The organism is Pseudomonas sp., from assembly GCF_049590575.1.
In the GTDB taxonomy this organism is placed as follows: domain Bacteria; phylum Pseudomonadota; class Gammaproteobacteria; order Pseudomonadales; family Pseudomonadaceae; genus Aquipseudomonas.
Window position 1 is genome coordinate 1 of the sequence record NZ_JBAWDE010000020.1, and the last position, 54,307, is coordinate 54,307.

The window sequence follows — 54,307 nt, forward strand, 5'->3', positions numbered from 1 at the left end:
CACACCGCTATCGGGGGCAAGCCCCCTCCCACATTTTTTACTGCCTTGCGATTACTTGCGCGCGGCCTCCCACTGCTTGAGCAAGTCGTTGTAGCCCACGGTTTCGCCTTTCGGTTTCTCGTTGGCCAGTTTCGGCTTGGGCGCGCCCGGCTGGTCGAACCAGTATTGCGCGTCACGCTCGGGGTTCATTTTCGGGCCACACACCGGTTGCACCTTGGAGCGTTCCAGGCGCGTCATGATCGCGTCCTGCTCCTTGGCCAGGTTGTCGAGTGCCTGTTGCGGGGTTTTCTCGCCGCTGGCCGCCGAGGCGATGTTGCTCCACCACAGTTGCGCCAGGCGTGGGTAGTCCGGCACGTTGGTGCCGGTCGGCGACCACTCGGTCCGCGCCGGGCTGCGATAGAACTCCACCAGGCCACCGAGTTTCGGCGCCATGTCGGTCATGGCTTGTGAGTTGATATCGGACTCACGAATCGGCGTCAGGCCGACGATGGTTTTCTTCAGCGAGACGGTTTTCGACGTCACGAACTGCGCGTAGAGCCACGCCGCGAGTTTCTGTTTCTCCGGGGTGGATTTGAGGAAGGTCCAGGAGCCTACGTCCTGATAGCCCTTCTTCATGCCCTTTTCCCAATACGGGCCTACAGGCGACGGCGCCATGCGCCACTTCGGCGTGCCGTCGGCGTTCACCACCGGCAGGCCCGGCTTGACCATGTCCGCGGTAAACGCGGTGTACCAGAAGATCTGCTGGGCGATGTTGCCCTGGGACGGCACCGGGCCGGATTCGGAGAAGGTCATGCCCGCGGCTTCCGGTGGCGCGTAGGCTTTCATCCAGTCCACGTACTTTTGCGTGGCGTACACCGCGGCCGGGCCGTTGGTGTCGCCGCCACGGGTCACGCTGGAGCCGACCGGGTGGCAGTCCTCCACGCGAATGCCCCACTCGTCCACCGGCAAGCCGTTGGGCAGGCCTTTGTCGCCGCCGCCGGCCATGGAGAACCAGGCATCGGTGAAGCGCCAGCCCAGGGACGGGTCTTTCTTGCCGTAGTCCATGTGCCCATACACGCGCTTGCCGTCGATTTCCTTGACGTCTTCGCTGAAGAACTTGGCGATGTCTTCATAGGCCGACCAGTTCACCGGCACGCCGAGCTCGTAGCCATATTTTTCCTTGAACTTGGCTTTCAGCTCCGGGCGCTCGAACCAGTCGGCGCGGAACCAGTAGAGGTTAGCGAACTGCTGGTCGGGCAGCTGGTAGATCTTGCCGTCCGGCGCGGTGGTGAACGAGATGCCGATAAAGTCCTTGATGTCCAGGGTCGGCGAGGTGAAGTTCTTGCCTTCGTTGGCCATCAGGTCGGTGATCGATTCGGTCTTGCCGTAGCGAAAGTGCGTACCGATCAAGTCGGAGTCGTTGACCCAGCCGTCATAGATATTTTTGTCGGATTGCATCTGGGTTTGCAGCTTCTCCACCACGTCGCCTTCCTGCAGCAGGTCGTGGGTCAGCTTGATGCCGGTGATTTCGCTGAAGGCCTTGGCCAGCACCTTGGACTCGTACTCGTGGGTGGTGAGGGTTTCCGACACCACATTGATCTTCATCCCACGGAACGGTTCGGCGGCCTTGATAAACCACTTGAGCTCCTCAAGCTGCTGCTCGGCCGTGAGGGTGGACGGCTTGAATTCGCTGCCGATCCATTTTTTCGCCGCATCTTCATACGCATCGGCCCAGGCCGTGACGCTCAAACCGCTGAGGGCCATGACCGCGGCCAATGAAATGCTATGTCGCAGCTTATTGTTTTTATTCAACATAGAGACCTCCAGGTTGTTTATTCACACGGAGCACTAGCCCCAACGCATCACACTCAACAGCCATACCAGGGACAGCGCGGACGCCACCCAGATGCTCCAGTCGGTTACGCCGATCACCAGCAAATGCAGGTAGGCGCTTCCGAGAAGTCCGATAAACAAGCGATCACCACGGGTGGTGCTGATCGGCAACAAACCGCGCCGCGGGATGCTCGGCGAGCGCAGCTCCCAGGTGGTCATGCCCGCCAGAATCAGGGCAATGCCGCCGAAGAACAGGGCGGTGGGCGTAGTCCAGGCCATCCATTCCATCATCGACTCCTCAGACCCGGCCGAGGGCAAAGCCCTTGGCCACGTGGTTGCGAACAAACCAGATCACCAGCATGCCTGGCAGGATAGTCAACACCCCCGCCGCCGCCAGTACGCCCCAGTCGATACCCGACGCCGAGACCGTGCGCGTCATCACTGCCGCAATCGGCTTGGCGTTGACCGAAGTCAGGGTGCGCGCCAGCAACAGCTCGACCCAGGAAAACATGAAGCAGAAAAACGCCGTCACCCCGATGCCGGAGCCGATCAGCGGGATAAAAATCTTCACGAAGAACTTGGGGAAAGTGTAGCCGTCGATGTAGGCGGTTTCGTCGATCTCCTTGGGCACGCCGGACATGAACCCTTCCAGGATCCACACCGCCAACGGCACGTTGAACAGGCAGTGCGCCAGGGCCACGGCGATGTGCGTGTCGAACAGGCCAATCGACGAATACAGCTGGAAGAACGGCAGCAAAAACACCGCCGGTGGCGCCATGCGGTTGGTCAGCAGCCAGAAGAACAGGTGCTTGTCGCCGAGGAAACGGTAGCGCGAAAACGCGTAGGCCGCCGGCAGCGCCACGCTCAGCGAGATCACCGTGTTCAGGCTCACGTAATACAGCGAGTTGAGGTAGCCGGTGTACCAGCTCGGGTCGGTGAAGATCACCTTGTAGTTGGCCAGGGTGAAGTCCTGCGGAAACAGCGTCAGGCCGCCGAGGATTTCGGTATTGCTCTTGAAGGACATGTTCAGCAGCCAGTAGATAGGCACCAGCAGGAACAGGATGTAAATGAGTAAGGGGATCAGCTTGCGCTTGCTCATGTTGGCGGCCTCAGCGGTTGGCGTCGGAGTGGGTCATGGCGGTGTAGAACAGCCAGGACACCAACAGGATGATCAGGAAATACACCAGCGAAAACGCCGCGGCCGGGCCCAGGTCGAATTGGCCGACAGCCATCTGGGTCAACGTCTGACTGAGGAAGGTGGTGGCGTTACCTGGCCCGCCGCCCGTCAGCACGAACGGCTCGGTGTAGATCATGAAGCTGTCCATGAAGCGCAGCATCACCGCGATCAGCAGCACGCTTTTCATCTTCGGCAACTGGATATGTCGGAAAACCGCCCAGGCCGACGCCCGATCAATCCGCGCGGCCTGGTAGTACACATCCGGAATCGCGCGCAGCCCGGAGTAGCACAACAGCGCCACCAGTGACGTCCAGTGCCACACGTCCATCACCAGCACCGTGACCCAGGCATCCGCGGTGTTGGCCGCGTAGTTGTAGCTGATGCCCAGGGCATTCAGGCTGTAGCCCAGCAAGCCGATGTCGGCGCGGCCGAAAATCTGCCAGATGGTGCCCACCACGTTCCACGGAATCAGCAACGGAATGGCGAGAATGATCAGCACCAGCGACGACCAGCGGCCCTTGGTCGGCATGGTCAGGGCGATGGCGATGCCCAGCGGGATTTCGATCAGCAGCACGCAGGCCGAGTAGATGAACTGGCGCAGCAACGAGTCGTGCAGGCGCGGGTCGAGCAGCACCTGTTTGTACCAGTCGGCGCCGACGAAGTAGCGGCTGGACTGGTCGAAGATGTCCTGCACCGAGTAGTTGACCACGGTCATCATCGGGATCACCGCACTGAACGCCACCAGCAGGAACACCGGCAACACCAGCCACCAGGCCTTGTTGTTCTGCACCTTGTTCATGGCAGCACCTCCAGCAGGTAATCGTCGGCATACACCATCAGCCATTGCGCGGGGAAGCTGATGCAGGCCTTGCCTTCGGGCACCGGTTTGTCTTCGGCCAGGCGCACCTTGAGGGTGGCGCCGTCGAGGTTGAGGGTGACGATCTTGTAGGTGCCGAGGTCCTCCAGATGAGTGACATCGGCCTGCAGGGCGTCGGGGTTGTGCTCGTCCCACACGTGGATAAATTCCGGGCGGATGCCCACCTGCAATTTCTTGTAGTCGGTACTGGCAATGCGTTGCTGCAGCGCCTCGGACAATGGCAGGTGGGTGCCGGCAAACCGTACCCCGCCCGCCTCGGCCTGCACCTCGATCAGATTCATCCCGGGGCTGCCGATGAAATAGCCGACAAAGGTATGGCTCGGCCGCTCGAACAGCTCGCGCGGGGTGCCGAACTGGACTATTTGCCCGCCGTACATCACCGCAATCTTGTCGGCAAAGGTCGAGGCCTCCAACTGGTCGTGGGTCACGTAGACCATGGTGATATTGAACTGCTCATGGATCTGCTTGAGCTTGCGCCGCAGTTTCCATTTCAGGTGCGGGTCGATCACCGTCAGCGGTTCGTCGAACAGGATCGCCGACACGTCATCGCGCACCAGGCCACGGCCCATGGAGACTTTCTGTTTTTCGTCGGCGGTGAGGTTGCGGGCTTTTTTGGTCAGCAGGTTTTGCAGGTCGAGGACCTCGGCAATTTCCTGCACTTTGCTGTGAATTTTCGCCTCGGCCATGCCCTGGTTTCGCAGCGGGAACGCCAGGTTGTCGAACACCGTCATGGTGTCGTACACCACCGGAAACTGGAACACCTGGGCGATATTGCGCTTTTCCGGGGTCAGCTCATTCACCACTTTGTGGTCGAATAACACCTGGCCTTCGGAGGGGCTGAGCAGACCGGAGATGATGTTGAGCAAGGTCGACTTGCCGCAGCCCGAAGGCCCAAGCAACGCGTAGGCACCGCCCTGCTCCCACACGTGGTTCATTTCCCGGATCGCGTAGTCTTCAGGCCCTGTCGGCGTAGGGCTGTAGCTGTGCGCCAGGTTCTGCAAATGGATCTCGGCCATCAGGCAACCCTCGCGACACGGCGCCCGGGGGCCTGGACCAAACGGCCCTGGCCATCGAACACAAACAGTTTATGGGTGGGGATATACACGCGAATCGGCGCGTCGACGTCGTACTCGTGCACCCCCGGCAGGTGCAGCACCAGCAGGAAGTGCTCGCTGCGCACATGCAGGAAGGTTTCCGAGCCGCTGATCTCCGCGACTTCCACGGTCACCGCCAGTTCCAGGTCGTCGTCGTTGCTCGGCACCAGGCTGATATGGCTCGGGCGCACGCCAAAGCGGAATTCGCCCTCGCCAATCGGGCGCAGGTCGACGTTCAGCGGAAAGTGCACGAAATTCGCGAAACTCACTTCATTGCCGCTGATCCGCCCCGGCATCAGGTTAATCGGCGGCTCGGAAAACAGCTCGGCCGCCAGCACGCTCTGCGGCTGGTGGTAGACCTCGGCCGCCTTGCCGCTCTGGATCACCCGGCCTTCGTGAAGAATGGTGGTCGTACCGCCCAAGGCCAGAGCCTCGTTGGGTTCGGTGGTGGCGTAGATGGCGATGGTGTGGCGCGCCTTGAACAGCTCGCGCATTTCCTGACGCAGTTCTTCGCGCAGTTTGTAGTCGAGGTTGACCAGCGGCTCATCGAACAGGATCAGTTCGGCGTCTTTGACCAGCGCGCGGGCCATGGCGGTCCTTTGCTGCTGGCCACCGGACAGCTCCAGCGGGTGGCGCTGCAGGAATTTTTCGATGCGCAGCATTTTCGCGGTTTCCAGCACCTTGCTCTGGATCAGCTCGTTGGACACACCGGCCTGGCGCAACGGCGAGGCGATGTTTTCGAACACGGTCATGGTCGGGTAGTTAATGAACTGCTGATACACCATCGACACGTTGCGCAGGCGTACCGGCTTTTGCGTGACATCCACGCCGTTCATCAGGATTCGTCCATTGTCGGGCTTGTCCAAACCGGCCATCAGGCGCATCAGGCTGGTCTTGCCGGAGAGCGTGCGGCCGAGCAAAACATTGAAGGAACCGGCTTCGAAACGCAGGTTGGCGCCGTCGATCCAGGTTTGGCCTTCGACAACGCGGGAGACATTTTCCAGGGTCAATGACATGACACGACCTTTTTATTATTGGAATGAATCTGGCGAGTCGACAGAGCGAGTTTCGTGCCAAAACGGCAAGTAATTGATGTGCAAGGAAATGAGGTAAAGCTGATGTTCGGGAGTGAACAATCGGGCTGAACAACTGAACAGTTCAGGGGTTGACAATGAACAGTTCTGAACAACACTCTCATGACCAAAACCGGGGCCCCTCCCACATTTTGAACCGGTTGCTTCAGGTAGATTGTGCACGCCCAATAACAATAAAAAATGCAGGTCGCCCCCATGGCCGAACCCTTGGCTCACGACACCCTTATCCAGGAATCCTGGCGCCGCTGTCGCGCCTTTGGCCTGGACCACCAGAGCACACCCTGCTTCGACCAGCTGCCGGCCGAGGGCATCAGCCAATTGCTCGAAAGCCAACATTCCCTGGTGCAAACCACCCACCAGGAAGTGCTGCCCTACTACGAAAACATCCTCAGCAACTCCAACTGCCTGATCATGCTGGCCGACAACCAGGGCCAGGTGCTGACCAGCTGGGGCACCCAGCGTTTTATCGAGCCCAAGCTGGCCAGGGGTTTCAGCGCCGGCGCCAGCTGGATGGAGCGCTCCAGCGGCACCAATGCCATCGGCACCGCGCTGGCGTGTGCCCAGGCGGTGCATATCGAGCATGACGAGCACTTCCTCAAGGCCAACCGTTTCATGACCGGCTCGGCGGCGCCGATCTTCGATGCCCAGCGCGAAATCATCGCGGTGCTGGATGTGTCCAGCGACAGCTACCTGCCGCCCTCCCACACCCTTGGCATGGTCAAGATGATGAGCCAGACCGTGGAAAACCGCCTGATCCTCAACCTGTTTCGCGGTGAGCATTTCCAGCTGACCTTCAATACCGGTTTAAGCAACCTCGACAGCCAATGGGCCGGCCTGCTGATCTTTGATGAAAGCGGCCAGGTGCTCTCGGCCAACCGCCGCGCCGACAACCTGCTGGGCATCAGCCTGTCGCGGGTGATGATCGACAGCCTGTTCAAAGTGTCGTTGCTGGAGTTGCTCAACCAGCCGGAAGGCCTGCCGTTTTCGCTGCAGGCGGCGGGCCGCAATCGCTTCCAGTGTTTACTGAAACGGCCGAAGCAGACGCCGGTGCAGGCGCGGGTGTTCAACCCAGCCGTGCCGCCAAAGCCGGCAACTATTGGCCTGAAGACGCTGCACTTTGGCGACGTACGTGTGGAAAAGGCCGTGCGCCAGGCCGAACGCCTGCTGGAAAAGGACATCCCGCTGCTAATCCACGGTGAAACCGGGGTGGGCAAGGAGGTGTTCGTCAAAGCCCTGCACCAGGCGAGTTCACGTAGCCAGCAGGCGTTTATCGCGGTGAACTGTGCGGCGATTCCTGCGGAGCTGGTGGAATCAGAGCTGTTCGGCTACGAAAAAGGCGCGTTCACCGGTGCCAACCAGAAAGGCAGCATCGGCCTGATCCGCAAGGCCGACAAAGGCACACTGTTCCTCGATGAGATCGGCGACATGCCGCTGCCGACCCAGGCACGTCTGTTGCGGGTATTGCAGGAACGCTGTGTGCAGCCGGTGGGCAGCAGTGAGCTGTTCCCGGTGGATCTGCGCATCATCTCGGCCACCAACCGAGCATTGCGCGAGCGGGTGCAGGCCGGGCGTTTTCGTGAGGATTTGTACTACCGCATCGGCGGCCTGACCCTTGAGTTACCGCCGCTGCGCGAGCGTAGCGACAAGCAGGCGCTGTTCCAGCAACTGTGGCAGCAGCACCGCGAGCCGACCCAGTGGGCCGGGCTCAGTGCCGAGGTACTGGCGCTGTTCGAACAACACCCGTGGCCGGGCAATTTGCGCCAGGTCAGCAGCGTGTTGCAGGTCGCGCTGGCGATGGCCGAAGAACAACCGATTCGCGCAGAACATCTGCCGGATGATTTCTTTGTGGATTTGAAACTGCCAGCGCCCTCGCCCGCCAACGAATACCTGGACGACAGCATCGACCTGAACCAGCGGCTGAAGGCTGCGGGCGGAAATATCTCGCACCTGGCGCGGGAGCTGGGGGTGAGCCGCAATACCCTGTACAAGCGCCTGCGCCAGCATGAGGGCTAGCGCGGCTTGACCACCACCAGCAGGTCGGTGAAGTACTCCACCTGAATCGGCAGGTTATCCGCCAGGGCCGCGAGCGCCGCGGCGGTGTCATCGAGCTTGAATACGCCGGACACCCGCAGGTTCTGCAGGGCCTGCGGGTCGAAGCGCACCAGGCCATGCCGGTAGCTGGCCAGCGTTTGCAGCACGTCGCTCAGGGGTTGGTCGTCGACCTTGAGCAGGCCGCGCGTCCAGGCGTCCGGGTCGGTGTTGCCGATGGCCTGGGGGGCTTGGGCCTGGCCGTGGTCGAGGATCGAACGCTGGCCGGCGGCGACCTTGACCCCTGCGCTGGTCTCACCTTTGACCGCCACACTGGACTCGATCACCGTGACCACGGTGCTCCCGTCCGGCGCGCGCTTGACCAGATAGCGCGTGCCCAGGGCGGTGGCGGAGCCCTGGTCGGTGCGCACCACGAACGGCCGTTGTGCATCCTTGGCCACGTCCACCCAGAGTTCGCCCTGCAACAACTCGATCACCCGTTGGTGGCCGTCGAATTTCACGTCCACCGCCGAGTTGCTGTTGAGCTGCAACTGGCTGCCGTCTTCGAGGGCGATCTGCCGACGCTCGCCGACGCCGGTGCGCTGGTCGGCCATCCACACCGGCAGGTGCTCAAGGCCCAACCAACCGCACAGCATGACGCCGAGCAGCCCGACCACTTGGGCTGCACGTGGGCGTCGCGGCGCAAATGCGCGGCTCAGGGCAAGGCTTGCGGGCCGCGCGGGCACGCTGTCGAAGCTGCCCCACAAGCTGCGCATGCGCTCGATGGCGACCGCGTGGCGCGGGTCTGCCTGGCACCAGGCATTGAAGGCCTGGCGCTCGGCGTCGCTGACATCTTCGTCGTGCAGGCGTGTCAGCCAATTCGCCGCCTGCTGGATGATTTGCTCGGAATTCATACCAGCGGATCTGCCGGGTGCAGGCTGTGGTAGCAATGCACCAGTGCGCTGGAAATATAGTTTTTGACGGTACTTGAGGACACCTCCAGGCGCGTGGCGATTTCGCTGTAGGTCAGCCCGTCGAGACGGCTCAGCAGGAACGCCTCGCGGGCCTTGGTCGGCAGGCCGGCGAGCATTTCGGCGATGCGCTCCAGGGCTTGCAGCGCCACATGAATGGCGGCCGGGTCGGGCATGCCGGCGTCTTCGGATTGGATCGCCAAGGCTTCCATGTAGGCTTTTTCGATGCGCCGACGCCGCGCGCCGTCGATCAGCAGGCGCCCTGCGGTGGTGGCCAGGAAGGCTCGAGGCTCCTGGATATTTTGCGGCTCGGCGAGCATCAGCACGCGGATAAAGGCATCGTGCGCGAGGTCGGCGGCATGCTGTGAACACCCGAGTTTTTTGCGCAGCCAGCCGTGCAACCAGCCGTGGTGCTCGCTGTACATCGCCGTAAGGGTCTGCTGGCGCGATAAATCGCCCAGCGCGGCCGGAATGTCATGCATGCGCAAAAGTATCTCAAATGGGAAGTGTTACCAATTGCGCAGACAATGCCAGTAAAACGAGGTGGGGGCAAGGGGCTCACATTCTCAAAAAAGCCACGAATCAAATGTGGGAGGGGCTTGCCCCCGATGGTGCTGGGTCAGTCAGCTTTTCTGAGTCTGATACACCGCTATCGGGGGCGAGCCCCCTCCCACATTCAGCGCCAGCTCCATGAGACCCCGGTGTAGATGCCGCGCCCATCCGCCGGGGTGGAGCGTGCCACATCCAGGCCCTTGTCGTCGTAGCCTGGGGTGACGGTGTTGGCGTAGCGTCGGTTGGTCAGGTTGCGCAGGTCGACCCAGGCCTGCCAGTCTTGCTTGGGCGCGTCGTAGCCAAAAGTGGCGCCAAGGGTGGTGTAGGACGCGGCGTAGTAGGAGTTGGCGTAGTCCACCGCCACTCGCGACGAATGCTCGGTATTGAGGCTGGTGTAGAAGCCGGTCGGGTGGCTGTAGCGCAATTGCGCCTGGTAGTAGTGCTTGGGGATACCCGGCAAGGTGTTGTCGCCGAAACGGTCGTCGTCGCGGTAGTGGAAATCGCTGAAGGTATAGGCCTGACGCAGGGCGAGCTCGCCGTGGCGGCCACCGTCCCATAACGGGCTGAGCAGGCTCAACTCCACGCCTTGATGCACGGTGGGGCTGGCGTTGGATTCGGCAACGATGGCATTGCTGGTCGAGGTTTGCGCCTGGGTTTCCACGGTGAGCAATTCGTGGCGCACCTCGGAGCGGTACAGCGCCAGGTCCCACTGGCCGAGCCAGGCTTCACCGCGGCCGCCGATTTCCAGGGTGGTGGCGGTCTGGTTTTTCAGGCTCACGCCTTCTCGCTGCAAGCCAGTGGCCGGGCCACTGCCTGGTCCAAAATACTTGTTGGAACCCCAGATCATCGACCACGCGTGCGGCGGCTCGACCGAGCGGCTCAGGTTGCCGTACACCTGCAATTGCGGGTTGAAGTCGTAGCGCAAGCCAATGCGCGGCGCGTAGTCCCAATCATGCTGGCTGAGCGGCGCCTGCCCTTCGGGGTAGGTGACCTGGGTTTCGCGGCGCGTGTAGATCGCGGCCAGGCCGGTGGTCAGCCACAGGTCGGGAACCAGTTCCAGGTCGTTGCCGATATGCAGCACGGTGTCCGAGCCCAGGTAGCTGTAGTCGCGGGTCTTGGTGCCGGGGGTATAGCCTGCGGTGTTGCCGGCGGGCGTGCGCACGTATTCCGACGCGCCATTGTTCGGCATCGCCTGGGTAGTGCGCAGGCCGATGGTGGTTTTGCTGTCGTGGCCGAACAGCGTGTCCTCACGAAGGTAGTTCAGGGTGCTGCTGATATCGGTGTAGGCGACCTTGAGGCGGTTGGTGCCTTCGCGCAGGTCCATCGGGTAATCGTGGTAGGCCAGCCCGACTTCGACGCGCGAGCTGTCGTCCAACTGCAAGGTGGTTTTGTTGGCGATCCAGGTCGAGCCCGGTTGCAGGCGCTTCGAATCACGCGCGGCGTTGAGGCTGTTGGCGGCACGCGGGTCGTGGCTGATTTGCTCTCGGGTGAGTTTGCCAGGGGTGTCGTTAGTGGTTTCGCGGTAGCGGAAATAGAAGCGGGTTTCCAGGTCCGGGTTGAAGCGGTAGCCGAAGTTGGCCGCCACGCCTTTGCCCGTGCCGGCACTCTGGTGTTGGTAGCCGTCGGATTCGGAGTCGGTGAGGCTGATGTAGTAGTCGGCATCGCCCAGCACCTGGCCCGAACTGATTTCGCGCTGGGCGTAGCCACGGCTGCCGGCCTCATAACGCACCTGCAACTTCGGCGCGTCGTAGCCCGTGCGGGTCACGTAGTTGACCGAACCGCCCAAGGCCAGCGCGCCCTGATCGAAACCGTTGGCGCCGCGCAACACTTCGACGCGGCTCTGCCACAACGGGTCCTTGAGTTCGTAGGGGGTGCCGCCGGGGCCGGTCAGCGGTAAGCCGTCGAACATTTCATACAGGCCGGAGGCATGCGCGCCGGGGCTGCGGTTCAGACCCGAACCACGGATGGACAGCTTCACCCCTTCATTGTTCGCGGCCTTGGCGTACACCCCGGCCTGGTACTTGAACACGTCTTCGTTGGTGCTGACCCGCCCCTGCTGCACGCTGTTCATGTCGATGTAATTGGTCGCGCCGGGCACGCTTCTGAGCTGCTCCTGAGCGACTTCGCCGGCCGTGGCCTCGCTACTGGTGACTTCGACCGGCGCCAGTTGCAGGTCTTCGGCCTGCACCAGTGAACTTAAGGTCAGGGCAGCAAACAGCAGTGGGGGTTGGCGCAGCAGCATGGGGGCGATCCTTGAAATTCGGGGGCGTGCAAGGCCGGGCCAGGCACGCGAATAGTGATGGGAAGGCAGGGATGTCCGCCAGGTCACTCCTTTGTTAACGGATCAGACCCTTCCCACAACAGCTTCGGAGCGGGTTTATTGGCTAAGTTCGAAATCGAATTAACACATGCAAACTCAGTATTTAAGGAAATAACCAGCACGCATTACTGTGGAGCCACTGAGTTATTCACGCCGCAAGAGAGCGCTCCCATGCAAACAGCCGCCACCGTCATCGACTTCACGCTCTACCGCAAACGCCGCCAGGCACGTGCAGCGGCCGAGCTGATGTGGGCGATGTATGCCGCGCGTGCAGGGCTGGCGGTGTTTACCGCACAGGCCTCCCCGTCCAGCGATACGCGCCGGGCGTAAGGCCGATGAGTTTTCTGCAGGTGCTGCCCGAACCGCCCGAACCCCTGCCCAAACCGACCCTCGACGACGATGTGATCAGCCTGTGCGTCGCACACAACCTGCAACGCCTGCGCAGCAAGCGCCACCTGTCACTCGATGGCCTGGCGCGCGCCTGCGGCGTGAGCCGGGCGATGCTGGCGCAAATCGAATCCGGGCGCAGCGTGCCGTCGATCAAGGTGCTGTGCAAGATTGCCAAGGGTTTGAAGGTGTCAGTCGCGGCGTTTCTGGAGGATCGCGCGTTTGAAGGGGTGGAGGTGCTGCCGGCGCAACAGAGCAAGCGCCTGGTGAGTGCCGACGGTGCATTTACCAGCCGCGCGTTGTTCCCCTACGATACGGCGCGCCAGTCCGAGTTCTACGAGATTCGCTTGCGTGCACTCGGCGAAGAAGTGTCCGAAGGCCACGGCCCCGGTATCCAGGAAAACCTGGTGGTAGCCCAAGGTGTGCTGGAGGTCAGCGTCAACGATGAGCGTTACCTGCTCTCCACCGGCGATTCGATCCTGTTCTACGCCGACCAGCCCCACCGCTACCGCAACCCGGCAGACAGCGAGGCGGTGGCCTTCCTGGTGATCACCTACCCGGAACGCCTGGACTGAAATGCAAAACGCCCCGAATACTCGGGGCGTTTTTTTTGCGCGGGACCTGTCAGCAGGTGCAGCACATCATCGGCATGCCATTGCAGCTCATCATCATCGGCATGGCGCAGTCGTTCATCAACTTGTTCATCAGCATGCAGCAGTTTTCCATCATGGCCATGCTCATGCCCGGCATCGGCATCATTTTGCACTGCATGCTGTCGCCCATCAGGGTGCATTCCATCATGCACTTCATCATTGGCATCGACATGCCCATGGCCATCATCGGCATGTTCATGTCAGTCATCATCTTCATGGCGTCAGCCGACATGCACATCATCGACAGGTTGGCGCACTGCATCATCATCGGCATGCCGCAGTTCATCATCATCGCCATCATTTCGGCGTTGGTCTTGAACTGAGCCATGTCCATGCCGGCTGCAGGCTTCATGGTGCACATCATGGCGTCGCCGGCCATTTCGCAGTTCATGGTTGCCATCATCATCGGCATGCCCATCATCGGCATCATTGGCATGGAAGTGTTCATCGGCATCTGCATTGCATTCATCATGTTCGAAACTCCGTAATCGACAGGAAATGGCTAAGTTCTGGCGCCGATTCTAGAGATACCAGGCAACTGCGCAAGACGGCGGCAGAGCAGCAGGAATGGACGTTCTGGAGACGGCTTAGACAATCAAAACAGCTGTGACGGACGTGATGATGACGATAACGGTGTTACTGCGTTAACTCCGCCTGCTGTATAGCGTCAATCGACGCTGGGGATATTCGATCCTGGAATGGGCTCCAACCGTAAGGAAATAAACGGTCTAACGGATGTTGCTATTGGTTGGATGCCTCCAACGCCCACATCAATTCTTCCGCCTCCGAACCCGGCGGAAACCTGAACCCGTGCATTTCATCGGTGGCAAGAATCTCAGCCAGGGCATCCAGCAACTGCGCCTGGGTCGGTGAGTCACGCAGCAGTTTGTGCGCTGGCAGTAACACCTCAGCAGGAACGCCCTGGCCACTCGCCGCGTCGATCACGGCGAAGAGGATAAAGCGCAGGCGTATTTCCCGTTCTGTCGGCCAAACCGTTTTTCGCTTACCCAAGGTATGGCCTCATTTTTTCGGAAAAATCCGAGGCTATTGCGCGCGACGGGGTGTTTCAAGCGCCGGGATGCAAGATAGGCCCTTTCCTACACAGGAAAGGGAAATAACACGCCGAATGGCGTTGATCAGCTCATGACCTGTTGCGTTGCAGCTCCAACGCGGTACCGATGAGCGGAGTGAAGAGGGTCAGGATTTCGAGTATTTGCGCGTTCTCAAAGCTTCTTGGGCAACACATCAAGTGCGCGCAAGGTGCCAAAAACGCTGCCAGCGGAGAACGTGACGAAGTGCATCACTGCACCGGCAGGAAATTCATCAGCAGCAAGCTTTGTGCATAATTCAGCCCAATCCGCCGGTAGCGCTCATCGAGCATCTGGGTCAACAGGTCCAGGCGCGCGACGATCTTACCGAACTCCACGGCAAAACTGAGGTTGCTGCCCTCCTCCGAGATCTCGTTGGAAAATAACAGCAGCACGCCATTCGTATCCTGGCGCTTGCTGAGCAACCAGGTGGCCTTCTCGATATTGCGCGCGGCATTGCTGACGAACTGCGGGTTGATCGAGTCGGTCATGTAGAACTCGGTGCGCCCCCCGTGGGCGGTCACCAGCATGCTGCCGATGGCATAAATAAACGCGCCGACGCGATCGCCTTTGAACTCCGGGCTCAAAGAGTAACTAAGGGCCGCCAGGTCACGCCGGTCCCCAAGGGCTGGTAGCGATTGGCGCTGCTCAATGGCCCGACGGATCTCCCGCGCAGCCGTCACCGCATCCGGGTAACCGGACTGGCGCCATTGGTTGGGGTTGCGCAAATAGAGCTTGTTCATCAGCAAATACAAGCTTTGCAGGTTATCGCGCATGCCCAGGGTCGCCATGCGGTCAACGCTGGTCTGGAAGAACTCGTCGGGTTTGCCATTGGTGAATTGCCTGGCGATATCCTGACTTTGCTGCTGGGTGCAACCACCTGCACAGAGCATTAACAGCGCAGCCAGCCACAGAGGCCGGCGCATCCATCGAATCTTGAATAAAAGTAACGTGCGATCCATCGGCACCCGATCTGGTTCTCTTGCCCACCCGGGGTCGGCGGGGCTGCGACAAAGATAGATTGGAGAAATGAAAAAAAGTGCAATGTGGGCGGCCAGATAGTTGTAACGCGCGCCGGGCGGGCGAGTGAGTCAGACCAATCGTGAAAAATTCATTTCAAGACCTATACTCAATCAACAGTTGCGAGAGTTGTTGACGATTCAACGTGGCTTCATGACGTCCGATCGGCATGGCGCGGTTGTCTGAATCGCTCACGGCACTACCACCAGCAGCTGTAGATGAGGGTCACGGCAATGAAACATCCTATTCGAGCACAAGTGTTTGCACAGTTTATTTGCCTGCTTTCGGTGGCTCAGCTTTTTTGCTGATCGGTAATTCCCTGCCTTCCCATCAGCTACAAGAGTGGCGTGGGCCATTATTGCCCTGAACAAAGCCAAACCACCTCGTCGAGGAGCGGGTAACACCGCACATCTATCGCGCTCGTAGAAAATTTGAATTTGCCGGTTGTCTGCCTGGTCAAGAATTATGAACGCAGTAAATCTGACGAGGTAACAGCAATGACTATCCAGGCAGAGACACTCGTACAACTGACCGAAGCGCTGCAACTGCGCGGGATGAATCTGGTTTCAGATGTGCACTTTACCCGCGCACCGTATCGGCGGAATCATCTTTGGGTCTGCACCGTTGAGTAGGTGTTGACGGCCGGAACCAATGGCGCTTCCGAAAAACCCCGCGATCGCGGGGTTTTCGTTTATTTGACTAGCACGTTATCTGCGATGCGCAGCACCGGCCGCGAGCGTTCAGCACGTACCAGGCGGAATGCCGTCTTTGTTGAAGTCTTTCAGGCGCTCCCGTTCTTGCTCAGTAGAGTGCGCCGGGGTTTCTTGCTCGGGTTCTTTCTTCTTTTCTTCAGTCATTGCTATGTCCTCTGGGTGGTAGCTGTTTCGGCACCTGGTGGAATCAGCAGTTCAAACCAATCAACTAAGGCCTTCAACACGGTGTCCGGTGGGAAAATCAGCCGGTGACCGCAATTTGCACCGCGTTACGCAAACCGCTTGAGATGATGCGGAAACGATAAGAAGACAAGACGTTTTTTGTACCAAACCCCAGAAACGCAAAAGCCCCGCTTTCGCGAGGCTTTTGTGTAAATCTTGGCGGGAAACCAGGGATTCGAACCCTGGAGACGCTATTAACGTCCGCCGGTTTTCAAGACTGTAGACTTAATGATATTAATCAACAGCTTAGACCCCCCATCGTTTCCGCACCAGAGCATTTTTGGATGACCTACAAGCCGCGCAGATCAAGGGGCGTGCATCAGGTTGCGGAAACGATTTCTTCCCTCCCCCGGCGTTCTGCCAACCGAACACAACTTCCCAAATAAAACCGGCTGCTACGCTATTCGCTCTACCAGAGGAACGCCGATGCCCAACTCAGATCTGCTCCCTTCCCTACTCTCCAAGCTCTACGAAAACCAGCTTGCCCTTCAAGCGTGCATCATGGAGCTATCGAACTGGGTGGAGCAGCGTGGCTCAGCAGATGTCGCCGAGAACATCCGGGCCGCGCTGCACACCAACGACGATAACGAAGAGTTCATAAAACCCCCGCTGGCCGCGCTTATGTCACCGGAGTAACCCTACAGCTCGTCGCCTTGAATCGCGTAACTATAGATCCTCGATTACTGTATGCGCATACAGCCTCCGGATCGACCCACGATGAACATCGATGAAGACACCTGCGGGTGGCTCGGCCTCCCACGCCCCTCGAAATGTACCGCCAGCACTGCCGCCTCTTGGAGAACGAGATCCAAGAACTAAACCGCCTGCTATGCAAGGCGCACGAGGATGTATTCGGCATTAGCCAAATGCTGCTGGAGACCCAAGCCAGGAACTCCGAGTATGCGGGCTACCTGCGCGAGCGTGGTGCGGAAGCGGCCGCGATGCGCAAACAAATAGACGACCTCACGACATCTGACAATGTGAGTACCCGTGAAGCGGGTGAACTACGCCGAATCGTCAACGAAATGAGGCCTCGACCTTTTACGATTGTCTAAGCTTCCGAGGATTGAGAGGGCCTGACCATGTGTGGAAGATTGACGCAGTACCGAGGAATCCACGACTTTGTTGCCGCTTTGAGCACGCCCAATGCCTTGGCGAATTCCGTGGGTGACCAGCCGATCGGACGTTCAACGTTGCACTGTAGACCCAGGTTGCCCTAATCCACCTACAAGGTGACTTGCTGCACGCCGATTCGGTGCGCTGGGGATGGTGCCCTCACTGGGCCAAGGACCGCGCCGCACCAATCAATGCCCGCGTGGAGAAGGTGGCTCACGGGCCGTTCTTCCGTGCGATATGGCCGCACCGGGCGATCACACCCATCGATAACTGGTTTGAGTGGGTAGACGAAGGCGGTCCCAAGAAGCAGCCCTACCTAATCCGCCGTCGGGATGGCGCGCCGATATTCTGCGCCGCGATGGGCCAACTACCGGACGCAGATGAAGGGCCACGCGAGCATGACGGGTTTGTGATCATCACCGCCGACAGCGCCGGCGGCACGGTAGGCATCCACGACCGGCGCCCCGTGGTGCTGACGCCGGATCTGGCCCGGAAATGGCTGGACCCAGCCACGTCCAAGGAGCGCGCCGAACAGATGGTGCTGCACCAGGGCGAACCTGCCGAGGTCTTTGAATGGTTTAAGGTCGATACGGCCGTGGGTGATGTGCGGAACAAGGGGCCACAGTTGATCCAGCCTAATATCTGAAACTGTTATAGGATTTAGTGGATCAGTTCCTTCGCTTTTTCAAGGCATTCCTTCGCACTATCGAGAGCCTCAACAGCTTTTGCAGAATCTGCGTTGCCGTTTTGACTTCGCTCACCGGTGATGACAAACAATATGTCTATGCCGGCTTTCGCGACAGCAGCTAAATAATCTGCCCGAGGAAGACGAATGCCGCTTTCGTAGCGGCACTGCGCATTTACCTCAATTTCGCCGATGCTACCAACAGCAGGTTGTGAAAACCCTGGCCTCAATCGCTCTGACTTCAATCTCGCACCAATACTCATAATACCGATCCAAATGAGTGGATGTAGTATTTCAGAGGTACTCTGTATTCATTAAGTTCAGTCATCAGGCGAGAGGGGTTAAATGCCAAAAAAGGACATCACCCCAATCACTACAACCACCCATCCCAGGGTAAGCAGAAATGAAAACCTGGAAGCCGCATATCCATAGCGCCGGGTCCTTGTCCAAATGATCTCGATACGACAGCGTGTTTGTAAAGTCCTGCTATGTGCGCTGCTTGTAACTGCTCGCCTATAGCATGGTGCGCCCACGTCCTAACGTAGCCAAAACCTGTGAAACGTACGCGCGAGCGCACTCGCAGTTACTTAGCGCGCAATTATTTAGGACATCTATCATTCCGATACATTTTTTTGCATACCTCGTTTCATGCATATGCCCGCAAGCTGCAGATAGAAATCACTGTACGAGGTGAAAATGCTGCCTTTGTTTGTGATCCTTTGAAATGACGTGGAAATCCAACGCCACTAAATTCGGCCCTCGGAGGCCTACATGAAATTGAGATCCTTAAGCATCGCGCGACGAGCTTTCGTCTGTTTTGGCCTGATCACATTCCTACTGATCAGCTTGGCAGGCTTCTCTTATCTGCAAATTGATCGGCTGCGCGCTGCAGAACAGAACATTGAGCAAAACTCCCTTCCGAGTATCCAGGTCATTGACGATATTCAGATCGCCCTTCTTCACGCCCGCCTTGAGAGTATCCGCATGCTCTCAAGTAGCACGACAGAGGTGCATGATTACTCGCTGTCAAAGGTCGAAGAAGCCATACAGACACTTCAGGTTAAAACTGATTTCTATCGTGCACATTTGATGTCTGGAGAGCAGGACGAAATCCAGTTTGCAAAGGCCAACCAGGCTATGACTGCGTACATCGACGGTCTCAAAAAAGTAATCGCTCTGGATTCATCTGATCATGATCAGGCTGTAATTTTTGCCAACACGGAGCAGGCACAAAGAGCGATCGCCTATCAAGAGCAACTAACACTGTTGCGAGAGCAAAATGCACGCCAGGCGGTGGTATCTGGAATAGATGCGACCGACGTATACAACCACAGCGTCAAAGTCTTGGTGACGGTGCTGATCGTGGCATTTTTCTTAACCATAGCGCTGGCTATTTTGTTCACTAAAAGCATCGTAAGTCCAATCAGCTCATCACTTAAATTGGCGGAGAATATCGCTGCTGGCGACCTTACTCACGATCTAGAAGTTACAGGTTCAGATGAAGCTTCGCGCTTGATGCATGCACTGAACCTCATGCAGAAAAATTTGCGACACACAATCTTAGAAATCTCGGGGGCTTCGTCCCAACTGAGTACCGCTGCCGTTGAAATGACCTCGATCACTGAAAGCGCTGATCGCACACTTCAGCAGCAGAATAGTGAAATAGAGCAAGCTGCCACAGCAGTAACTGAAATGAGTGCGGCGGTTGAAGAGGTTGCACGGAACGCCAACTCCACATCTGAGGCGGCAATGCAGTCGAGCATAGCTGCAGATCTCGGCAATCAAAAAGTAACTGAGACCTTAACGGCGATGCGCAGCTTGACAGATTTGGTTGAAGTGTCATCAGATCAGGTGAAAGAGCTCGCAGGCCAAGCTCAAGACATTAGCAAAGTTCTCAGTGTGATTAGGGCGATTGCTGAGCAAACCAACCTGCTCGCTTTGAATGCCGCAATTGAAGCAGCTCGTGCAGGAGAGCAGGGCCGCGGCTTCGCAGTGGTCGCAGATGAAGTTCGTGCGCTGGCACACCGAACACAAACATCGACACAAGAAATTGAACAGATGATATCCACGATTCAAGCAGGCTCTTCTGCAGCAGTCGAATCAATGCAAAAGAGCACATCAGAGGTCTACAGCACGCGAGATACGGCAGAACAAGCAGGCCAGTCGCTGCAGCAGATCATTGATTCCGTGCTCGAAATTAACGATCGGAATATCCAAATTGCGACCGCATCTGAAGAACAGGCTCACGTGGCGCGGGATGTTGATCGTAGTCTAATAAGCATCCGTGACCTCGCAGTGCAGAGCAGTGAAGGCACCCGCCAAACACTTACCGCGAGCAACGAGCTTTCTCGCTTGGCCGTTAACCTAAACGATTTGGTTCTTCGATTCAGAACGTAGCAGATGGGGCAAATAAATTTTTTTGGGTTGTGGCACAATCTGGCATAGCCCAATACGGCCCGCTCAGCTAATCACAGGATAGGTGAATATGGTTAGGCCCGAAGTCACCTTACACTCTGTGCTTAATTTAGATGAGCGGTCCGCTTTGGCTGAGGTTGAGGCGACTAGTAGCATATTGAAGCTCGTAACACGCCTTACGGGAATGCGATTTGCCGGGATTGCGAAATTCACCGAAACAGACTGGGTCGTCTGCTCAGCTTACGACCCGTTTCATATGGGGATAGAGGCAGGGGACACACTGGAGTTGGAAATTACGCTTTGCAGCGAACTCCGTAGAAACCCTAAGGCACTTTTCATCCCTAAAATCAGCGAAGACGGCAGATACTCAACTCGTGCTGTGGTTAAACGCTATGCGATAGAAAGCTACGCAGGTGTTCCTATCTTCCTTCCCGATGGGCGGCTATATGGTGCTCTGTGCGCCTTAGATTCGCGCTCGATATTATTTGATGACCCGGAGCTGGAGGAGACCTTAGTTTTGTTTGCAACGTTGATCGGGTGCGTTTTTTTCACCACCCCGCTGCTGAATGAACTCGAGTAATACGCTTTATCTGACATGCCAATTATTAAGTTTCAATGCGAGTGGTTTATAGCTCGGACGTAATCTTGGCATGCTCGTAAAGCTATCAGGCCGTTATCACCGCCATCGGTTATGGCGATAATTCGTTGCGCATGCGCTGGGTCAAGTTGGGCTCTACGGGCTGCATGAACCACGCCGGCGGCTCCGGGGGTGGCAGGCATGTAGCAGCTACCGGCTGAATACTTGGCGTCGAGAAGGACTGACAGCCGCACATCAGCAGTGGCAAGGCGATCACGTAGAGCAGCCTGATTACGTTGGGCATTGGATAGCTCCAGGGAGTATTGTTGATCTTGACCCACCAGTCGTTGCTCCAGGGCCAAACGCCTATCGGTAGCGTCTTTTTCCTGCTTGGCAGCTGCCGCGCTGATCAGATTCAAATCTTCTTGGAACAGACCGGCCTGCTTGGCCACGATTCCGTCATAGCGCCAGTCCTGCACCTTCCATGTCGAAAAACTAGCAATCGCCATCGCCACAAACACGCAAGCCAGATTCTGCACTGGCGTCATGCCAGCACCTTCAGCGCCTTGTCGTACAAAGCCTGCCGGTCGTCCTGCCCGGTGAGTCCACCATTGATGCGCCGAGTGATCTTCACGAACTGCCCCTGATCCGCCAAAGTGTTCAACCCACGGGTTGACCAGAACCACGCCGCCGACATCGTGGCGTGCTGTGGCAATTCCAATAGCTCGGGCTGTGCGATCAGGTCGAGGCCCAGTGCTTCGCCGCATGCGGTGTAGTTCGCCCGGCCAGTGACTTGGATCAGGCCGCGCCCACGGTACTTGGAGCCATCCCCCTTCTCGGTATTGCCCAGGTCGGACCGGCCCTCATAGCAGGCTTGCTGCGTCGTTGGACCCCAAATTTCACGAACATGGCGCAACTGGGCCGACTCATGCCCAACCTGAGCGATGAATGCGGCGACACGTAGTTGGCCGACGATGCCGTAGCGGCTCATGGCCGTGTTCAACACAGGAACAAAAACGCCCGCGACTTGGCGGGCGTTGGGAAGAATTTGCAGCAACTGCTGCTGAGTAATTGGCATACAAGCTCCTAACGTGAATAACCCGCACGCGGCGGTTGGATGGGGCAAAGAGTCGCTACGCCAGGCTGACAACCTTGACGGGCTTCGCGGCTTTCTTCGGCTTCTTGCCCTTTGCTTTTGCTTTGCCCTTTTTGCCGCCGTTGCACTCGACGGTGGTGGACCAGCCGGCTTGGGTGAATGTCTGCTCCACGGAATCCACCAGATACTCGCCATCGAGCCCCACCTTGAAGCCCTGGGCGTTGATAGAGCGCTCCGCGAACAAGTCCGTGCGCCCTGGCATCTCCAGACGCACGCCCGCCGTCGACCGGTTGAACGCAGCCAAGCGCGCCTTAGCCGCTGATTCGGCGGCGGTCTTGTTCGGATGAATATGGCGGTCGGTGTGCACTGCCGGCAGGCCGTCCGGCACGTCCTCGTTGTCCAGTGAAACCACCGATAACGTGCCCGTCTTTTTGTCTTGATGCTTGGCCGCCACCGCCTTATGTGCATTACGGTCGCCCAAACGAAACTGCCAGCGGCTTACGTCGCTGCGCGTGAGGGTGATCGCGGCAATCACCTTGCCGCTGGCACTTAGCCCCGCTTGGCGCTGCATCACCATCAGTTTGCCGTCGCCGACCTTGGCGGTGCAGTCGTACTGCTTGGCCAAGCGCGTGACAAAACTGAAGTCGGATTCATGAAGCTGATCAGCCCGGGCGACCTTCGTGGCGATGGTACATGCCGGCGTCCAGCCGTTACGCGCTGCGATATCGGAAACGATTTTCGACAACGACACATCTTCCCAGCTACCGCTACGAATGGATTTACCGGTGCCGCGCATGTCGCTGGCCTTACCCCGGATAACGATAGTGTCAGGCGGGCCGGTCACCTCGATCTCATCAACCACGTAACGCCCCAGGCGCACCAGGGACGTTTCGGCATAGCCCATATAGACCTCGATCCCGGCACCGCGCTTGGGCAACGTCACCAGGCCGTCGCGGTCATCAATGCGCAACTCAAATTCGTCCGACTCCATGCTGGGCTTGTCCGTGGTGCGCAACAGCAAAAGCCGATCGTTAATCAGCGACGTAATATCGGAACCGTTCGCGACGATTCTAAATTTGGGGGTCATAGGGCATTGGCCAATAAAAAAACCCGCACAAGGCGGGCTTTAAGGATGGGAGGCGTTACGCGTAACGGAACAAGGGCGCAGCCGATAGAACTGAATCAATCCCACAAGGCTACTTGCTCATCCACGGGGCCCGGCAGATCCGGCAGGACAATCACCACGCCGGCGCGATAGGGCTGATCCTCGTCCGCCAAACCCTGATTGGCGGCAAGTACCGCCTCGACACTGCCCGCCAGGTGGCCATAGAAGTTATGGCAAATGGTGTCCAGCAGATCCCCGTCAGATGTTCTGCATGTCGTCGCCATAGCGCACAAACTCCAAGGTAAAGGCCTGTTTGCGGGGGATACCACCCTGCATCAGCGCGCTTTGGTCTTCATCAATGGTCTTGAGGCACCAGGTGCCAAGCACAGTGCCATAGCCCGTAGTCAGGGTCACCGGCTTGAGCTGGGAACCTATTGAACGCAACGTGTTGAGCTGGCCCAGGCCGCCACGGTAGCCCGGAAAGATATCGCCCTTGAGCGTGATTTTCTCGTCACCCATGCCCACGGCCTGCTGGGCCGACCGGCGTGTTAGGCGCTCCTGGGAGGCCCAGCGGTATTCAGTCGAGCGACGCAGCGAATCGAAGGCCGCCGTATCGAGGTTGAAGTAATACGGCTGCGCCTTTGGGTCCAGCGGTTGAATGATCAGCAAGTGTGGGAACGGCTTCACCGCCTCTTTCGCCGGCGTTGAATCCGTGGCAAAGGCGCCGGTTGGCAGGATGTTCGCCAGTGACGGGTCAATCATGCCGGCGATCTTGTTGATCGCGGTAGCCGCCCGCCCGGCCTGCTCTTTCAACGTGCCCATGCGCTCGTCAATCTGCGACAAGGCCCGCGTAGCGCGGTTGTAGGTGGCGACGACCTGGCCAACCTTGGCCTGGGCAGTCGCAATCCCCCGCATGACCCGCTGAAGCTTTGCCCCCACGGCCGGGCCAATAAACGGAAGATCCTCCAGCTCATTGGCGGCGCCGCTGATTTCGCTGATGGCACCGTTAACCGGCCCCATCATGCCGTCGATACTGCGTCGGCCCGCTTCGCCGGCCGTGGCCAAATACTTCAGGCCGGACTGTAGCTGTGCCAGTGACTCCATATTCCCCTCCTAGATATGCGGCGCGTCGTACAACTTGCGGTTTTCGAGCTGCTGGGCGATTTCCCGCTGCTGCTGCTCCATCAGCGGCCGCAGCTGGGCCAGCAGCTCGTTAGGGTCTTTCACATCGCCTTGCACCGTGAGCGTAATAGGCGCGTGAATGTCCACCTTGGCCTCGACTTTTGCCGGCTGGACCTTCGCCACCACGGCCGCAGCAAGTGGCGCCGCTACCGCGTCGGCGCCGGCCTGGGGCATCATCATGGACCGCGCAGCATCACCCGGACTGACCGCGTCAGGCGTTGCAGGCAAAGCACCCTGGCCGGGATTGGCCAACATCAGCGGGCCCGTACGCGACGGGGCAAACGACTTGGCGATATCTCCCAACACTGGCGGGATATCCTTGCCCGCATCCTTCATCATCAGCGGCCCAGCCACGGGCATGGCGTTCTTGCTCTCGTCAGAGCCAAACATCGACTTGCCGATGGCACCGCCCAAGGCGTCGCCGCCCAAGCTTCCCAGGTAGCCCCCAATTAGGCCGCCCAGGATGGTGCCGATTACTGGTACCGCCGAACCGATGGCCGCCCCGGCCGCCGCACCGGCGAGCGTGCCGGCAAGTCCGCCAGCCGCCGCGCCATAGCCTTCGGCTTTTTCGTCCTGAGTTTCGGCGTTGTCGTAGGTGTCTTTGACCTTAAAGCCAGCCTCAACCAGCGCCAGTACCGCCGGCCCTTTCATGCCCGCCCCAATGCCGCGCCCTCGGCCTCGGCCGCCACGGCCGCCGCCCTTGCCCTTGCCTTTCCCGTCCTTCACGCCGGTGTCATCGAGGTCGCCCATTCCCATGCCACCAGATCCGCCCACTGGCATGTTGGTAACAATGACTTTTTGCGGGATATTGGGATTACCCATCAACGTGCCGCGCCCAAGGTTGAGCAACCCCTTGGCGATCTTGAATCCGCTCATAGCGGTCTGAAACGCGATCACAGCAGCAACAGCGGCGCCGATGCCGGTCACAACCCGGGGTGATTCATCCGACAGCTTGGCAAGGCCCTGGGTAACGTAGGCCAAGCCATCCGCCACTTTGTCGGTGACAGGCCGAAACGCATCACCAATGGCGCGCATGGCCTCGTCCATGCCCTGGGCCATTTCCGCCCATTTCTGCGCTGACGCCTGCCGGCGTTCCTCAAGGTTCTTATCAAGAATCCCAGTGGCGTCTGCTGAGTCTTTTTTGAGCTGGTCATACAGCTCTTTGTTCTGCATGTAGGCCGTCAGTGCGCCCTTGACCTGCATGTCTGCGAACAGATCCCCGGTACGCAAAGCCTGCTCCAGGGACGCAATCATGGCCTTGGCTTTTTCGGGGTCCGTTTCCTTACTGATCTTCGCTGTAGCGGCCGCCATCGCTGCCGCCTTCTTCGGATCAGTTGCCGCAATGTACTTCTGAGCCAGCTCAAAGCTGGACTCCAAGGTTGATTTACCGTTCTGCAGGCCGGTATTCATCGACCCTTGGTAGTCAATCCCGGCATCCTTGTAAGCCTTGACCGTATCGCCAGAACCGATTTTCTCCATCCAGTTCTTGAGGTTGTTGGCCGCTTCGTCGGCGCCGCCGGCGGTCTTCATTTGCACCTGAAGCATTGAGCCCAGTTGCGTCACAGCATCCATGCCGGTAATGCCGATATTGCCCATTTTTGCCAACAGGTCAGGAAACCACCGAGCCATGTCAGCCGCTTCAAAACTGCCCGCTTGGCCCTGATAAGCGATAGCCTCCAGCGCCTGCTGCATCACGGCCGGGTCGGAGATTTTGGCGTTCTGCCCCAGGGCATTGATCATGCGGGCAGTCTCGCCGCCGTCCGAACCTTGGCCAACCGCAAACTTGGCCGCCACCGGTGCGTATGACAAGGCCTTGTCCAGCTCCATGCCGGCCCCTACCAGAGCGTTGACCACCTCGGCCACCTGATTACGGGCCATGCCGGTGTCGCGCGACGTACCAATAATCGTCTTGGCCATCTGCGCTTCTTCGGGCTTGTTGGCAATGTTCGCCTTGATCGCAATGTCACGAATGATCGCGCCAAAGTCCGCGCTAACCTTCGTAGGAACGGCCATCGCGGCCGTGGCCGCCGCCGCCTGGCCTATGCTGCTTTTCAACTGCTGTTTACCAGCATCGAGCTGCATATGGCCCTTGGCTTTAAGCTCCGCCTTGGTCGCCGCCTGCCCCATAGCCGCGTAAGCCTTGGTCAGGTTGCGCACCTCAACGCCCTGCTTGCGCAGGCCGTCCAGATTATTCTCCAGCTTCCGCCGCAGCGCATCAGCGCCCTTTTCGCCGGCCATGTGCGCTTTGAGCCATTCCTCACGCAAACGCATGGTTTCGCCGATGGTCTTTTGCAGCACCCGCGCCCGGGAACCTTGTTCCTCCAGCTTCTTTATTTTGTTGCTGACGTCCTTGAACGCCGCCCCTACCGTCGAGCTGACGGCCCCGCCAATCACCAGGCCGAGAGCAAGTTTGTTCGCCATGTGCGCGCCCTATACGTCGTGTAGATCAACAGCGGCTCAATCCGTGAGCCACCACACCATCACGTTAAAGGGCATGGCCAGGATCTCGACAGAAGAGAAACCCGTCTCTTTTGCCAAGCGCTTGGCCAGCGCCTTAAGCGTGCCCTCGCTACACGTCGTCCTCTTCAACCAGGCGAAAATAGCCCGCCTGGAGGCGCATGTAGTCCTTGTATTTGAGGGCTGTGAGTTCGGCCTCAGTAGCCATGAGCAGGCTGGAAAACAAGTTCAGCTCCAACTTTTCATGGTCACCATTGCCGGCGATCTTGGCGGCCATAACATCCTTTACGCTGGGCGCGCGCATCACCAGCTTGTCGGTCACAACCCCATTGAGATTGGCCTTGTGCTTGAGCGTTACGGTAACGCCTTCGTCACTCAGGACCAGCCAGGACGGCAGCGGTGCGGTAAGAGAATCGGTCATTTCATCAATCCTTAGAGGCCCAGGGCCGAGCGTTCAGCGGCCAGCTGATCAACACCGTTGATCACCTGCACCATGTTGGCAAAGTCGATTTCGTACATCACGCGACCGTCAATTTGGAGCTTGTAGTAGGTGACAGCCATGGCATGCTTGGTTTCGGCCTTGTCGCCTGGCTTCCAATCGCCCATATCCAACTCTTTGAGAGAGCCGCGCAGCGTTACAGTTACCGCCTTGACGGTGCCTTTCTGGCCCTTGAACGAGCCACGAAAAACAACGTTGCACGCCGTCTGATCCGCCAGACCGAAGAACTTCAGCGACTCTTTACGCACGCCATTGGTGGTCCATGCCGCTTCCAGCTTTTCCAGGCCAGTGGGCAAGTCAACGGGACCGCTCATACCACCGCCCCGGTATTCCTCGGATTTGGTGGAGAGCTTGGGCAGCGTCATAGACGGCACATCGCCGGAAAAACTCACGCCATCAAGGAACATGACGCAGTTGGTCAACATTTCAGGAATCATTATTCGGCCCCCTTAGGCTGCTTCAATTACTTCGGTCAGCCACTCGTTGGTGACCTCGATCAGGAAATTCGGGTTTTCGGCCGGCGGCACGTCGGTGAAACGAATGCGCCAGTAGATTTTGCCCTGCTCGATTTGGCTGGCCGTGTTGCGCTCGGTGTCTGCGTAGACTTCAAAGTTGATTACCGCGCCGGCGTTCTTCTGATCACGCATGAAGGCTTGAAGCCCCTCAGTGACGTCAGACACATAGGTTTTCGTGATCGAGCGGTCTACAGCCCACTTGTGGCCCGCCTGGATCGCATCCATGAGGATGTCGCAGGTACGCACGCGGCTAACAAACGACCATTTGGCATCAGCCGAGCAAGTGCGGTTACCCCACAGGCGGTAGCCGCCATCGCGAATGATGGTGGTGATGTTCGCGTTGTTGAGCAGGTTGGCCCGGCACGTCTCGTCCCCGTCCAGATACTCCACCGGACGGGTAGTACCGGTGATGCCAACAAACTCTTTGTTCGATGGCGAAGCCCAGTAGCCGTACTCGGCATCGGTCCAGGCAAACAGACCGGCCACCCAGGCCGAGGCTGGAGCATCCACGGTCGCGCTTTCGACGGTGCTCCAGAACTGCACCCCCGGGTCGACCAAATAGATGCGCTTGCTGCCAAAGTTCAGCGCGTAGGCCATGGCGGCCTCATCGGTAGTGTTCGGGCCATCAACGATGGCAATTGCACGCAGCTTGCCGGCCAGAGCATCCATGGCGGTGGCCACCGCCTGGGTAGCCGAGTGCCCCGGGGCAATCAGCAGCTTAGGTTGGGCGTTATGTCGGCTCTTGCCGTCCAGCAGCGCCTGAAGGCCTGTACGCTGCCCACCCTCCAGAACGCCACCAATGATGGCGGACGTTTGCAGGGCGGCGTCATCGAGCTTAGGGACGCCAATGGCGACGATTACAGCCTTGGCTCGCACATAGATCGCCTGGCAAGCCCGGGTGATCGCCGAGTCAGCGCCGAAGGCGGCAATGGCTTCACGCTCGGACGTGATCAGCTTCAGCTCGCCCGCCTTGGCGCTACCGCCGCCGAGCAAGCCCGGGGTAAAGGTGTCGCACAGGCCGATGATCGAGGACGACGGGAGCGAGATGGTGCGCGCGCCATTGTCGATCAGCGAAGTAGTGATGCCGTGAAAGAAACTCATAGGGCTCAATCTCCAGAAACGAAAAAGCCCCGCATGAGCGAGGCTGTAGGTTGTTCGTGTTACGCGTAACGGAAAAGAAAACGCCTCGTCAGTGCGGGGCGTTATTCGGTTTGGTCGGCGACCCACGCCGGGGCGACCGGGCGATGCTCGCTATCCGGGAAGTCCGGCGACTGGGGCCAGTCGCGCAGGGCCTGCATGTACACCAGCAGAGCCTCGAACTGCTCGGCGCTAAGCGTGGTTTGGGCCGAAATTTCGATCTGGTCACGGTGCCGCTCACGCAACCACATTACCGAAGCCAACTCGGCGTCGCGCCAGGCGCGCTCAAGTGCATCCGGGTCGGGCGCTACAGGCTGAACCATTGCCGCCAAAGTGGCCGGCACTTTCACGGGGTCAGGCGCCACAGGGCGCATCGCCTCAATTTGCTCCTCGATCTCCGCAACCGAAAGGCTATCAGCCCCGGCTAACTCGACAGGGATAAAATGATTCAGGGTTGCCGAACCCCAGTTAATGACCATCGTCCCCATTTCCGGGGAGATTGAAACAATTGAAAACTTACTCAAGATACAACCCCCTTAACACGGTCAGCAGAATTACCCGCCACGAAAGTTAAGGCATTACCCCCCGTAACAATCGCGGCACCTGACGCACCGCCGGCCCACGGCCCGGCAGTGCCATAGTTACTGTTTGACCACCCAACATTGCCCGCCAAACCAGCAACGCCGGCAGCGCCGCCGGTGCCGCCGTAACCGCCTGCACCGTCATCCGATATCGCTTGCCCTGGCGCCCCAGGCTTCGCAGCGCTAATGCCCTCGCCAGCGCCACCAGCGCCGCCGTAACCCGTTTTTCTAGACCCATCCGATTTGAAGGTACGGTGCTGTCCCAAGCCCCCGCCACCGCCGCCGCCCTGTATATATCCGGCTGAGTTATCCAAGGTCGTGGGGAATTCAAGCAAGAGACCGTGATTGCCTGGCTGACCCTCTGCCGCTGTACCGCCGGCGCCGCCGGCGCCCTTGATATACCCCTGGTTAATCACCAACAGTGTCGAGCCAGCAGGAAACACACCAGTGCGCAGCGCAGCAGCAGACACCCCCCGCAGCACCGCTTTATTGATAAATACGTACTCGCGAGCCTTTGTCGGCGACCCCATGAGGGCAAAAATACTGGTGTCTGCCAGGTCCACAAGATTCGTGTAGACGATGCGGCGGCGCCAGGCCGTTTTCCAGCCCGCGGCGGTCTTGACCCATAGAATTTCACCCTCGCGCCAGCCATCGACCAGCTTTGCGCGGGGCATGATTCCAGCCTTAAACCCTGAATCGGTCTTTACGTGAAAATTCATGTTTCCACCTGAAGCCAGATAGTGCCCACCGCCCCTTCGTCAGCCTTTGGGGCAAGCGTTGATACAACGATGCGATCAGCAGGAACAGCGTCGGTAATACCGTAACCGGCCAGCGTCGTGGCCTTGTCCGCCTTTTTAGAGGGGTCGAAGTTTCCGCCGTGCCACAGCGCGCGAGTTTTACCCCACTTCCCCGACTCCTTGGTCGAACGAACGAGAATCTCAGGCTCGTCGCTGCCGTACTTGAACCCCAACTGCGCGCCATAATCGTCAGTGGTGTACGGAAACTTTAAGAGAGATACGTAGTTCCCGAAGCCCGTCTCACCTGCGGTAAAAGAATAAAACCCACCCTCCAAGGTGATCTTCTCGATATCGCCTATTGCTGCCGTTTTCCCTCCAAGGCCGACATAGCCTTTTTGCAGACCATCTGTGATTCCATAACCGGCCAACGTCGTCGGGTTAGTGCCGGCGATCACCCTGCCGTTTTTGTCGACGGTTACATTGGCATAAGAGCCCGCGCTGACGCCGGTTCGGCCCACGGCCATTTCAAAGGCCAGGGCGGTAGTGCCCAGGACAATCGGCGCATCCGTCACCAGCTGCCAAACGCTGTCGCCGTTGGCTGTGCCTTTTTCGACACTGACGAACAACCCCGGCGTCACCTCGACGCTAGTGTCCGCGTCCTGGGCGCGCCTCCACACGCCCGTTGAAGAAACCACGTACAGGCCGTTTTCCTTGGCTGCCGTCTGATTCTTCACCAGCACGCGCGCATCCGCAGGCAACAGCACGCCGTCGATGGTCTGCAAACCGCTCAAGGCTATGTTGGCCGTGGTGGCCACCAATACCGAATGTTTGAAGTCCATTTTTGCTATGGCTTCAACAATCTGGGTGTCAACGTAGTCACGGGTCGCCAGGACAATCGCCGGGTCAATCTTCAGAACCACGCTCGCGGTATTCGCGACGATGAAATTCATCCGAATGATTTGAGTCTTGCCGGTGCCCTGCATCAGCAAAGGCTTGAAGCTCGGGGCACAGTTGGCCACAGCCACCATGTCGCCGTCCGCGTCGTACAGAGCGATTTCCCGAATCCACTTTCCGCCCACGTCGGCCGGGATCACCTGCTCGGTGATGATGATGTTCGGGTTTGCCGGATCGGTACGCACCTGATTCACGGGAGCGCGGCGCCATTCGTTGATCAGGCGCGTTTGGGTGCGGTTTGGAATGGGGTCTGTGCCGTTGGCATCCCCAACGGCCATTTGGGCGAACGTCCAGGGCTGGCCCAGGGCGGTAGCGTTTGCCTGTTTCGCCTCGCCTACTGCCGTGAGGATGGCGAAAAACTGACTGTTCTGATCAATCATGGATACACGTCCAGGGTGTCAACTTCATCAATACACATGACCAGGCCATAAGTGCCGGTCACCTCGATATCGCGGGGGGTTGGTGGGTAAACGTCGATCACTTCACCCTCGCTTACACAGGCGCCGATGCCGATGTAACCGGTGGTTTCCAGGCTGATCGCCAGGCCGGTCATGTGCCGACTGACGGGCTTGGCGTCATCAATGAGCCGGGTAAGCTCTTGGTACATTTCTTCGGTAATGCCGGTGTCCAGAACACCGACCTTCAGCGCGAACGTTCCCGGCACTCCCTCGGGCGCGGTCTGCCACCACTCCACGACCTCGATCAGGTAACCCAGCGGCTCGACCACGCGGCGCAGTGCGCCAATCGTGCCTTTGTGCTTGTGGATGTAATACGAGGCCCTGATGGCGGCCCGCTTGGTCGCCTCGCTCCACCGATAGTCCCAACGATCAACAGACCAGGCCCACGCCAGATGCAGCAGCAAATGAGCCGGACACGTATCGGCGTTGTAGAGCGTGCGCAAAGGAACAATGGTTTTCTCGTAGAACGCTGCCTCCATGGCCCGCTCTAGCTGTGTGCTATTGCTGGGCAGTAGGCTTTTCATCCGCCAACCTCACGTCGTAACCGGTGCAGTAAGCGGCCTGGGCGCTTGTGGGTGACAGATCGACCCACCCGGGCAGCTCAACACGAGAAACGCCGGCAACATGCACCTGGGCGTCCACAGCAGAGCGCGCCACCTCAACGCCGAGGCGTTTGCGCGGGTTAATCCATTTCGAAAGGCGGCTTCGGGCTTCGGCCAGGGCCGCGTCACCTTCTGGCCCGGCGCTGTTCATGTGTAGAACCGCGTCAATGCGGTAATTGAGAATCTCGGCGCCCTGGACCGTCACCCGGTCGCCCAGCGGCCGCACGTCGTCGTCATTGAGGGCTTTGGCCACCGTGGCCAACAGCGCCGGCGTGGCCGTCCCATCCCCTTCGGTACTCAGCACTGTTACGGTAACGCTCGCCGGCATCGGGCTTTCCGCCGTGGCATCCCGCACTAAGCCCGACGCGTTACGCGCGTGCAGGATATAGCTGTTACGCGGCCCCGCAGTGGTCAGCCCTTCATAGGCCAACTGGATACGCTCACGAAAGGAATCATCATCCTCAAGTACTTCAGCCACCGGCGGGACCGCCAGCAGATCCTCGGGCTGAATCACCAGGCGTTTCAGGTTGACGTTCGCGCCCAACTGATCGAGGTCACCCTTGATAGCGTGAGCCAACAGCAGCGCCTTGCATGCATCGTTAACCCGGGCCCGGTTACCAACCTTGATATAAGCCCCCACCTCCAGAACTTTGGTAACAGGATCGCTTTCAAGCGCGGCATCCCAGTTGTCACCCATATAGGTGCGGAATGCTGACAGCCCTTCGTCGTAGACCTCTTCAAAGTCCAGCGGCTCAAGCACCTCCGGCGCCGGCAAGGCCGACAAGTCCACGATGCTCATACGCTTACCTCCAAGACAAAGCTGTCGCCCAGGTACTCGCCGGCAACGCTCATGTTTATTTTCCCGTCCAGCAGCGACAGCGCCGTCACACGCTCAAGTTTCAAGCGGGGCTCACTCCGCCCAAGTGCACGGGCAGCCTCGGCCTGTACCGCACTTTTCCAACCAGCATTGATTGGCAAGTCAACGAACAGGCGTAGCTTGCTGCCGTACTCCGGCCGTTGCCGGCGACTGCCTAAAGGGGTACTCAGGATGTCGGCAATGGACTGTCGCAGATGCTCGATGCCGGATATGGGTTGCCCGGTGTGGCGATCCATTCCGATCATCTGGCTTAGCCCTCCTGGGCGGCGTATTCGCTATGAGCCTTCAGGAAGGCCACAGCCTCCTTATCGAACTCCGGCACCACCACCAGGCCTTTGGCCACCGGGTAAGTACGATCAGTGCCGGGCACAACCAGCGTGCGCGACGTGTAGAGCAGATCGCGGAACGTCAAAGACGCCGGCGAAGTAGTGGATTGTTCTTCAGTTGCAGGCTTGTCGATGGTCTTGGCCATGATTTTCTCCGGGCATGAAAAAGCCCGCACGCGGCGGGCTGTAGGTGATTTGGGTTAATGCTGGTGGTGGTTGTCGCTGTTACCGGCCGCCAGGATATCGGCGGCGCCGGTGATGTTCTGCGTTACGTGTAACGGGCCATCAATCTCAACCGCGCCGATCAACGATATTTGAGGCGATTTAACCGCCGCCCAACCAGGCGCTAGGTCGAACTCTGTGCCGCCAACCGTGGCGTTCACTGCGTTATCCGTAACGGTCACTACCGTGCTACCCACCTTGATAGTGACCGTGCCGATAGGCAGGGTGATTGTGTAGGTCTTAGCCTCCCAGTCATAAACCAGAGAGCCACCATCGTCAAAGCGCCAAACCTCCACGTGGTCGCGGTTATCCGGCGGCCCGCCGGCATTGCCATACAGCCCCGGGATGAACGTGCCCATGCCCGCCTGGCCGCTGGGATTGAACAACACCCCTTGTTCGCCAAGGCTGGGCGCCCGCCAGTGCCGAGCCTTACCGGCCGCCAGGCTGTGCCAGCGCACCCAGGCGCTTGTCCATTCGCCATTGCTGACACGCACCGCCGGTGCCGCCAGATCCACACCGACCACCACGCAGGGCATCAACATCGCGGCAATCATGCGGTCATGTTCGGCACTGGCGTAGCTCATACCGGTTCCTCGGGGTAAACGGGACCGGTATCACTGGTGAACTCTCCTGCAGGGGCCATGGGGCCGCCTGGGGACTCATCAGGCCATGGCCACGTGAACTCACCCAATTCAAACGGCTGAACCCACTGCACGGACCACATAACGAATTGTTCAAGTTCAGGCGTCGGGGCCTCAGGCTGGGCGTGGACCTGCGCCGGCGGGCCGGTAACAAAATCCAAATCCCACCACTGATCTTTTAGCACCGTCATCAGTTGGCCAGCCAAGATAGCGGCCTGGAGCGATGCCTTGGGCCGGTCTGCCTCCACCAGAATGCAGGACTGGAAACGACCAATGATCGCCGTTTTCCCCTCTCCCCGATCCTGACCCGGGGCCATATCAGTGATCCCGTACAACAGCGCCGGCGTCATAACCTCGGCACCCAATTCGGGAAACTGTTCAACATGCACAACCCGGGGCATCTGTTCGCTAATAATGCGAGTGATCGCATCATGTAATGTCGTCAGTTCGCTCATTGGATACGCTCAACACCAAGTCGACCATGCCGGAACCATCGGGCTTCAGACGGACAACCTTGTAACGGCCGCCGCCCAACAGGGACGGCAGCTCAATGGTTAAATGGTCGCCCTTCTTGACGCCCTGCACGTCGACCACACGCGCGGTCAGGGTGGGCTCTAACACCTCGTCGGCATTGATTGCCCCGCCCAAGCGTGCAGCACCGGTTTTCCCGCCGCCGATTTCGGCGCCGACAAAGGGGGAGGCAAACGCGCCGAAGACACCACGACCGTCAGCAAGCGTCGCCGGATCGCCCAGGCGTTCAACCGCCAAGGCGTCCATGCGATCAGCCAGGGCCCGAAAGCCACCGGCCATTACTGGATCAACAGGGCTTCAGCGAAGCCGCCAGACGCGTCAGTCAGCAACTTACCGAACGGAACAGCGTCTGCTGTGCCATCTGCGACCAACCCACCAGCCAACAAACTGACCTTGGCGCCCAGCTTCAGGGCACCGGTAACCGGCAGCAGCCACGAACCACCCACGGCACCCACGCACGGCTCGCCCTTCTTGGTGGTATCCATCGGAACCACCACGAGGGAGTTAATAGCCAGCGGAACGCCGGAAGTCGTCCCAGCAGTTGGCGAAGTAAAGGTGACCGTCTGCCCGGCGCCTTGATAATTCTTAGACATCGTTCAATTCTCCAGAACGCAAAAACAACAAACCCCGCACTTGGCGGGGTTCTCAGGGAACGCGGTTATTACTTACCGGCAGCGCCGTACAGGCCACGGTAGTCCGATGGCGCAACGCCGGCGTCAATACGTACCTTGCTGGCTACGCCGTCGACGCTGAAACCGTTTTGCTGCTCCACGTACGGGGTGTCAATACCGTTGAGGTAAGCCACTTCAATGGTGTCGCTGCCTTGCTTGGCAGCCATATACCAGGCCGTTGCCGACGCATCATCAAGACGCGGCTCACCGATCACTTTGGCAAAGCCGCGAATCGGGTTGATGATGCCAGAGTTAGCATCAGCGCCCGGCACAGAGGCCGAGTTGATGATTTGGTTGGCCTTGTCTTCCAGGGCAACCGGGGTCAGCACGTAGGCTGGGCGAATGTTCAAGGTGCGAGGTTTGCCACCGTCAACCTGGGTTTTTTGCGATGCCATCGCAGTCTTACCAGCGATCAAGCTGGCAATGGACAGCTCAGACGCCGGACCGGCTGCGTTGTTTTTGCGTGAAGCATCAAACAACGACTTACCGTCGCGCATCTTCGGCGGGCTGGTCAGTACCGCATAGACCAAATCGCCGATGGTCGCACGCGCTGCCTGGCCCATCTTGTAAGGCACATCACTCAACAACGACAGGTCGTCGTTGATGATCGCCTGACGGGTGATCGAAAACAGCTCGCCATAGGTGGCCAGCGTGATCGGCTCGCCGCGATCACTCAAGGTGATGTGCTTGTACTCGGCGCCCGGGCGCACTTCGCGCAAGCTCGGAAACTCGCCCAGGCCCACACGCGAAGAGGTTTTGAAGTCGCTCAACTGGCCTTTTTTGGTCCAGAGCTGGAACGTCTCCGGTGCTTCCTCCCAGCCCTGCAACACCGACTTGCCGGAGATATCCAGCAGAATCTGCCCAAAGTCGCTGGAGCTGTGAGTGAAGGCAAGGCCAACCATCTGCATCGGGTTGAGCGTGGCCACCAGAATGCCGCGCTCAGTCAGGGATGCCCGGGCCAGCTCGCGCATACTCATGTGGTTCAGACCGTTGCTGGCCTCGATTGCGGTGATACCGATACGCGCTTCCAGGGACGCACGCACAGAATCGCCAACCAGATTACCGTTGGAGATATGACCGTGCAGGCCTGGGATATTCGACGGCGTGGACTGCTCGCCCAACTTAGCCAACAGCTGCGCTCGGGCACTTTCAACAGTGCAGGCCATGTCAGCTACGCAAGCTTGCAACAGCTCAGCATGAGCCGTCGCAAAACCGCCGAAAGCGGCAGTGATGCCGGTACGGCGCACGCCTTCCTCGGCAATGACCTGGGCGCGAATCTGATCAGCCGACAAAGAATTTGCCGGAGCAGGTGCTGGAGCTGGAGCTGGAGCCGGGGCAGGTACTTGGTTACGCGGGTTCATCAGATTGTTAAAAGCGTCTGGCGGCATGTGTTCAAACTCCTGCATGCGTTTCGATTTGAGTTGTGCGGCAGCTACCAGCGGATCAATCAACTGATCAGCGAAGCCGGCTGCCACCGCCTCGCTGCCATCCATCCATGTTTCATCCTTCAACAGCGCGTGGATTTCTTCCGCGCTCTTGCCGGTCTTGCTGACGTAGGCCTGTACCAACGTCCCTTCAACCTTGTCGAGTAGGTCGGCATAGCGGCGCATGTCATCCGCATCGCCGCCCTGCGCACCCCAGGGCTTGTGGATCATCATCATTGCGTTGGTCGGCATGTACACCTTGTCGCCCGCCATCGCGATCACGCTGGCCATCGAAGCCGCCAGACCGTCGATGTACACATCTACGCGGGCCGGGTGGGCCTTGAGCGTGTTGTAAATCGCCATACCGGCGAAGACATCGCCACCGGGCGAGTGAATGCGCAGATTGATTTGTGACACGTCACCACAGGCGGCCAGATCCTGGGCAAACTGCTTGGCGGTGATACCCCATCCGCCGATCTCGTCATACAGCAGGATCTCGACACTACCGCGCGCCATGGCGCGCATTGAGTACCAACTCTCCACTGGCTGGTTTGCCGCCGTAATCACGGACGAAACCGACGACTGAACCGACGCCCTGGGCATCGTCAGCGCCGGCGCTTCACGCTTTCTATTTTTCGCTTGATAGGTCTGCATTGACGGTCACTTTCCCGTAGAACTTGTGATAGGCGTCGGAGCTGAACACCAGCCCTTTTGCTCGGTTGCTTTCGATTTCCGCCTGACGCGAACGCTTAAGCTCTTGCGGGTTTCGCCCACGCGCTCGGATCACTTCGGCCTCATCGGCAAAACCACCCTGTACCAGCGCATCCCAGGCGGTCGCCTCATGCACCGGGTTAATCCAGGGCATCACCGGCCCCTGATAAGCCGCGCCGTACACCGAATCCATATTTACGTCGCCTGGCGGCACAAGTACGCCGCTGACCAACGCCATTTCGATAAAGGCCCGGTAAACCTTGCGCGACCAGTAGTCGATGAATTCGTGCTGCAGCAGGTCGTAACCCAGTTGTGACTCCACCAGTTCCTGACGCTGGGCCGAGTAAGTGCCCGTGTAACTGCGCGTCGCCGTGGAGTAGCCAATGCGCGTACCCGCCGCAACCGCGCGCAACTGACCGTTGCGAAAACTCTCCACAAACTGGCTGGGCCGGTTGCTTTCGATCATCCCCACGTCTTCGCCGGGCAGAAGCCCGTCAAACACCATTCCCGGGGCAATCGGAATACTTCGGGCACCGGTGGCCTGGCCGTCCTTGCCGGCAGTCGTAGGCGCGACCACGTAGTCGTCGGTAGAGCCCTTCTTGATGAACATCGCCAGGGCCGCGCTGATACGGGCAGCAACGCGCTCGCTTTCTTCGTAGTCCTTGATGTCCGCCAAGCGCGTCAACACGGCGTGCAACAGAGGCTGGCCCCTGTTCTGCCCAATTCGCTTGCGGTACGCGATGTGCAACATCCGATCAGCCGGCACGAACTTGGTATCCACCGACATGCTGAAACCCAAGGCACTGCCGGGGTGACGTTTAAGCAGGTTGTATCCAACGACACGGCGCCAGGCGTCGCGTGTGATGCCCTGGCAAATCCCTTTCGATTCGTCGTTGTAGCTCCAGGGCAGGTAATCAGGCTCCAGCAACTCCAGGGTAAAAGGCACTTTGTGCAAGTGCTTGAAGTTGGGCACCTTGCCCAATAGCTGCTGAGCCAACGATTCGCCGTCGCGTAGCCAGGTGCGGCAAACCAGGCGTTCCATTTGTGCCCGGGTCAACTCCCCTGACGTTTCCGGCCGCAAGGACCACTCGGCCCACAGGTCTTTGATTTGCGCCGCGAACGCCAGGTTAATATTGCCGGCGTGATCCAGTGGCAACGGTTCCACCGCAATCCCGGCACCACCCACCACCCGCTCTTCCAACCGGTCGAAAATACCCGTCACCAGGTCATGGTCTTCGTCCAACTTTCGAGCCTGGCCGCGCAACGATTCAGCGTCGCGTTGCAACGAGCTGTCAGCGCTTCGCGTTTGTCGCTTCGCCTTGTGTGTACGCGTGACCTCGGCAGCCTCAAAGGCTTGAATGCCGCTACGTGCCGCCAGGCGCCGGAGCCCAGCGCCAGGGCTAACCGCCGCAATGCAGCGGTCGAGGAAATTCAACGGAACTCAGCCAGGGCATAACCCGGACTGCCTTGCGCGGCGTCGCGCTGGGCGTTAACCCGGCGCTCCCATTCGCGTCGACCTGCTTGGATTTGCGGCAGCTCGGCCATGGTGTGGGTGCGACCATTAAAAATGGTCGTTTTACCCAGCAGAATGGCGGCCTCTGCCTCCAGATACTTGTCTAGCATCTCCTGCGCGTTTATAGCCATCCGTTACTTTCCACGTTATGCCAGTCGCCAGGGGCGTCGGCTTGAGTTGATGGGGGCTCAGGCCGCGCCGACTCAATCGGCGGCTCTGATTCTTTTGGCTCATTCACGTCGGGCAATTCCGGCACCTCCCACGCGCCCGTGGCCGGAACGAACTGAGCTTCTAAGGCCAGCTGCTCCAGATCCAGGCCGAAGCGCTCCTGACTGATCCGCAGGGCGGCCAGCGCATACACAAAGCAGTCGAGGGCTTCATTGCGGCGGCGGCCGCTGGTCCAGCGCTGAACACGGCGGCCTTTGGAGACCACCCATTCTTTACGCTCGCTGGTCAGCTGCTTCATTTCGTCTTCGTCACACACCAGCTCGTTAAGGGGCAGGTGGATGCACTCAGGCACCGGGCGGTCGCCGTCCGGCTCGATTTTCAAGCGGCTGTAGATCAGCTCCTTGGCGTTGTCCGTGCCTACCTCAGTGAGGTAAACCCGGTCGCCCTTGGTCTTTTTCTTCGGGAAGGTGGCAATCTTCTTGCCGTAGGTCGCAGCGCCGAACACCGGGATAACCCAGGTGACGCCGTGCTTTTTACTTTCCTTCCGCACTTCGTCCGAGTAGTGGCCGCCGGAGTCCCAGCACCATCGCTCTACACGCATTAGCGTGCCGTCTACGCGGGTGAACTGGCGTCGTATTTCCTGGCCCACTTTCTTGCGCAGCTCAACGCTTGCAGGGTCACCGGTTAGCACCCAACGGTGAACCAGCCACGCTTCCTCACCGGCGCCGAAGGCCCAAACACGGCCCTCATAACGGTCATCCTGCGTGTCAATCCCGCCGAACAGCGCGACGCCCCGGGCGGGTACCTTCAGATAGTTGCTACGCCGTTTGGCCAGCACTTCCCATTCCAGTTTTTCGCCTTGGTCCTCTTCCCAGGCCTCGCCCAGGGTGGTGTTGATAAAGGTCTTGAGCTTCCCCCGGTCCTTGCCGACCTTCAGCCATTCGCTGACCACCGAAGCCCAAGTAACGAACTCGGAATACACGGTCCAGATGTGGAACGTGACAGATCGCGGCGTGGTGATCGGCTGATCATCAGCGGAAAACCACTCCATCCCGTCGCGGGTCCAAATACCTTGGCGCTCGCAGATGTAGCGACCAGCAACTGACGCCTGGATCATTTCGTGGTATTCGAACGTGCAACCGTTGCCGGACTCGCACAAGTACCAGGCTTTCTCTACCTGGCCGTATCCATCGAGACGCCAGCGCATGCCGTAAGGCTTGTCGAAGGCTCCCCATTTCAAATGCTGCTCTGTGCCGCAGCACGGACATTTGATGTTGAACCGCAGGAAGTGCGGTGATTCATCAGCCGCCCGACTGATTTGGCAGCCCTCCCCCACTGACTCGTCGTCCTCACCGCCGGCAACGATCACCCCAGGCGTTGACCCGCGAATCGACTTAGGGAACGTCGCACCTTCAAGGCGCTTATCCCCCAGCATCGTCGGGGAGCCCTCACCCTCGATATCAGCGTCGAACTTTGACAGTTCGTCGTAGATCACTTCATCAGGGCTTTTCTCCCGGTAGTTTCGCGCCGCCTTACCGCCCAGACACCAAAGCATTTTCGAGTTATCAAAACGCTTTTCGTCCAGGGTGTTATCCCGGTGCTTCACCCCATACCAGGACGCCAAAGCGCGCACTAGAGGAACGTCGCGGATCATCGTTTCGATGTGGCGCTTCATCATGGTGTCGGCGTCCGGATCGGTCGGGCACCAGGACAACACGTTGCGTTTCTTGTGCTGGATCTTGTAGCCCTTATTGGCTACCAGCATCTTGGTATAGCCAACCCGTGCGGACTTCAGCACGTTGACTACAGCGATCAGGTCATTGCCCATCGCATTAAGAATGGCAACCTGAAACGGCGCCGTGGTCCAGCGCCCCTCCTGATAGGACGACTCGGAGGACAGGTAAAAGTGCTTATCGGCCCACTCAACCGCCGTCAGTGGCGGTTCCTTGTAGAGACCGGTTAGGCCCTTACGGACGCTATCAATCAGCGCCCTCATCCAGGGCTTCGACGAACTCATCTAGAAGCTCCGGCAAGGTGTCGGCCAGGTTGACCGCTTCGTTCCGCGTAACGGCTATTTCACGTTGGATAGCCTCGATGTGACGCACCTCGATATCCGGGTGCTTGCGTTTCACTTTGATGTGAATGGTGTCCAGGGTTGAGCCGAGCATCGCGCTCAACTTGCCCAGGGCGAACAGGCAGAAATCCACCGGCACCAGCTTTTTGGCTTTCACCCGATTACGCATTTCTTGGGCGTCGGCTTGCTCAGTGGTCAACCGCAGTTTCTGCTGCGCTTGTTTGTACTCAATCAGCGGATCGATGGGTTGGCCGTCGTCATCGAGCGGTTGTTGTTTCTCGCCCTTGTGAACCAGCCGGTTATCCAGCACAGAACGCACGTCGTAAAACGACTCTCGGCCGATCTTGGCGATGGGCGTCACCCCCCATTTATCGAAGGCTTGCGTGGTAATCCCGAGGCTGTCCGCCATGCGCGACTTGTTCAGCCACTCGGGTTTACGGGTGATCGATTGATTAGCCATAACTACACAACAACCAACCTTTGAAAATGGGTCATATATAGCGAAGACGCGGGGCCCGAATTACCCCCATGAGGGGTGGGGGTCCGGGAGTACCTTTAGTTTTTCGTCCCGGCCTACCTGTCAAGCAAAAAAGTCGATGAAATCGAAGAAAAGGCCACTTTTTTCACCTTTTCTCTGACTTCCCGTCGACTATAGCCATCAACGAGCCGTAGCCATCGCTTCAGCCCAGGCGGTGGCTGCTTCAGCCTGATAGTTCGCGTTGACGATGTTCTGCCCGATCTTGAAGAACGGGAAAACGGTTCGATACCTGGGCGCTGACTCGCTGAAGATGAACACCGGCCGCACCGCATCGCCCATGCCCATCGACTTGCGCTCCCAAACACCCTGCGTGCCGTCAACATCACCCGAGAAAAAACGATGGGCGTTGCCCTTGCGCCGACTTCGGGCACTGCCACTGGCGTTTGCCTGATAGCCCCGCGTCGACTCAGCAGCACCTAGGCCCGAAAGGATCTTCAGCATCGTGCCGCGTGACACGTTGCCGTACTGATTCATAAAAGCCGTGGTGGGCACGGCGTATTGGCCACTGCGCATGATGCCGCGTGCAATCAACGATTTCTCAAAACGCTTGTGAGGCCGCAGTCCACCACTCACCGCCTGCTGAAGGTAAGTGTCGGCAGGAATGCCCGACGCCCATGAGTCTTTGAAGTAGACCTCAGCGGCTCGCGCTTTGGTGGCCATTTTTACGAACAGGCTGTTCAGCGTGGTCGGGGTGGGCCGGTCCAGGCGTTTCTGCATTACCGTGATGGTGCCCTTCTTGACCCGCTGGGCCAGTAAGGTCGCGGTGCGAGCCATCACAAATGGAATGTGCTTTTTCTCTAGCTCCCGCATACCCGCAGAAACAGGGAACGCGTCCAGCGACATGTCGACCTTGAACATCGTCTCCCCTTGTTCTATCTATCTACTGACCGTTAACGGCATGACCTAAAGCCGCGTCCATAGCGCCGGCATCAGGAGCCAAAAATCACCTACGTTATCTATCCGGCCTCGCGCAGCGCTGGAAGCTTGGACGCGCGGTTTGCAGCCGCCTTCGTGGCGAGGGTGAGAGCCCATAAGATTGCGGCAGAAGGCATCGCTCAAGGCGGCATACAGCCTTACCTGGATAGGCCGCAACTTGGCGGTCGTACAGCTATTGAAAAATTCTATAGGTTTGTTACAACCGTTCGTCGTACAAACTCGTTTCACTTAAGCACCCGCCGACATAATGAATAATCCGGGGCAAAGGTTGGTACACACCATGAACGTAGAAAAAATCAAGAGCGATTTAGACAAGGTCGCTACCAACTATCGACTGCTTGCTGAAGCAGTGATGCAAATAAGGGACACGCCGCTTGTACACGACCCAGACTTCATCAAAATTCTTGAAGAACTCAGGGATGCTATGGCGATCTATAGAGAACAAATTCGTTTACTAAGCGAGTGCACCGCTAGGCGCGAAAATATTGCTGGACGATCAAGGCCGGTATTGCATTTGGTGAAACGCTAAAGCGCTCTGACACGAGTTGTTTTCCGGAACTATTGACCGCCATTTATGCCACCTGAAGTTGAGCCGCTAACGCCCGCCTTGCGTGCCAAAAATTGCGTGTATAGGCCTCCGGCAACGTCTGCCCCTATCACGGCGATCACGATGCCCAAGCCGGCTGCGAGGTAAAGGTTGTTCCAAAGGGCCATTGCGAGCAGCAGCGTAGCCATACCCAGCAGGCCCGAAGCGAGAAAGCGCAGTGCTACTCGCTGAAGGATCTGGCGAAGCCCCAAGTCACTACCTGATGCGCGAAGCATTTCTCCAGACAAACCGGCGAGGCTCAGCAGAACCAACAACCATAGAGGTACATCGGTCAATGCCTGATGCTCGGAGTTCATCTTGAGTCCTCAAATAGGTCGGCCTCCACGTCGCCGGCATCCGCTTTAGGCAAGGAGACAGTCGTGGGGCCGAAAACAAAAAATCCCCACTGAATCGCAGGGCTTGAAAATAGGAACAAAAAAACCCGGCTCAGTGGCCGGGTTTTTGAGGCGTCTCGCTGCGTTCACAGCAACACACGCTGCTATAAAAACAAATCTATTCCGTGCGGAAAAGGTAATTTTTAATATTCGCTTATTCAATAGGGGTAAGGGATATTATCTAACCAATTCCGAAGCTGCTTTTTGCCAAAATGTCCTTTGACAGGAGAGTAGTGAGCGGCAGATGCGGCAGGTAAAGGACCGCTACCAAAGCCAGTTTTAGGATTGTAGCCCGCCGAAGAATCTGTATCGATCGTAAAACGAGTCAACACAACGGAAGAGTGATTAGTGAGGAAGGCACGAAATAACATCATTGCCGGAACAACATGATTGAGCCAGTCCTCAACGGGCTGATCGTCTGTTCCTAGTCGTGGATACCGATAAGCCGTCCCGCCTAAATTCTCCCAACCGAAGCGTTCAAACATCGACTTCAAGCGCGAGTGGTCGTTACGTTTATAATTTTTAAGATCGAAGGTGATTACGACTGCCATTTTACGTCCCTGCAAAAATATTTATTGTTGGGAAAAATCGATCACAGCATTTGGCGTGAGAGGGGCATTCCACTTCCCACCGGGTAAAGCTACCTGTGAAGGTAGCTTTACACCGACGATACGCAAGCTCGACCTTAGTATAGGATTCCACAGAATTGAATCAGCTATGCGGCATCTCGCTTGTGACTGAGCGCGCAATCGACCCAAGCAGCGCCTGCCCGGGCCAACTCACGCGCTTTTCCTTCACTGAGTCCGAAATGCTTCCCCACCCGCAACATTGGCCATTTTTCGCCGTAGTACAACCAAAGTACATCGCCCATCTGCTGATCCCGGTGAGTGAGCTTCGCCACAGCATTATCGATAGCTACGGCCCAATCGTCCGTTATGCAGTAATTTCTACTAGCTGATACCTGTGCTACCGCCTGCCTCATCAGCGCCAAAGTTGGAGACGTATAACCAGGCACCCCCATTCCGTCCATTCTCCACCATCCCCACTGTTCAAGCAGGTATTCGGTATCCCCCAATGGCCGGCCAGCCGGCTTACGAATCATCATGCTCTCAATCCCCTGTGTAATTTGTTCCGCCTGCTCCCAGACGGTTTGGTTGCTCGTAATGGCTCTGCGGCCCTGTCGGTGTTGGAGGCGCCTTTAATGCCAAAACTTCACCCTGTGCCCGCTGCAATTTGAAACTCAATTGGGTTACCAGCTCGTCTACTGAAAGCACCAACTTCGTCCCTTGAACAACCCAACCTGAACCATTGCAATCCGTGCAAACCAACTCATAAAACACCCCGGCTACTACCGCTTTACCCTTGCAGATCGAGCAGGGTTCAAGCTCGATCCGTTGCCGCTTAAAGCCAGGCCCCTTTCGTTTCTGCACGCTTTAAAACCTCGCCCTTAACAAATTGTGGTTCTGGCTCGCAGGCCCCGCCGTTCAAGGCGCCTACGAGGTTTTGCGAATCTTCATATCTAACGCCTGTCTGCTCGTGAATCGCCTTGAAGCCACGTTCATCTAACCAGTCATGCCACTTCACCAATGCCAGGCGGCGCTGCTCTTTGGCCTGGGTGTTGATGTAGGTGGAGGCGATTTTGCCCAGCGAGTGGTTGAGCAGCATCTCGCCGATATGTCCGTCGACGCCGAGGTCAGTCCAGGCGGTGCGGGCCACCTTGCGCAAGTCGTGACTGGTCCAGGCGCCCTGCCCTAACCGGGTGAACACGGCACTGGCTTGGTTATCACTCAGCGGCTTGCCACGGCGCGACGGGAACAGGAAAGCCCCCTCATATCCCTGGGCGGCCTGGCGGTCACGGTAACGACGCAGCAGCCCGCACACCTGATCGGTCAGCGGCACGCGCAGCTCAGTCTTCGTCTTGGTGTGCTCGGCCGGCAGGAACCACTCGCGCTCTGTCAGCGCAATGTCGGCCCAACGGGCCTGACGGGTCTCGCCGATCCGGGTGCCGTGGCACAGCATCATCAAGGCCAGCACGGCGTCACCCGGTGCACTGTCGAAGCGCTCAGCCAGCAGTGCCACCAACTCAGGCAACTGAACATCACGCAGGCGTGCGGCCTTAGGCTGGATGCGCGCCGTGGTGAAGTTGCTGAACTTGAGCTCGGCCATCGGATTTAAGGGGATCAGGTCCAGTTTGCGCGCCTGGCGGAAGGCCATGACGACGAGACGAAACAGCTGCTGCACATACGACAGCGACAGTTCGGCCTGGGCCGGCCACATCAACAGCTTGTCCAAGGTCTGGGCGTTGACGTCGTTGAGCAGCAGATCATTCAGTCGCGGCTTGAGCTGGCAACTGATCGCAGACTTGATAGCAGCACGGCGCTTCTCGGACAGTGCCCGCGACTTGGCCATGCGCTCACCGAACCAGTCGAGCAGCTCACCCACGGTCAGCCAGCCCGAGACACTGGCCGCGCCGTCAGCCGCCACACGCAGGCGCACCGCCGGCAGCGCCGCGACCACCTGCTTGCTGCTCAGGTCGGGGAAGTGCCCGATAAGGTGCCATTGGCGCTTGTGGAGCAAGTACCAAGAGCCACGCGTGCGGTTCTTCGCAAATCGAAAATGCAGCGCCGGGTGACTGGCGTCCCGAAGGTCGCGCACATGTTCAAGCTTGGCATTGCGCGCGATCTCGGCATCCGACAGCTTCACCGTGAGGGTTTGGATTTGCGTATTCAAAACGTGCCCTCCTCTGGATCAAGAAGGTCGACAACCTCATACGTAGACGGCCACATCGAACCACCGTATCGAATGGCCATGGCCTTATCGAAAAACAGCGCCAGTGCATGGTCTGGCGTGCTCCCCAGTTCTATCTTGGAGGAGCAGCAAAACACCGCGTAGCGGTATAACTTAGGAGCGGGAACGGCAAGGCGTGATTCAGCCATCAGAATTTTTCCTTGTTGTAGCGATCAGCCATGCTGGTGACTTTTGTTGGTTTGAAAGGCTCAACCCAGCCAGCCGCGAGCTGTTCGAATCGGCTGTACTGACCCAGGAAGGCGGCGCGGACCGTGCCACCGGCGATATCTCGGCCTTTGCCAATGATGATTTCGGCAATGCCCTTCGCTTCGGAGTGTTCGTGGTAGACCTCGTCGCGATACACGAACAGGATGATGTCGGCGTCTTGCTCAATGGCGCCGGATTCGCGCAGGTCAGAACAAAGCGGGCGTTTGTTCGGACGCTCTTCGCATTTGCGGGAGAGCTGGCTGAGCAGAATCACCGGGACACCCAGCTCGCGAGCCATAAGCTTCGCGGTGCGCGTCATGTGGCTGACTTCCTGCTCACGGCTGGACGTGCGCGAGTCGGACTCCACCAATTGCAGGTAGTCGATGACAATGAGGTCCAAGCCATACCGACGCTTATGGCGGCGAGCGGCCGAGCGCAGTCGATTCATCGACATCGACGCGCGATCCGACAGGAACAGGTTCGACTTTTTGAGCTTGCCGGCGGCACTCATCAGCTCGGCGCCGTGGGTGTTTGGGGCCTTGCCATTTTTGATCAACTGCAAAGGCACACGCCCTTCGGACGCCATGAAGCGATCCATCAGGCCCGTGTTATCCATTTCCAGGCTGAACGCCATCACGCTTTTGCCATCACGGATAGCCGCGTGAGACGCGATATTCATGGCGAGCGTGGTTTTGCCCATGGCCGGGCGGCCAGCAATGATGATCAGTTGGCCAGGCTTGAGGCCTTGCAGCTTCTCGTCCAAATCAGGAATACCCGTGGACAAGCCGTCAATTTCATCGCCTCGATCCGCCCGAGCTTGTAGCACCTCGATGTAGTCGTTGAGGAAGTCCTCAGCCTTGACCACCTCGGATGTTGCCGACTGGCTGTCGATGGCGTGGGACTCAGCCTGTACCGCTGCGACCTTGTCAGCCGCTGGCTGGTCCCCGTAGGCGATGTCATTGATCCGCACGCTCAGTTCGATGATCGACCTATCCAGGCTTCGCTCACGAACAGTTGCGGCGTAGGAAGCGGCGTTTGCAACACTGGGCGTATTGCGGGCAATTTCTGCGGCGTAGGCAAACGAACTCGCACCACCAGGCAGATCACCCACATAAACCCCGACCGTCACGATGTCGACGGGATGACCATCACCGTGCAAGGCCAAAATCCCGCGATACAGCTCAGCGTTGTCCTCGTAGTAAAAGTCCTCGGGCACCAGGTCGGCGGCCAGTACGTCAATCAGCTCAGGGCGTAGGAACATCGCCCCCAGCACACCGTGTTCGGCTTCCAGGCTGTAGGGATCACGCATTGTAATTGCCCTCAACGACCTTCACGAAGTTGCTCGGGGCAATCAGCCAATCGAAGTTGCAGCGGAAAGGGTTACCGCCAGAAGCCGAGACCTTGCCCATCAGAAACTCGCTGGAGCGCACCAGGGCGAAGTACTCGGCCCAGAAACTGAGATCCTGATGAACATCGCTTTCGTTCCAACGTGCGCTGACCTTTGCAATCCGATCCTTGGTCAACAACATGACCCGGGGAAACTCCGGGATCGTTGCGTTGAACAAATCGACGATTGCCTGGGTTGGGCATTTCGGCTTCGAAATTTTCGTTGTTTGCTCGGCGCCAACAAGAGGTGATGGTTCACTTGATGGTTCTATTACGGTTCTGGGTGCGGCTGCTGCGGGGGTTTGTGCCGTGAGCTGCGGGGGTGGTGGTGCATCTGCTGCGGGGTGCGCCGCCTGCGGGGGTGCATAAGATGCGGGGGTTAGGGTGTAAATCGTCGAACGGCCCATCCGTTCCCGGACAGACAAAATGCCCACTTGACCGAGCCACTTTATGGCGGCCTGAACAGTCCTTTCTGCGAGGCATGTCCGCTCAGAGATGCGAGCGACCGAAGGCCAGCAGACACCCTCGTCGTTTGCATTATCAGCCAGCGAAATCAGTACAGCCTTTTGCGGGCCGCTCATGCCTTGCAACGGCCAGCACAGGCTCATGATGATGGTACTCATGCAGGAACATCCTGGGCAGGAGCCAGGGACGCCTTCAAGTAATCGAGGCACTCCCGGCGGAATTGAGACTTGTAAGCACGCGAATACTGGCCGCTGATCATCAGGGCAGCATTCATCGCTGCGGATTGATTGGTGACTGCGTGTCGAGACGCCTTTTCGGACTCGCCGGGAAGTGTCGCGACATCGCCAGTACTATTGACTGGGGGGGTGTTTCTGATCATTATTGACCTCGCTAAAACGCTGTACTAAACCGCCCTGCCAGGCGGTTTTTTTATGCCTGCAACTCAGGCGATATGGGGGCGACGCATCCGTGGTAGCTTTTTGCTTCCGAACGAAAAGGCCTGGGAGGCCGGACATGACAAATGAAAGAATTCCAACGATCAGTCGCGAGAGGCTCCTGAAAGAGCTAAGTGAACTGCCTGAGGGCGCTGAAATTAGCTTTTCAGGGCTACGTTTTGTTCAGTTCCGGCAATCCCTTCAGAACCCTCCAAGATTTCAGATCGTGTTCGATCCACAGGTGTACCGAACGGCGGCAGGCGAAGTGGTGGTTGATAACCCTGAATGAAGTGATACGCGATCTGGCATGCCTCCTCGGCAGAGCGAGCGGGCCCTGTCGAAACAACTTTGCCGCCAACTCGAACAAGCACACCAAGCCCATCAAGATCTGACGAGATCAAAACGGTAATACGGCGCTGTCCACGCAAGGCCTCGGCCTTGGCATACAGCGCCTTTGCTTGAGTTTCCAAACGTTCAGCCTCATAGATGGCCATCACGTAACCGCCTGCCTGAACGTCATTAGCACCTACTACTGTCACGCCCTCGCTTTGCTTGCCCATCTCTATTCCCTTCCTATGTACTGTATGAATTAACAGCTGATACGTACTCGCTTCCGGACATGAGCAAATCACCAGATAATTGCGTCAATCGACGACTGCAAGCCTCGCGGCCTGAGAAGGAAACGGACGCAATTCTGTAGCCCTGCATGTTCCGTCAGGATTCTCAATGACTCGGATATCCCTTCCAGCCGATATGGCTTTGTGAATAGCCGGCGGTGACACTCGGAGCTGCCGCGCGGCTTCTGACTGCCCTTTTCTGGCCACAAACTCATCGAGCGAGCTTTCTTTCATGGTCGTGCCTCGAATTTCCTATGGGGCGATATTAACCATCTGTTAATTTTTATTCAATACCGATGGTTTCTTCCAGCTGTTAACCAATGGTTATAGATTGAGCGCATGACGAAGAAGCGAATCCTCCCGCCCGATAGGCTTGCCGAGTGCATTGCCGCTCACGAACTTTTCTTGGCAAAGAAAAACGAACTGAAACTTAGTCAGCGAAAAATCGCGGATGCGGCGGGAATGACACCTTCCGCTGTGAACCTGTATTTCAAAGGTATCAATCCACTAAACGCTCAGTTTGCAGCCGTACTATCTGAGCAACTGCAAGTGCCGGTTGAGCGATTTAGCCCAAGGCTTGCGGAGGAAATTGATAAGCTCACCAGGGCTTCACCAGAGCGCCCCGCCGTGGAGAGCAACGCGGTTTTGCTAGGTCCAATGGATGTTTGGGACGACGACACGCCACTGGATGATGATGAGGTCTACGTGCCATTCCTTAAGGAAGTGGAGCTGTCCGCAGGAACTGGAAGGACCGCAATCGAGCGATCCCCAAAACAGAAACTGCGATTCGGAAAGAAGACACTGCGGCGCCAGGGCGTGCAGCCTTCAGAAGCCGTTTGCGTAACGGTAGCGGGCAATAGCATGGAGCCAGTGCTGCCTGATGGAAGCACCGTAGGCGTAGATCGAGGGACAACATCCATCATTGACGGGAAGATGTACGCGCTAGATCACGGTGGACAGCTACGAGTCAAAACCCTCTATCGCCTCCCTGGCGGCGGGATAAGAATGCGAAGCTTCAACCGCGATGAGCACCCGGACGAGGAATATACGCAGACAGACATGCTTAATAACGAAATCGCGGTACTTGGAAGAGTCTTCTGGTCGTCTGCCCTTTGGTGATAATTCCCGGACACTAAAAATCCCGCCCTCGAGCGGGATTTTTTTTGCTCAAAACAAATTAATTAACCATCGGTATTGACCAAATTAATAAACCGATGGTTAACTGTTCGTCGTCGCCGGATAACAACCGGCCAGATGGAAGGCAGCGATGGACCGGCCTCAACGGTTCAGAGGGTTGGCAACTGACCCGGGCGCGCAGCGTAAAGCGCCAAGACGAGTTATCCAGCGGGAGAACAAGCCGAAAGGCCCGCGGCTGGACAAACAACTTGATGGGGCCGGTGACCAACGCCAGTAGCGGGAAGCCGGCAAGCGACACCAGAAGATTTCACTTCTGCACCTGGTGACGGATGCAGCGGGAAAACAACCGGGAGTCACAGCGATGAGCGAAATCATCAACGGCGCATGGAAGGGTCACCTCGGTAGAGGCCTTGCGCCCAAAGAGCTTCAGTACCTATTGGCCGCCGCCCAGGGCATGACGGCCAAAGAGATTGCCCGCCAGTTCGACGTGGCAGCCTGCACTGTAGCGAAGCGCCTTTCCTGCGCCATGTTCAAGCTCGGCGTTACCCGCCAGACCGCCATGATTGCCGAGGCTATGCGCCGCCAGATCATCTCGCCCATGTGCTTCGTGTTGGCGGCGCTGATCGCCATGCACGCAATGACCGGTGACGAGTCAATGCGTCGTGACCGCCGGGTGCCAGAACGCCGTACGGCAGAAGTCAGGATGGTACGCCGCGCCGAACAACCGATGCTGCTCGCTTAACTCAAACACCGAGGAAAAAGATATGCCCCAATCAATTCAAGAGCGTGCCGAAGGGCTCGCGGCTCTCCGTGTCCGCGCAACCATTGCCACCAGCGCGATGTACGCCATGATCGGTAAAGAGCAGCCCGTGCAAGAGGTTCGCTTCCAGGTAATCAATAAGGGCAGCGGCGCTTATCACGTTGTCGAGCGCTCCACCGGCAAAGTCATGGGAATGTGCTTCACCTGGAAGGCGGCGGTCAACCGCGCCCAGCTGCTTGAGGCTCGCGCCGACGGCAAGAAGATCAACATTGAAGGATGGCCCCAGTGATCAACGCAACGCCGTGAAGCGCATCAGCAAGATAGACGCTGCTCGGCGCAGGCCAACATGGCTGGCAATTCAGGCAAGTGGAATCGAAGAGGTAGGCCATGGCTGCCGAACAGAAGGAACGCACAGCCAGGCTTGCCGAGAAGCGGTAGGAACTGGGCGAGCAGGAATTGCGTCACACGGTCCCCTACGGCGCTCGGCAGATGCTCGATGAGCTGATGCGCTGGCATGAGATAGAGGAAGTTAGTGAAGCGGTGCAACTGCTGGTGATGAATGGTCGTGCAGAGGATCTTCCGCCGGCGCCCCCGAATATCAAGGGACCATCCGGCATGATCCGCCACTACTTCCGACAAGGGATGCGTGACCGGCTCGAAGCGCTCACCGCCGAATTGGGTGACACGAAGAACCGGGCGACCATCTAGCGCCTGATCGCACACGCTCACTCGCTGGGCGCTGATAAGTCCAGCACGCTATTCAAAATTAAGCGCCACGGTTTCGAGATATCTGAAAACGTGGCGCGCAAATTACGGCAAGTAGGCTTTGCCGAATCGCTCCAAAGGAACACCGAAGACGACGGCAACGAATAACAATGATGCTCACTATCTCTGATAGTTCGTGGGCAAAGCAGAGACTTAGTCATCCTTATCGTAGTGCCGTTGATATCTCAGAGCTTTGGCGACTGACTTTTTCAAGTACATTAAATCATCAAATCCACTAGGCAGGTCTAAAAACCTATTCGCGTCCGCTAGTGTTGGATATATATTATAATTACTAATATAGAAAAGCACTGCTTCTTTAAAGAACATCTGAAGCTGAAAACAATGGTAATCTAAATTCTCCACCTCATGGCCAGTATGTACATTTCGATTACGATACTCCCTAAGATGCTCTAAGATTTGCGCGTGATATGGCCGATCCGAAAACATAAAAGAGCAGCGCCTAACTATGGCCTCCGCATTATTTTCAGAAGGGCTAACCATGGACTCAAGCGCGGCCCAAAGCTTGAGTATAACTATGTTTTTGTCATGCTCATCAAATGCACGGACGTAACGCACAATTGCAGACTTAATTATTGAGGCATTTCCGTGAGCTCCAACCTTTTTAAATATAGCTCGTGAAACTTTCGCCATAGCTTCTCGCGACTTGGCAATCGTCGGCTTTATTACCGTATAATTTCTCTCATACCAGAACAAATTTTCATCAACTAACGTTCCATTTTCTTGATGGAGCGAATGTAAGCCTCCAAGCACTATACGATTTAAAGAGCCGATTTTAGGTTTGCCGAAATTAAATTCGGATACCGGATTGGTCAAAAGGGAGAAAACGCCCCTCACATAATCTAATTCGTAGATTGCCGAATGAAACGCATCCATCTTATCCTTTGATTTTAAAGTTACAGTTATTGAGCTATACCCTTTAGGCAATGGCTCAAGATCGCTAGTCCACTTGAGCTTGTCGCGAGTATTAAATTTTTTTGGCAGGCCTGTAGGATAGCACTTTATAACTGCTTTGTTCGTCAGTATAGCCTTAATAGGAAATCCATCCCGAAGAGAGATAGACGTAGCCATTACATAGGTGTCCTCTCTTTTCCTTCCGCGCCTTATTACAGCAGCGTTCAATTCCTGAAGAAATGAATCCTTCGTGAATACACTACCTTTTGCAAAAGAAGCTTGGGCTTCCATAAAAATAGATCTGGTGGTTGAGTAACTAAAATCACCATCAAAATCCAGCATGGTTAACATAACACTGTCTATTTCATGCTTTTCAAAAGCAGAGTAACTAACCTGACCTTCATTACTAACCGTGGTAATTTCTCTAAGCTTGTCAATAAGTACTTGCGGCTTCAATCTATCATTTTTCTTCCATTTGACTTTCATATTCACTCCTTAATCCGGCTCCATGCCGGTCACCCGTAATACCCCATATCAACGAATCACGCCAGCCGACTAATGTCCACCATAATCACTTGCGGATTTTACCCACCAATTCTGCAAGCTTATCCAAACCATCAAACGTGGAGGGAATCGCGCTTTCATCATTAACGATGCCACTAAACACAACCTGCTCAAAACGCTCCAGCAACCCTTTGCTTCCATCAGGGGCACCTTTTGAGTATTCGGCATAGCTTTGTACAAATTGGCAGAGCGTCATTCGAAGGTCTATTTGAAGAAGCTGGGCTTTGATAGATCGAAAGTTTTGAAGTGCTACTCTAAAAAAATAAAGCAGCAGCAACTCCAATCCTGCCAGTGCTGCGAGCCCAATTAAATCCGGCTCTGCTTTTACTGAACCATTTAAGACACTAGAAAATTTTATAATTACGGGAAAGAGCAGCATTGCACCAAGAACAAGAAGAAAGAAAAAATTCCACCTTCTCTCTGACACTTTTGAAGTTTTAAGGCTTTTAAAGCCTGCGTAAAGGCCGACAAAATTGAAAGCTGTCTCGTATGTCTCAAGCTTTTCCGCTAAAGCATTTACTCTGGTCTCCCTATCG

Annotated in this window: 62 protein-coding genes and 1 pseudogene (1 of these 63 cut by a window edge); 13 read left to right on the forward strand and 50 right to left on the reverse strand. The window is 57.8% G+C overall.

The features are described from left to right. Positions 1–51 precede the first annotated feature (51 nt). Genes WBR57_RS01280 through WBR57_RS01305 form a run of 6 tightly spaced genes read right to left on the reverse strand, consistent with a single transcriptional unit; the run spans position 52 to position 5,976 of the window. Complete coding sequence (locus WBR57_RS01280) at positions 52–1,794, reverse strand: ABC transporter substrate-binding protein (protein WP_122539702.1); 1,743 nt, start codon at positions 1,792–1,794, stop codon at positions 52–54. A 33-nt stretch (positions 1,795–1,827) separates the two neighbouring features. Beyond that, positions 1,828–2,100, reverse strand: a complete 273-nt coding sequence (locus WBR57_RS01285) for a DUF2160 domain-containing protein (RefSeq protein WP_014718862.1) — start codon at positions 2,098–2,100, stop codon at positions 1,828–1,830. 10 nt (positions 2,101–2,110) lie between these two features. Continuing rightward, positions 2,111–2,911, reverse strand: coding sequence for a carbohydrate ABC transporter permease (locus WBR57_RS01290; protein WP_424081397.1), 801 nt, complete (start codon positions 2,909–2,911; stop codon positions 2,111–2,113). Positions 2,912–2,921: 10 nt separating this feature from the next. Beyond that, entirely contained in the window at positions 2,922–3,788 is an 867-nt protein-coding gene (locus WBR57_RS01295; RefSeq protein ID WP_017735078.1) for a carbohydrate ABC transporter permease, read from the reverse strand. After that, entirely contained in the window at positions 3,785–4,882 is a 1,098-nt protein-coding gene (locus WBR57_RS01300; protein WP_424081400.1) for an ABC transporter ATP-binding protein, read from the reverse strand. Before WBR57_RS01300 ends, WBR57_RS01295 begins: the two co-directional genes overlap by 4 nt. Continuing rightward, positions 4,882–5,976, reverse strand: coding sequence for an ABC transporter ATP-binding protein (locus WBR57_RS01305; protein ID WP_424081403.1), 1,095 nt, complete (start codon positions 5,974–5,976; stop codon positions 4,882–4,884). Before WBR57_RS01305 ends, WBR57_RS01300 begins: the two co-directional genes overlap by 1 nt. A gap of 273 nt (positions 5,977–6,249) precedes the next feature. On the opposite strand from WBR57_RS01305, the gene WBR57_RS01310 reads away from it, so the two are divergent. Then, a complete protein-coding gene (locus WBR57_RS01310; protein WP_424081404.1) occupies positions 6,250–8,067 on the forward strand; it encodes a sigma-54-dependent Fis family transcriptional regulator in 1,818 nt (605 codons plus the stop codon). Here the strand turns inward: WBR57_RS01310 and WBR57_RS01315 are convergent. From WBR57_RS01315 to WBR57_RS01325, 3 genes are all read right to left on the reverse strand, one after another. Continuing rightward, complete coding sequence (locus WBR57_RS01315) at positions 8,064–8,996, reverse strand: FecR family protein (RefSeq protein ID WP_424081406.1); 933 nt, start codon at positions 8,994–8,996, stop codon at positions 8,064–8,066. The two genes, WBR57_RS01310 and WBR57_RS01315, sit on opposite strands and share 4 nt — an antisense overlap. Beyond that, the gene (locus tag WBR57_RS01320) at positions 8,993–9,535 is read right to left on the reverse strand and encodes a sigma-70 family RNA polymerase sigma factor (protein WP_424081408.1); all 543 of its coding nucleotides are present in this window, start codon (positions 9,533–9,535) and stop codon (positions 8,993–8,995) included. The genes WBR57_RS01315 and WBR57_RS01320 overlap by 4 nt, the downstream gene beginning before the upstream one ends. A 194-nt stretch (positions 9,536–9,729) precedes the next feature. After that, positions 9,730–11,847 carry a TonB-dependent receptor family protein gene (locus WBR57_RS01325; RefSeq protein ID WP_424081410.1) on the reverse strand — a complete coding sequence of 706 codons (2,118 nt, stop codon included), beginning with the start codon at positions 11,845–11,847 and terminating at the stop codon, positions 9,730–9,732. A gap of 249 nt (positions 11,848–12,096) precedes the next feature. On the opposite strand from WBR57_RS01325, the gene WBR57_RS01330 reads away from it, so the two are divergent. Together WBR57_RS01330 and WBR57_RS01335 are read left to right on the forward strand one after the other, a co-directional pair. Further along, positions 12,097–12,255 (forward strand): hypothetical protein, encoded by a 159-nt coding sequence (locus tag WBR57_RS01330; RefSeq protein ID WP_424081412.1) that lies wholly within the window; start codon positions 12,097–12,099, stop codon positions 12,253–12,255. A 5-nt stretch (positions 12,256–12,260) separates the two neighbouring features. Then, the gene (locus WBR57_RS01335; RefSeq protein WP_424081414.1) at positions 12,261–12,887 is read left to right on the forward strand and encodes a helix-turn-helix domain-containing protein; all 627 of its coding nucleotides are present in this window, start codon (positions 12,261–12,263) and stop codon (positions 12,885–12,887) included. 49 nt (positions 12,888–12,936) lie between these two features. On the opposite strand, the gene WBR57_RS01340 is transcribed toward WBR57_RS01335, so the two are convergent. The 3 genes from WBR57_RS01340 to WBR57_RS01350 form a co-directional block, all read right to left on the reverse strand. Further along, positions 12,937–13,437, reverse strand: coding sequence for a hypothetical protein (locus WBR57_RS01340; protein ID WP_424081416.1), 501 nt, complete (start codon positions 13,435–13,437; stop codon positions 12,937–12,939). A 269-nt stretch (positions 13,438–13,706) separates the two neighbouring features. Continuing rightward, entirely contained in the window at positions 13,707–13,976 is a 270-nt protein-coding gene (locus WBR57_RS01345) for a hypothetical protein (RefSeq protein WP_424081418.1), read from the reverse strand. A gap of 289 nt (positions 13,977–14,265) precedes the next feature. Beyond that, positions 14,266–14,979 (reverse strand): hypothetical protein, encoded by a 714-nt coding sequence (locus tag WBR57_RS01350; RefSeq protein WP_424081420.1) that lies wholly within the window; start codon positions 14,977–14,979, stop codon positions 14,266–14,268. 1,455 nt (positions 14,980–16,434) lie between these two features. Between WBR57_RS01350 and WBR57_RS01355 the strand changes: the two genes are divergently transcribed. The 3 genes and pseudogenes from WBR57_RS01355 (at position 16,435) to WBR57_RS01365 (ending at position 17,770) form a co-directional block, all read left to right on the forward strand. Further along, positions 16,435–16,644: a hypothetical protein gene (locus WBR57_RS01355; protein ID WP_424081422.1), complete on the forward strand. Its 210-nt coding sequence runs from the start codon at positions 16,435–16,437 to the stop codon at positions 16,642–16,644. Positions 16,645–16,778: 134 nt separating this feature from the next. After that, the gene (locus tag WBR57_RS01360) at positions 16,779–17,063 is read left to right on the forward strand and encodes a hypothetical protein (RefSeq protein WP_424081424.1); all 285 of its coding nucleotides are present in this window, start codon (positions 16,779–16,781) and stop codon (positions 17,061–17,063) included. Positions 17,064–17,090: 27 nt separating this feature from the next. Then, positions 17,091–17,770 (forward strand): annotated as a pseudogene (locus WBR57_RS01365) (SOS response-associated peptidase family protein). A 14-nt stretch (positions 17,771–17,784) separates the two neighbouring features. On the opposite strand, the gene WBR57_RS01370 reads toward WBR57_RS01365, so the two are convergent. Next, the gene (locus WBR57_RS01370) at positions 17,785–18,072 is read right to left on the reverse strand and encodes a helix-turn-helix domain-containing protein (protein ID WP_424081426.1); all 288 of its coding nucleotides are present in this window, start codon (positions 18,070–18,072) and stop codon (positions 17,785–17,787) included. 508 nt (positions 18,073–18,580) lie between these two features. Between WBR57_RS01370 and WBR57_RS01375 the strand changes: the two genes are divergently transcribed. Then, positions 18,581–20,206 (forward strand): methyl-accepting chemotaxis protein, encoded by a 1,626-nt coding sequence (locus tag WBR57_RS01375; protein WP_424081428.1) that lies wholly within the window; start codon positions 18,581–18,583, stop codon positions 20,204–20,206. Positions 20,207–20,294: 88 nt separating this feature from the next. Then, positions 20,295–20,804: a GAF domain-containing protein gene (locus WBR57_RS01380; RefSeq protein WP_424081430.1), complete on the forward strand. Its 510-nt coding sequence runs from the start codon at positions 20,295–20,297 to the stop codon at positions 20,802–20,804. 32 nt (positions 20,805–20,836) lie between these two features. Here the strand turns inward: WBR57_RS01380 and WBR57_RS01385 are convergent, their stop codons facing one another. From WBR57_RS01385 to WBR57_RS01510, 26 genes are all read right to left on the reverse strand, one after another. Continuing rightward, positions 20,837–21,349, reverse strand: a complete 513-nt coding sequence (locus WBR57_RS01385; RefSeq protein ID WP_424081432.1) for a lysis protein — start codon at positions 21,347–21,349, stop codon at positions 20,837–20,839. Then, the gene (locus WBR57_RS01390; protein ID WP_424081434.1) at positions 21,346–21,879 is read right to left on the reverse strand and encodes a glycoside hydrolase family 19 protein; all 534 of its coding nucleotides are present in this window, start codon (positions 21,877–21,879) and stop codon (positions 21,346–21,348) included. Before WBR57_RS01390 ends, WBR57_RS01385 begins: the two co-directional genes overlap by 4 nt. Before the next feature lie 55 nt (positions 21,880–21,934). Continuing rightward, the gene (locus WBR57_RS01395) at positions 21,935–22,984 is read right to left on the reverse strand and encodes a phage late control D family protein (protein WP_424081436.1); all 1,050 of its coding nucleotides are present in this window, start codon (positions 22,982–22,984) and stop codon (positions 21,935–21,937) included. A gap of 95 nt (positions 22,985–23,079) precedes the next feature. Then, a complete protein-coding gene (locus tag WBR57_RS01400; protein WP_314563039.1) occupies positions 23,080–23,286 on the reverse strand; it encodes a tail protein X in 207 nt (68 codons plus the stop codon). Continuing rightward, the gene (locus tag WBR57_RS01405; RefSeq protein ID WP_424081438.1) at positions 23,261–24,106 is read right to left on the reverse strand and encodes a phage tail protein; all 846 of its coding nucleotides are present in this window, start codon (positions 24,104–24,106) and stop codon (positions 23,261–23,263) included. The genes WBR57_RS01400 and WBR57_RS01405 overlap by 26 nt, the downstream gene beginning before the upstream one ends. 9 nt (positions 24,107–24,115) lie before the next feature. Continuing rightward, complete coding sequence (locus tag WBR57_RS01410) at positions 24,116–26,605, reverse strand: phage tail tape measure protein (protein ID WP_424081440.1); 2,490 nt, start codon at positions 26,603–26,605, stop codon at positions 24,116–24,118. Between the two features lie 148 nt (positions 26,606–26,753). Next, positions 26,754–27,062 carry a phage tail assembly protein gene (locus WBR57_RS01415; protein WP_424081442.1) on the reverse strand — a complete coding sequence of 103 codons (309 nt, stop codon included), beginning with the start codon at positions 27,060–27,062 and terminating at the stop codon, positions 26,754–26,756. A gap of 11 nt (positions 27,063–27,073) precedes the next feature. After that, positions 27,074–27,577, reverse strand: coding sequence for a phage major tail tube protein (locus WBR57_RS01420; RefSeq protein ID WP_424081444.1), 504 nt, complete (start codon positions 27,575–27,577; stop codon positions 27,074–27,076). Between the two features lie 12 nt (positions 27,578–27,589). Next, positions 27,590–28,756 (reverse strand): phage tail sheath subtilisin-like domain-containing protein, encoded by a 1,167-nt coding sequence (locus tag WBR57_RS01425; protein ID WP_424081446.1) that lies wholly within the window; start codon positions 28,754–28,756, stop codon positions 27,590–27,592. Positions 28,757–28,857: 101 nt separating this feature from the next. Further along, a complete protein-coding gene (locus WBR57_RS01430; RefSeq protein ID WP_424081448.1) occupies positions 28,858–29,316 on the reverse strand; it encodes a phage tail assembly chaperone in 459 nt (152 codons plus the stop codon). Further along, a complete protein-coding gene (locus WBR57_RS01435; protein WP_424081450.1) occupies positions 29,313–30,092 on the reverse strand; it encodes a hypothetical protein in 780 nt (259 codons plus the stop codon). The genes WBR57_RS01430 and WBR57_RS01435 overlap by 4 nt, the downstream gene beginning before the upstream one ends. Continuing rightward, the gene (locus tag WBR57_RS01440; RefSeq protein ID WP_424081452.1) at positions 30,089–31,444 is read right to left on the reverse strand and encodes a phage tail protein; all 1,356 of its coding nucleotides are present in this window, start codon (positions 31,442–31,444) and stop codon (positions 30,089–30,091) included. Before WBR57_RS01440 ends, WBR57_RS01435 begins: the two co-directional genes overlap by 4 nt. Continuing rightward, a complete protein-coding gene (locus tag WBR57_RS01445; protein ID WP_424081454.1) occupies positions 31,441–32,046 on the reverse strand; it encodes a phage tail protein I in 606 nt (201 codons plus the stop codon). The genes WBR57_RS01440 and WBR57_RS01445 overlap by 4 nt, the downstream gene beginning before the upstream one ends. Beyond that, positions 32,021–32,923 carry a baseplate assembly protein gene (locus WBR57_RS01450; RefSeq protein ID WP_424081456.1) on the reverse strand — a complete coding sequence of 301 codons (903 nt, stop codon included), beginning with the start codon at positions 32,921–32,923 and terminating at the stop codon, positions 32,021–32,023. The genes WBR57_RS01445 and WBR57_RS01450 overlap by 26 nt, the downstream gene beginning before the upstream one ends. After that, entirely contained in the window at positions 32,920–33,246 is a 327-nt protein-coding gene (locus WBR57_RS01455; RefSeq protein WP_424081458.1) for a GPW/gp25 family protein, read from the reverse strand. The genes WBR57_RS01450 and WBR57_RS01455 overlap by 4 nt, the downstream gene beginning before the upstream one ends. A gap of 5 nt (positions 33,247–33,251) precedes the next feature. Beyond that, positions 33,252–33,473: a hypothetical protein gene (locus WBR57_RS01460; RefSeq protein WP_424081460.1), complete on the reverse strand. Its 222-nt coding sequence runs from the start codon at positions 33,471–33,473 to the stop codon at positions 33,252–33,254. 54 nt (positions 33,474–33,527) lie between these two features. Further along, complete coding sequence (locus WBR57_RS01465) at positions 33,528–34,133, reverse strand: phage baseplate assembly protein V (protein WP_424081461.1); 606 nt, start codon at positions 34,131–34,133, stop codon at positions 33,528–33,530. Further along, a complete protein-coding gene (locus WBR57_RS01470) occupies positions 34,130–34,645 on the reverse strand; it encodes a hypothetical protein (protein ID WP_424081462.1) in 516 nt (171 codons plus the stop codon). Before WBR57_RS01470 ends, WBR57_RS01465 begins: the two co-directional genes overlap by 4 nt. Continuing rightward, positions 34,620–35,000 (reverse strand): head-tail joining protein, encoded by a 381-nt coding sequence (locus WBR57_RS01475; RefSeq protein WP_046035599.1) that lies wholly within the window; start codon positions 34,998–35,000, stop codon positions 34,620–34,622. Before WBR57_RS01475 ends, WBR57_RS01470 begins: the two co-directional genes overlap by 26 nt. Beyond that, the gene (locus tag WBR57_RS01480) at positions 35,000–35,314 is read right to left on the reverse strand and encodes a DUF2190 family protein (protein WP_424081464.1); all 315 of its coding nucleotides are present in this window, start codon (positions 35,312–35,314) and stop codon (positions 35,000–35,002) included. Before WBR57_RS01480 ends, WBR57_RS01475 begins: the two co-directional genes overlap by 1 nt. Positions 35,315–35,382: 68 nt before the next feature. Continuing rightward, the gene (locus WBR57_RS01485) at positions 35,383–37,419 is read right to left on the reverse strand and encodes a ClpP-like prohead protease/major capsid protein fusion protein (RefSeq protein WP_424081538.1); all 2,037 of its coding nucleotides are present in this window, start codon (positions 37,417–37,419) and stop codon (positions 35,383–35,385) included. A gap of 25 nt (positions 37,420–37,444) precedes the next feature. Further along, the gene (locus WBR57_RS01490) at positions 37,445–38,962 is read right to left on the reverse strand and encodes a phage portal protein (protein WP_424081466.1); all 1,518 of its coding nucleotides are present in this window, start codon (positions 38,960–38,962) and stop codon (positions 37,445–37,447) included. Beyond that, on the reverse strand, positions 38,959–39,171 hold the full coding sequence (locus WBR57_RS01495) for a primosomal replication protein PriB/PriC domain protein (RefSeq protein ID WP_424081468.1): 213 nt from the start codon (positions 39,169–39,171) through the stop codon (positions 38,959–38,961). The genes WBR57_RS01490 and WBR57_RS01495 overlap by 4 nt, the downstream gene beginning before the upstream one ends. Further along, complete coding sequence (locus WBR57_RS01500; RefSeq protein ID WP_424081470.1) at positions 39,162–41,225, reverse strand: phage terminase large subunit family protein; 2,064 nt, start codon at positions 41,223–41,225, stop codon at positions 39,162–39,164. The genes WBR57_RS01495 and WBR57_RS01500 overlap by 10 nt, the downstream gene beginning before the upstream one ends. Continuing rightward, complete coding sequence (locus WBR57_RS01505) at positions 41,188–41,742, reverse strand: terminase small subunit (RefSeq protein WP_046035594.1); 555 nt, start codon at positions 41,740–41,742, stop codon at positions 41,188–41,190. Before WBR57_RS01505 ends, WBR57_RS01500 begins: the two co-directional genes overlap by 38 nt. A gap of 198 nt (positions 41,743–41,940) precedes the next feature. Then, on the reverse strand, positions 41,941–42,678 hold the full coding sequence (locus WBR57_RS01510) for a hypothetical protein (RefSeq protein ID WP_424081473.1): 738 nt from the start codon (positions 42,676–42,678) through the stop codon (positions 41,941–41,943). A 358-nt stretch (positions 42,679–43,036) separates the two neighbouring features. Here WBR57_RS01510 and WBR57_RS01515 point away from each other — a divergent pair, with 358 nt between their 5' ends. Continuing rightward, the gene (locus tag WBR57_RS01515; RefSeq protein ID WP_424081475.1) at positions 43,037–43,285 is read left to right on the forward strand and encodes a hypothetical protein; all 249 of its coding nucleotides are present in this window, start codon (positions 43,037–43,039) and stop codon (positions 43,283–43,285) included. 29 nt (positions 43,286–43,314) lie between these two features. On the opposite strand, the gene WBR57_RS01520 is transcribed toward WBR57_RS01515, so the two are convergent. The 9 genes from WBR57_RS01520 to WBR57_RS01560 form a co-directional block, all read right to left on the reverse strand. Further along, entirely contained in the window at positions 43,315–43,659 is a 345-nt protein-coding gene (locus WBR57_RS01520) for a phage holin family protein (protein WP_424081477.1), read from the reverse strand. A 236-nt stretch (positions 43,660–43,895) separates the two neighbouring features. Further along, the gene (locus WBR57_RS01525) at positions 43,896–44,288 is read right to left on the reverse strand and encodes a hypothetical protein (protein ID WP_424081479.1); all 393 of its coding nucleotides are present in this window, start codon (positions 44,286–44,288) and stop codon (positions 43,896–43,898) included. A gap of 164 nt (positions 44,289–44,452) precedes the next feature. Further along, positions 44,453–44,842 (reverse strand): antiterminator Q family protein, encoded by a 390-nt coding sequence (locus tag WBR57_RS01530; RefSeq protein ID WP_424081481.1) that lies wholly within the window; start codon positions 44,840–44,842, stop codon positions 44,453–44,455. A gap of 296 nt (positions 44,843–45,138) precedes the next feature. Then, on the reverse strand, positions 45,139–46,467 hold the full coding sequence (locus tag WBR57_RS01535) for a tyrosine-type recombinase/integrase (RefSeq protein WP_424081483.1): 1,329 nt from the start codon (positions 46,465–46,467) through the stop codon (positions 45,139–45,141). Continuing rightward, on the reverse strand, positions 46,464–46,673 hold the full coding sequence (locus tag WBR57_RS01540) for a hypothetical protein (protein WP_424081485.1): 210 nt from the start codon (positions 46,671–46,673) through the stop codon (positions 46,464–46,466). Before WBR57_RS01540 ends, WBR57_RS01535 begins: the two co-directional genes overlap by 4 nt. Beyond that, positions 46,673–48,040, reverse strand: a complete 1,368-nt coding sequence (gene dnaB, locus WBR57_RS01545) for a replicative DNA helicase (protein WP_424081487.1) — start codon at positions 48,038–48,040, stop codon at positions 46,673–46,675. Before dnaB ends, WBR57_RS01540 begins: the two co-directional genes overlap by 1 nt. Continuing rightward, entirely contained in the window at positions 48,033–48,740 is a 708-nt protein-coding gene (locus WBR57_RS01550; protein ID WP_424081489.1) for a helix-turn-helix domain-containing protein, read from the reverse strand. Before WBR57_RS01550 ends, dnaB begins: the two co-directional genes overlap by 8 nt. 434 nt (positions 48,741–49,174) lie before the next feature. Then, on the reverse strand, positions 49,175–49,576 hold the full coding sequence (locus WBR57_RS01555; RefSeq protein ID WP_424081491.1) for a hypothetical protein: 402 nt from the start codon (positions 49,574–49,576) through the stop codon (positions 49,175–49,177). A gap of 84 nt (positions 49,577–49,660) precedes the next feature. Continuing rightward, positions 49,661–49,867: a Cro/CI family transcriptional regulator gene (locus tag WBR57_RS01560; RefSeq protein ID WP_263273528.1), complete on the reverse strand. Its 207-nt coding sequence runs from the start codon at positions 49,865–49,867 to the stop codon at positions 49,661–49,663. 105 nt (positions 49,868–49,972) lie between these two features. On the opposite strand from WBR57_RS01560, the gene WBR57_RS01565 reads away from it, so the two are divergent. The 4 genes from WBR57_RS01565 (at position 49,973) to WBR57_RS01580 (ending at position 52,238) form a co-directional block, all read left to right on the forward strand. Beyond that, entirely contained in the window at positions 49,973–50,752 is a 780-nt protein-coding gene (locus WBR57_RS01565; RefSeq protein ID WP_424081493.1) for a S24 family peptidase, read from the forward strand. Between the two features lie 379 nt (positions 50,753–51,131). Beyond that, positions 51,132–51,512: a LuxR C-terminal-related transcriptional regulator gene (locus tag WBR57_RS01570; RefSeq protein WP_424081495.1), complete on the forward strand. Its 381-nt coding sequence runs from the start codon at positions 51,132–51,134 to the stop codon at positions 51,510–51,512. A 22-nt stretch (positions 51,513–51,534) separates the two neighbouring features. Continuing rightward, positions 51,535–51,819, forward strand: a complete 285-nt coding sequence (locus WBR57_RS01575) for a hypothetical protein (RefSeq protein WP_424081497.1) — start codon at positions 51,535–51,537, stop codon at positions 51,817–51,819. Positions 51,820–52,019: 200 nt separating this feature from the next. After that, a complete protein-coding gene (locus WBR57_RS01580; RefSeq protein WP_424081499.1) occupies positions 52,020–52,238 on the forward strand; it encodes a hypothetical protein in 219 nt (72 codons plus the stop codon). A gap of 210 nt (positions 52,239–52,448) precedes the next feature. Here WBR57_RS01580 and WBR57_RS01585 read toward each other — a convergent pair whose 3' ends face one another. Together WBR57_RS01585 and WBR57_RS01590 are read right to left on the reverse strand one after the other, a co-directional pair. Beyond that, positions 52,449–53,693, reverse strand: a complete 1,245-nt coding sequence (locus WBR57_RS01585; protein ID WP_424081501.1) for a hypothetical protein — start codon at positions 53,691–53,693, stop codon at positions 52,449–52,451. An 85-nt stretch (positions 53,694–53,778) separates the two neighbouring features. Beyond that, positions 53,779–54,307, reverse strand: partial view of a hypothetical protein gene (locus WBR57_RS01590; RefSeq protein ID WP_424081503.1) — the end only. Its footprint extends 542 nt past the window's final position; 529 of the gene's 1,071 nt are visible here — the last part of the coding sequence; the start codon falls outside the window, past its right edge — the gene reads right to left on this strand; its stop codon occupies positions 53,779–53,781.

What these genes read in the sequence shown, in the direction of transcription:
- WBR57_RS01300 (WP_424081400.1), bottom strand. Translation starts at nt 4,882, where the DNA reads ATGGCCGAGATCCATTTGCAGAACCTGGCGCACAGCTACAGCCCTACG.
- WBR57_RS01450 (WP_424081456.1), bottom strand. Translation starts at nt 32,923, where the DNA reads ATGAGCATCGTGGACTTGTCGGCCTTGCCGGCGCCGGAGGTGCTTGAG.
- WBR57_RS01305 (WP_424081403.1), bottom strand. Translation starts at nt 5,976, where the DNA reads ATGTCATTGACCCTGGAAAATGTCTCCCGCGTTGTCGAAGGCCAAACC.
- WBR57_RS01475 (WP_046035599.1), bottom strand. Translation starts at nt 35,000, where the DNA reads ATGGCCGGTGGCTTTCGGGCCCTGGCTGATCGCATGGACGCCTTGGCG.
- WBR57_RS01360 (WP_424081424.1), top strand. Translation starts at nt 16,779, where the DNA reads ATGTACCGCCAGCACTGCCGCCTCTTGGAGAACGAGATCCAAGAACTA.
- WBR57_RS01340 (WP_424081416.1), bottom strand. Translation starts at nt 13,437, where the DNA reads ATGATGAATGCAATGCAGATGCCGATGAACACTTCCATGCCAATGATG.
- dnaB (WP_424081487.1), bottom strand. Translation starts at nt 48,040, where the DNA reads ATGCGTGATCCCTACAGCCTGGAAGCCGAACACGGTGTGCTGGGGGCG.
- WBR57_RS01405 (WP_424081438.1), bottom strand. Translation starts at nt 24,106, where the DNA reads ATGGAGTCACTGGCACAGCTACAGTCCGGCCTGAAGTATTTGGCCACG.
- WBR57_RS01445 (WP_424081454.1), bottom strand. Translation starts at nt 32,046, where the DNA reads ATGAAAAGCCTACTGCCCAGCAATAGCACACAGCTAGAGCGGGCCATG.
- WBR57_RS01510 (WP_424081473.1), bottom strand. Translation starts at nt 42,678, where the DNA reads ATGTTCAAGGTCGACATGTCGCTGGACGCGTTCCCTGTTTCTGCGGGT.
- WBR57_RS01570 (WP_424081495.1), top strand. Translation starts at nt 51,132, where the DNA reads ATGAGCGAAATCATCAACGGCGCATGGAAGGGTCACCTCGGTAGAGGC.
- WBR57_RS01495 (WP_424081468.1), bottom strand. Translation starts at nt 39,171, where the DNA reads ATGGCTATAAACGCGCAGGAGATGCTAGACAAGTATCTGGAGGCAGAG.
- WBR57_RS01465 (WP_424081461.1), bottom strand. Translation starts at nt 34,133, where the DNA reads ATGAGCTACGCCAGTGCCGAACATGACCGCATGATTGCCGCGATGTTG.
- WBR57_RS01395 (WP_424081436.1), bottom strand. Translation starts at nt 22,984, where the DNA reads ATGACCCCCAAATTTAGAATCGTCGCGAACGGTTCCGATATTACGTCG.
- WBR57_RS01480 (WP_424081464.1), bottom strand. Translation starts at nt 35,314, where the DNA reads ATGTCTAAGAATTATCAAGGCGCCGGGCAGACGGTCACCTTTACTTCG.
- WBR57_RS01425 (WP_424081446.1), bottom strand. Translation starts at nt 28,756, where the DNA reads ATGAGTTTCTTTCACGGCATCACTACTTCGCTGATCGACAATGGCGCG.
- WBR57_RS01380 (WP_424081430.1), top strand. Translation starts at nt 20,295, where the DNA reads ATGGTTAGGCCCGAAGTCACCTTACACTCTGTGCTTAATTTAGATGAG.
- WBR57_RS01575 (WP_424081497.1), top strand. Translation starts at nt 51,535, where the DNA reads ATGCCCCAATCAATTCAAGAGCGTGCCGAAGGGCTCGCGGCTCTCCGT.
- WBR57_RS01555 (WP_424081491.1), bottom strand. Translation starts at nt 49,576, where the DNA reads ATGGGCAAGCAAAGCGAGGGCGTGACAGTAGTAGGTGCTAATGACGTT.
- WBR57_RS01310 (WP_424081404.1), top strand. Translation starts at nt 6,250, where the DNA reads ATGGCCGAACCCTTGGCTCACGACACCCTTATCCAGGAATCCTGGCGC.
- WBR57_RS01355 (WP_424081422.1), top strand. Translation starts at nt 16,435, where the DNA reads ATGCCCAACTCAGATCTGCTCCCTTCCCTACTCTCCAAGCTCTACGAA.
- WBR57_RS01320 (WP_424081408.1), bottom strand. Translation starts at nt 9,535, where the DNA reads ATGCATGACATTCCGGCCGCGCTGGGCGATTTATCGCGCCAGCAGACC.
- WBR57_RS01315 (WP_424081406.1), bottom strand. Translation starts at nt 8,996, where the DNA reads ATGAATTCCGAGCAAATCATCCAGCAGGCGGCGAATTGGCTGACACGC.
- WBR57_RS01530 (WP_424081481.1), bottom strand. Translation starts at nt 44,842, where the DNA reads ATGATGATTCGTAAGCCGGCTGGCCGGCCATTGGGGGATACCGAATAC.
- WBR57_RS01285 (WP_014718862.1), bottom strand. Translation starts at nt 2,100, where the DNA reads ATGGAATGGATGGCCTGGACTACGCCCACCGCCCTGTTCTTCGGCGGC.
- WBR57_RS01385 (WP_424081432.1), bottom strand. Translation starts at nt 21,349, where the DNA reads ATGACGCCAGTGCAGAATCTGGCTTGCGTGTTTGTGGCGATGGCGATT.
- WBR57_RS01460 (WP_424081460.1), bottom strand. Translation starts at nt 33,473, where the DNA reads ATGGCCAAGACCATCGACAAGCCTGCAACTGAAGAACAATCCACTACT.
- WBR57_RS01560 (WP_263273528.1), bottom strand. Translation starts at nt 49,867, where the DNA reads ATGAAAGAAAGCTCGCTCGATGAGTTTGTGGCCAGAAAAGGGCAGTCA.
- WBR57_RS01540 (WP_424081485.1), bottom strand. Translation starts at nt 46,673, where the DNA reads ATGGCTGAATCACGCCTTGCCGTTCCCGCTCCTAAGTTATACCGCTAC.
- WBR57_RS01525 (WP_424081479.1), bottom strand. Translation starts at nt 44,288, where the DNA reads ATGGCAGTCGTAATCACCTTCGATCTTAAAAATTATAAACGTAACGAC.
- WBR57_RS01520 (WP_424081477.1), bottom strand. Translation starts at nt 43,659, where the DNA reads ATGAACTCCGAGCATCAGGCATTGACCGATGTACCTCTATGGTTGTTG.
- WBR57_RS01325 (WP_424081410.1), bottom strand. Translation starts at nt 11,847, where the DNA reads ATGCTGCTGCGCCAACCCCCACTGCTGTTTGCTGCCCTGACCTTAAGT.
- WBR57_RS01290 (WP_424081397.1), bottom strand. Translation starts at nt 2,911, where the DNA reads ATGAGCAAGCGCAAGCTGATCCCCTTACTCATTTACATCCTGTTCCTG.
- WBR57_RS01375 (WP_424081428.1), top strand. Translation starts at nt 18,581, where the DNA reads ATGAAATTGAGATCCTTAAGCATCGCGCGACGAGCTTTCGTCTGTTTT.
- WBR57_RS01420 (WP_424081444.1), bottom strand. Translation starts at nt 27,577, where the DNA reads ATGATTCCTGAAATGTTGACCAACTGCGTCATGTTCCTTGATGGCGTG.
- WBR57_RS01410 (WP_424081440.1), bottom strand. Translation starts at nt 26,605, where the DNA reads ATGGCGAACAAACTTGCTCTCGGCCTGGTGATTGGCGGGGCCGTCAGC.
- WBR57_RS01415 (WP_424081442.1), bottom strand. Translation starts at nt 27,062, where the DNA reads ATGACCGATTCTCTTACCGCACCGCTGCCGTCCTGGCTGGTCCTGAGT.
- WBR57_RS01585 (WP_424081501.1), bottom strand. Translation starts at nt 53,693, where the DNA reads ATGAAAGTCAAATGGAAGAAAAATGATAGATTGAAGCCGCAAGTACTT.
- WBR57_RS01350 (WP_424081420.1), bottom strand. Translation starts at nt 14,979, where the DNA reads ATGCGCCGGCCTCTGTGGCTGGCTGCGCTGTTAATGCTCTGTGCAGGT.
- WBR57_RS01470 (WP_424081462.1), bottom strand. Translation starts at nt 34,645, where the DNA reads ATGAGCGAACTGACGACATTACATGATGCGATCACTCGCATTATTAGC.
- WBR57_RS01435 (WP_424081450.1), bottom strand. Translation starts at nt 30,092, where the DNA reads ATGAATTTTCACGTAAAGACCGATTCAGGGTTTAAGGCTGGAATCATG.
- WBR57_RS01565 (WP_424081493.1), top strand. Translation starts at nt 49,973, where the DNA reads ATGACGAAGAAGCGAATCCTCCCGCCCGATAGGCTTGCCGAGTGCATT.
- WBR57_RS01500 (WP_424081470.1), bottom strand. Translation starts at nt 41,225, where the DNA reads ATGAGTTCGTCGAAGCCCTGGATGAGGGCGCTGATTGATAGCGTCCGT.
- WBR57_RS01370 (WP_424081426.1), bottom strand. Translation starts at nt 18,072, where the DNA reads ATGAGTATTGGTGCGAGATTGAAGTCAGAGCGATTGAGGCCAGGGTTT.
- WBR57_RS01455 (WP_424081458.1), bottom strand. Translation starts at nt 33,246, where the DNA reads ATGATCGGAATGGATCGCCACACCGGGCAACCCATATCCGGCATCGAG.
- WBR57_RS01335 (WP_424081414.1), top strand. Translation starts at nt 12,261, where the DNA reads ATGAGTTTTCTGCAGGTGCTGCCCGAACCGCCCGAACCCCTGCCCAAA.
- WBR57_RS01580 (WP_424081499.1), top strand. Translation starts at nt 52,020, where the DNA reads ATGCTCGATGAGCTGATGCGCTGGCATGAGATAGAGGAAGTTAGTGAA.
- WBR57_RS01295 (WP_017735078.1), bottom strand. Translation starts at nt 3,788, where the DNA reads ATGAACAAGGTGCAGAACAACAAGGCCTGGTGGCTGGTGTTGCCGGTG.
- WBR57_RS01390 (WP_424081434.1), bottom strand. Translation starts at nt 21,879, where the DNA reads ATGCCAATTACTCAGCAGCAGTTGCTGCAAATTCTTCCCAACGCCCGC.
- WBR57_RS01505 (WP_046035594.1), bottom strand. Translation starts at nt 41,742, where the DNA reads ATGGCTAATCAATCGATCACCCGTAAACCCGAGTGGCTGAACAAGTCG.
- WBR57_RS01280 (WP_122539702.1), bottom strand. Translation starts at nt 1,794, where the DNA reads ATGTTGAATAAAAACAATAAGCTGCGACATAGCATTTCATTGGCCGCG.
- WBR57_RS01400 (WP_314563039.1), bottom strand. Translation starts at nt 23,286, where the DNA reads ATGGCGACGACATGCAGAACATCTGACGGGGATCTGCTGGACACCATT.
- WBR57_RS01440 (WP_424081452.1), bottom strand. Translation starts at nt 31,444, where the DNA reads ATGATTGATCAGAACAGTCAGTTTTTCGCCATCCTCACGGCAGTAGGC.
- WBR57_RS01550 (WP_424081489.1), bottom strand. Translation starts at nt 48,740, where the DNA reads ATGAGTACCATCATCATGAGCCTGTGCTGGCCGTTGCAAGGCATGAGC.
- WBR57_RS01485 (WP_424081538.1), bottom strand. Translation starts at nt 37,419, where the DNA reads ATGCCCAGGGCGTCGGTTCAGTCGTCGGTTTCGTCCGTGATTACGGCG.
- WBR57_RS01330 (WP_424081412.1), top strand. Translation starts at nt 12,097, where the DNA reads ATGCAAACAGCCGCCACCGTCATCGACTTCACGCTCTACCGCAAACGC.
- WBR57_RS01515 (WP_424081475.1), top strand. Translation starts at nt 43,037, where the DNA reads ATGAACGTAGAAAAAATCAAGAGCGATTTAGACAAGGTCGCTACCAAC.